Source organism: Affinundibacterium amnicola (assembly GCF_014284275.1).
In the GTDB taxonomy this organism is placed as follows: domain Bacteria; phylum Pseudomonadota; class Gammaproteobacteria; order Burkholderiales; family Burkholderiaceae_D; genus Undibacterium; species Undibacterium amnicola.
The window spans coordinates 230,685-288,355 of sequence record NZ_JACOFU010000002.1 but is presented as its reverse complement, the minus strand read 5'-3'; the positions used below and the strand labels follow the sequence as shown (position 1 = coordinate 288,355).

The window sequence follows — 57,671 nt, the reverse complement described above, 5'->3', positions numbered from 1 at the left end:
GACGCAGCGTTCAGCCTTGTGAGCAATCGTCCAGAGCTTTTATCCTATTTTGTAAGTTCGCTGAAGGGGCCCGTTTGGTTTGACGCACTTGATAGGGCAGAGTACTTTTCAGTAACCTACAGCCCGGGAGTGAGAACCCTAAATGATGGTGATGGCGCATCTTACATGTCAGATGGCTGGCCAGCATTGCAGTATATCGAATCGAATATTTCCCTTTTGAATAACGAGCAGGCAAAAAGAGTTGTAGAGATTGCGCGCGCAGTTACATTAGATATTGAAAAAAGAGGTCTGGCAAATTGGAGGACCTTGTGGACACTTGCCAATATTTTATCGGAGTTACCTCTGCCATTAATTCTCGAGTCGGATATTGACCTTGTGAAAATCTGGGTTTCTGGTCGCATTAACTCGGACATGGTTGGTCATGAGTTAGGTACAAAATTATTACCAAGACTATTAGACAGCCAAGAGCAACTTGACTTGGAAAAAGCATTAAAGTTGGTTGATATTTTAACTATGCTTCTCCCTGAGGGAGATTTACATGATTAAGAAAAAAGGAGTGTTAAAAAGTTATCAACTTGGTGAAGTGCTTAAATTGTCATCCAGAAAAATCGGTGAAAGGTGCGGGTACTCTGGTTTGGAACTCTTGACACGTCGGTTAGCAGAGTATATTGGAACAGTCGAAGAAGATAAATACTCATATGCCTGGCGGTCGGCAATCGAAGACCATGAACAAGATTCACATATTGATGATTATCGTTCAGCGCTCGTGAATGCGGTAAGGGATGCAGCGTTGGGTGCAACCGTGATAGATACCGATGATTCAAGAATGATAGTGAAGACATTGTTACTTTCTCCGTATCAGACTCTGATTCGTATTGGCATATTTGTTTGTGGAGAAAACTATCGAACTGTTGGAGGTAGTTTTTGGGATTATGCTAAAGATGGGTGGTTTTATGAACATCCTTACTGGCATGAAATATATGGGTTTATTAAGAAATCATTTGCGAAATTTTCGGCGACAGAAAGGGATAAGTTTCTTTGTATTATAGATAATTTTAGAGGTGATTGGACTGATGATTCGAGGCAAGTTGAACGCGATGAAAGCTTTAAGCGAGACCTTTTGTATGCAGCCTCTGGATTAGGAGATTCTGAGCTTGACGAAAAGTATCAACGTCTAGTTGAGCAATATGGGCCAGTTCGCGAGCATCCTGATTTTCATTTCTATTCAAATAGTGGATGGGTCGGAGAGCGAAGCCCATTAGCTTCTGACGAACTGATTGCAATGTCTAAAGAGGAATTAATTCGTTTCCTTAGTAATTTTTCGCCTGCGCCCGAAGATTTAGATGGCCCAAGTTATAGAGGACTAGCTTCATCTTTAACAACAGCAGTGAGAGCTAGTCACGATGGATTCGGTGAATCCATAGAATTGTTCGTTGATTTGGCGCGTCCCTATCAGCATGGCCTGCTTCGTGGGCTGAAAGAGCGGTGGGCGGATGATAAACAAGATATTAATTGGGATGCAACGGTTAAGGCAATAAGTGAAATTGTTTCAAAAACCGAATTCATATATGAACTCAACAATCAAAACACTGAAGGTTGGGAACCATCGGTGAGTTGGGTCGTCTCAGACATTGCTGAATTAGTGAAGAGTGCGACTAGTGCTGAGAGGCACCTTCCAATTCAACTATATGATTCATTTGTCGAGGTACTTAGTAGAATTCTTGGCGCACAAGTCCCAAGTCCTGCAGAAGTATCAAATGACGCTGTTACTCGGGCAATTAACTCGGCGAGGGGGCGTATTCTCGAAGCTCTTATTTATCTGGCGTTGGCAGTTCGTCGTGAGGAATTGGCATCTGGTTCCTTGAATAATGATTCTTGGAGTATTTTCGGACCAATATTTGATTCTGAGCTGTCTAGCAGCGAGCAAGGACAGAACGTAGAATTTGCAACCCTAGCAGGATTGTATTGCGTAAACTTACACTATATCAATTCTCAATGGACAGAATCAAACTTCCATCGTCTTTTTGCTTCCTCGAACGAGGTCGCGTGGCGATGTTCTGCTCAGGGTTTTTCCTATCAGAGATATCTCTATGACTGGTTCTATAAAAAGTTAGTTGAAGGTGGGCACCTGCGCAAAATGCTCTTCGCTGACGGATTACCTGACCAAGTATCAGATAGAGCGATTCAGTTTCTGGGACTTGCTTATCTTCAAGGAATGGAGAGTTTAGATAATGGACTATTCGCAGAGCTGATTATAGAACTCAAACTAAAAGAGTTGCGGCGCCTTTGTTGGTTCTTCTGGACACTTAGAAGTGAAGGATACTCAGCCCATGCGCCGAAAATTATAGCATTCTGGCTTCGTGTATCAGAACAAATGCGTGAAAGTAACACGCACTCGCCAGAATTACAGTCAGCGTTAACCCAACTTGTCGCATTTGTTCAAGAATTTGATTCTGAGCTTTTGACTGCTCTCGTTGAGGTTGCACCAAACGCTCAGGTTGAACATCACGGGTATATATTGATTGAACATCTAGCCCGTCTTGCAAGCAGTTATCCTTCGGAAGTGGCAAAGGTGTTTAAAGCCGCTTTGCTCGGTTTCTTGCCGGACTTTGATAGGGCAGACATTATTAATTGTGTAATGTGTTTGGCTGATGCAGGTGCGGTCGATGATGCTGAATTTATTTGTAATGCCTATGCACATCAGGGGTCGATTTTGCTTAAAGAAACCTATGAGAATATAAGGGCTAAACAGCGCGCGACGGCCACCGGAGTAGGCAATTCGAATTAGAGAAGGTTCTACAGTGCGTTTGCCTGAACTGCTCGATAACAACAATGTTATGCCTGCTTTTCAAAGATTGTCGAGATATCAAAGCTACCAAAAAAACAATGCCAGTGAGTTTCACTGGCATTATTCATTTAATCATTAAAAAAGTAGTTCCGCTTTATGGTGTCCCCCACAGTCGTCCATAGCAGACGTTGTAAGAGAGGTGACTACTTGAATAAAGCTGCGTCACGAAGTTATATCACTTCGAGTTGTAAAACCTAAGGGATTGTACACTCTGCCTGAAAAACACCTGAATTTAGTTTTTTGTAGACGATTTTTCCGCCGTTACGGTACACAGTGGTAACCACTCTCGTCCACGAATCCCCATATACATAAATCTGAGCTGCTTCTTGGGGTTCATGAATTATAGAAGATGGACGAAGCTCAAAACCAGTATGTAAGTAAGGTTTAATGAGCGAGAAGTTTTCGAATGCGTTGTCGGGCGAGATGTCGTTGGCATCAATCGTGAATGTCAACGTGCCACCGTTCGTGAGAAAGTCTTTGTATTGTTGTTGTGTTGCTCCAGTGACAGCCATAAAAACTCCTTTAAGTTTTTGCTTTTTAATTCTTAAGATGATAATGTAAAAAATACTAAAGACTAACTTGTCTGCTTTCTTTATCACCAAATACGTATGAAATTTGCATTAAACTGGGTGCGCTTTGAAGACAATGATATAACAAAATCGATAAGGAATAGCTGAGACTGCTTTTCATCTACTTACTTATTTACTGCATCTTTAATTGAAAAGAAGCAAATATTAAGGTTTTGTACTTACTCAAAATAATGCCAGTGAATTTCGCTGGCATTATTCATTTAATCATAAAAAAGAAGTTCCGCTTTATGGTGTCCGTTAGTTCCGCTTTATGGTGTCCGTTAGTTCCGCTTTATGGTGGCCAAGTTCCGCTTTATGGTGTCCCCCACACAAGCTTTGCAGTCTTGATTGTCTACAATCAACCACATGCACCAACATAGCCGCATGAAATGCAGCGCGAACAACCATCGATTTTTTGTAAAGCATATGCTCCGCAGTCGGGGCATTTTTTACCTGTTGCGGTATAGGTCATCGGTGTAGATTCAACTTCATAGGCCAGATCATCCATGCTGTAAGCCAGCTGTTTGTTTTTGAATTTTTCTGCCAGAACGACGATAGGAACTTGATTGCCACTCGCATCAAGGAAACCCCGTTTCATCAATATTCTTTGTAATGAGTAGCCAATTGCAGCGACTTCTGATTCGTGAAACAGCGGTGCTTGTGAACCATCATCTTTGGTGATCATACCGCAGCGTACGGTACCTTTATCCCACACTACTTCGCGCATATCGGCAAGTGCTTTTGCAATCGAACCACCTGATCGCGCAGCCATAGACAGCAGACGCATGCTGGCAGAAATCCATTGCTGGCCATCGTTCTTCTGTCCTGCTGGCATGAAGAACTCAAATGGGCGTTCTATCGTTGCTGGCTCGCCGCCCACGGTGCCTTGTACATGAATGAAGCTCACTGTCAGATAGACCGTTTTTTTACCCTCATAGGTCATGTATTGAACTTTTGAAGTGACGGATTCTAAATCACCGAATGGACGCCCATCAAATTGCTTGCGTAGTAAGTCGTCGTCTGGGATCAATTTTGTTGTGGGTGTTGTAGCCTCTGTGCTTACCGATAATACGCTACCGAGAATATTGTTTGGTCTATAGGTTGCCAATCCTTTAAGGCCAGCTCGCCATGCATCTAGATACAGATTTTGGAAATCTTCATAGGGATAATCCGCTGGCACGTTGACGGTCTTGGAAATCGCAGAGTCGACATAAGGTTGCACCGCTTGCAGCATCATCATGTGATCGTTGGCAGACATATTGAGTGCAGTGACAAAAGCTGCAGGCAATTTACTATCATCAGAAACATCATTGCCGAGATGGCGATATAGGCGCCAGGCATGATCTGCCACCTCATAAATTTTACTGTCACCAACTGCCATGCGTTTTTTGCGGTTATACACCCAAGAAAATGCTGGTTCGATACCATTTGACGCATTGTCTGCGAAAGCCAATGTGATGGTACCAGTTGGAGCAATCGATAATAAATGTGAATTGCGCAGGCCATGCTGAGCTATTTGTTGACGCAGTGCGTCGGGTAAGCGTTGGGCAAATGCACCTTGTAAATAGCGTTCACTGTCAAATAGTGGGAATGCGCCTTTTTCTTTGGCAAGCTCGACGGATGATAAATAGGCGGTATCGCGCATAACTTCAGCAACATTTTGTGCGAAAGCACGTCCTGCTGCGGAGTCGTAACGTAAGCCTAGCATCACCATGACACTACCTAAACCTAAAAAGCCCAGTCCAACGCGGCGTTTTGACATCGCTTCATCTTGTTGCTGTTGAAGTGGCCATGCGGTTGCATCCAGCACATTGTCTAACATACGAGTAGCAACTGCGACGACGGCTTGAAATGCCTCAAAGTCAAAGCTCGCTTGTTCAGTGAAAGCTGATTTTGCAAATCGTGTGAGATTGATCGATCCGAGGCAGCAGCAACCATAATCTGGTAGTGGTTGTTCGCCACAAGGATTGGTCGCTTCAATTGTTTCGCAGTAGTACAAATTATTTTCTGCATTAATGCGAGATAAAAATAAAATCCCAGGTTCCGCATGATCGTAGGTCGATTTCATGACGGCATCCCACAGATCACGCGCTTTCACGGTTTGATAAATCCACAAGCCAGATTCACCCTGATAAGCACCTGCATCCTTTTTATCTTTGCTAGGTTCTGCTTTATGTGTCAGGGTAAAGTCGGTGTCATTAGCGACGGCGTTCATGAATTCGTCGGTTACACCAATGGAAATATTAAAATTAGTCAGGCCACCTTGATCTTTTGCGTGAATGAACTCAAGAATATCTGGGTGGTCGCAACGAAGCACACCCATCTGCGCGCCGCGACGCGCACCCGCTGATTCTACGGTTGAACAAGATGCATTGAATACTTGCATGAAAGATACTGGGCCAGAAGCGCGTGAGCGGGTACCTCTTACCAGCGCATCTTTCGGGCGTATGGTCGAAAAATCGTAGCCAACACCGCCACCGCGACGCATGGTTTCAGCAGCATCTGAAAGTGCGGTGTAGATACCTGGTTTACCATTCGTCGTGCTGGAAACTGAGTCTCCAACTGGTTGCACGAAGCAATTGATCAGGGTTGCGTGTAAATCCATGCCCGCAGCGGAATTAATGCGACCAGCTGGCACGAAGCCATTTTTTTGTGCCCATAAGAATTTTTCTTCGTAATAGGCTTGGTAGTCAGGCGCCTCGACGGTCGCTAATGCTTTTGCAACGCGTGCTTGTACATCGTGAATGCTTGATTCATCGCCTTTTGCATACTTTTCAAGAAGTACGTCTAGAGAGATTTCTTGTGGGGACATATCAGTAATTCCTAGCATTTTTTCGTTGGCATTCATGGGGTTTTTTTCTTAGAAGAGGAGAGGCTTTGCAGCAGAAAGGAATGCTTCATTATAGACCTCTATCATGTTTTTTCCTTGATTGGACTCAATTTAGGATCGCTAGAAATTTTCTAATGAATTGAGCAAGTTCTGGATATCGAGATTATTGGTTCGGAGAGGTTTTTCATTGGTCCCTATAATCACTCACCAGCATTTTCGTGTTTGTCGTAAATATTTTATAAACTATTGATCTTGCGTAAGAAATTTGACCTTACGAGAAGCTCGTCTTTGATTTACATAAGAATGATTCTCGTTTATAGTTTTGCTTCGAGAGAAACTTCTTTAAGAGCGCAAGACCATGAACTCAGCAAATATCAAGATAGCAATGCATACAGATATCGATGCCCAAACGCAGGCAGCATCTGTTCGTACTTCGCATGTGGGCTCCGAACGTATCAAAAGTCTGTCTGAAATTATGATTGGTGAGAAATGTGTTGTTCGTCAATTGGTCGCGCCAACTGATATGCCAGAGTGGCAAACGCAGTTAGAAGATATTGGTTTTATCGCAGGCGAGCCCGTGACATTGATGGCACGAGGTGCATTAGGTGGTGATCCATTGGTCATTCGAATAGGTTTATCGACTTTTGCCCTACGTAAAGCAGAAGCAGCTTGTGTGTTAGTGAATGTTTTACAAGATAAGGTTGCTGCATGAAACAAGTAAAGCCTTCGGTAGTCCATTTTCATGCGAGTGGTCCATTAGTTGCCTTAGTTGGAAACCCAAATTGCGGTAAAACAGCATTATTTAATCTGCTGACTGACAGTAAACAGAAGGTGGCGAACTACGCGGGTGTTACTGTTGAGAGAAAAGAAGGGCGGTTTAAAACAGCGTCCGATAAAACCATACGCGTATTGGATTTGCCAGGTACATATAGTTTGCACCCACGTTCGCCAGATGAACGGGTAACGCATGATGTATTGTATGGGAATGCGGTAGGTGAGAAGCGTCCAGATTATGTTGTTTGTGTTGTCGATGCGACTAACTTGCGTCGTAGTTTGCGTTTGGTGATTGCCGTTCAGCGACTTGGAATTCCTTGCATGGTGGCGCTGAACATGACCGACATGGCTGAGCAGCGCGGTGTACATGTTGATGAACAAGCCTTGGCGCAAGAACTCGGCGTTCCTGTCGTGCGTACTGTTGGTATCCGGCAGGGCGGTGAAGCTGAGTTGAAGGCGATGTTGGGAAATGTAGGATCACTAAATCAAGCAAGTAGTCAGGCACATCTGACTGATACAGATCCGACCGTGCAATCGCACACCGATCTTGACCACGAACGTGTGCGTCAGATTTTATCCAAGCTGGGCTTGGATGACATTATTCCCCATACGGCCAGCGATAAAATTGATCGCGTCGTTTTGCATCCGTTTGCTGGACCATTTTTATTGGCACTTATTTTGTTCTTGGTGTTTCAGGCCGTATTTGCCTGGGCAAATGTACCGATGGACATGATTAAAGATGCGACTGAATGGTTGGGTGAAACCGTTTCTGGCTTGTTGCCGGAGGGCTGGTTGCAAAGTCTGATTGTGAACGGAATTATTGCTGGTGCTGGCGGTGTAATCGTTTTCTTGCCACAGATTTTGATCTTGTTTTTCTTTATTTTGATCTTGGAAGAATCGGGTTACTTACCTCGAGCCGCATTTTTGCTTGACCGTTTAATGGGTGGCGTCGGTTTGTCTGGACGCTCTTTTATCCCGCTGCTTTCAAGTTTTGCCTGCGCAATTCCAGGCATTATGGCCGCGCGTACGATCGCTAATCCACGTGATCGCATGGTGACTATTTTGATCGCACCATTGATGACTTGCTCAGCACGTTTGCCTGTGTATGCCTTGTTGATTGGAGCATTTGTTCCTCAGCGCGAAGTCTGGGGATTTTTTGAGTTACAGGGATTAGTATTGTTCGCTTTATATGGCGCAGGCATCATTGGTGCATTGGCCGTCGCATGGGTATTAAAACGCTTCACCGCAAAAAGTCAGATCCGTACATTGATGATGGAATTGCCCAGCTATCACTTGCCAACAGTGAGAAATGTCTTAATTGGTCTGAAGCAGCGTGTGGTCATTTTTATGAGCAGGGTGGGTGGCATTATCATGATTATGACGATTGCCCTATGGTTCCTCGCTAGTTATCCAGGTGCCCCAGATGGTGCAACTGGCGCTGCAATTGAGTACAGTTTTGCGGGTTACATAGGTAAGGCATTGGCGGTGGTATTTGAACCTATTGGCTTCAACTGGCAAATTAGTATCGCATTGGTGCCAGGTATGGCTGCACGTGAAGTTGCAGTGAGTTCTTTGGGAACGGTTTACGCATTGGCTGCCGCAAGCAGTGACACGGCGGAAGCATTGGCACCATTGATTGCGCAACAATGGAGCTTAGCGACAGCACTATCTTTATTGGCTTGGTATGTATTTGCGCCACAGTGCCTGTCCACACTAGCAACGGTTAAGCGCGAAACTGGCGGCTGGAAAATGCCTATTATCATGGCGACTTATTTGTTTGCATTGGCCTATCTGGCGTCTTTTATAACCTATCGAATTGCGCTTGCTTGTGGTTTGGGTTAGTTGAAGTACGCATGATCAATCTAAACAAGCTGGGCGAGATTTTCTAAAATACTCGTCCAACCTTGGATCACGCTGGCTTCATACTCAATCCAAACCTCTTCATGTGTCAGATGTAAAACGCAGCCAGATTCTGTTTTGCTAATGTTTAGTGTGACATTGGTCGTCGGAAATGGATCACCGCCAAAACTAAATCTCAGGCAAGTTGGGCGTTCGATTGCTAGATAGATTCCGACGTGATCGACATCGACGCCATCGCGTGTTTCTATGATGCTGAATCTCCCGCCAAGTTTTGCATCGATCTCGACTTTTTTCATGATACCTGCCGGAGTGGCAAATAAAAATTTGCCCGCTTTTTGTGGGTCTAGCCAAGCATCAAAAACGGTTTCTTCAGAGGCTGAAAATTCACGTGATACTTCGATAGTGCAGGTGGTTAGCGTCATGTCGGGTCTCCTTTTTAAGCTTTTTGGATAATAGCGAGCGCTTCTAGTAAAGCACTAAAACGAACATGTTCTTGTTCCAAACGCAAATGATCTTGCAGATGATTCTCTTGCGGGCGCTTGAATAATTGCTCTTCTTTAACATGCCTTTCGCGCCGTCCCATAAGGTTATATGCTCATGCACCCGTCGATCTAAGCATCGGAAATTTTGCTCCACTTCACGAAAATCACTTAGTAATTCACGTGCTAGTTGGTTAAATTGTAGCAAGCGATCTTTCACTGCTGTATCGTCGAGTACCAGGATATCGCCGCTCTTGATGCGCGTCATCTACGCATCAATCTCATCGCGTTTTCTTTGTAGATCCAACAGGCGTTTGTCAGGGCCTGTTTCGCTGCCTTCTTGCATTTGTTTGAGTAGATCAAACAAGGTGAGCAGATGTGATTCCGTCCCAACAAAGCTGCGCTCCTGCAAACTCGCCAGCCAGTTAATCGATTTTTTCACTAGCAGAGCTAAGATTAAACTGCGCTTCATCCGAACCCGTCAAATAGAATTTGCGTAACCAGGCTTTATCATTACCCGTCCAATCATTTAAATACTCCAAGCCACGCTTAGGAAAAGCCTGTTCACCCAGTTGTTCACGTAAAACATAGAGATCATCTTCCAACATTTCGGCAAGATCGATGGCAGCAATCATGCGCACATTGGGAATAATAAAAACGCGCTGCAAGAAACTGGCAATCAAAGGCGCATGCGGTGAATTGAGTAAGCGCCAGGCGGGGTGATGAGTACGCAGGGTTTCTAGCGTGTGGTAGTCGAGCATGGTGCGAGTCAGGTCAAATAGGCATGAATGTAAGAACAAAAGAATACTAGCATTTGCCTTTGCTGAGAATGTCAATGAAGATACAGATTGATTGCGCTTCTGATACCCAACATGCCTTAAATTCAAGCGTATTTTTTATTGTGATCAGAACCACAAAATGGTGTTTATGGAAATTGTAAATTGACTTTTATGCATTGCAAATTTAAGATTTGATTTTATTTATTTTCTACCTGATCAATTGTTTGGTCGGGTGTGCAAATAGACACCTTCCTAATCGATTATTTGCACACATGACGACTTCAAATACGGCATTTCCCTCACTGTCAGAGAGCTTCGAACAAATCGTCGAAGCAGCTCAAGCTTCCGGTAACTTTAAGCCTTTGTGGTCGCGTTTTGTTAAGACGCGATTTTATGTTTCTATCGTCAGACATGCGGCAGAGTCGGCCACTGGCTTCGATTTATGGTTAAGCCATCATCCAGACAAAGCAGATAAATCAGTGCAGGTCGCTGAACAGAGGGATAGATTGCAAGTTGCCGGATCGTTTGAAATTATTAGTTTGTCGGGTGCTGATATCGTTAAGCGTGTTCCCGCTGGTGCTGCTATTTCTTTGGTATTGAATGGGCGCACTTTAGAAGTCGCAGCGACTAGGGTAGAGTGGCTTAGAAAAAGTTTACAAGCTTCTTTAGAGGCCGCCCAGAAAAAACAGATGAGTGTCGAGGTGCAGAAGGCGCAGGCCAACGTCAGTGAGAAAAACACGCCAAGCACCCAAGATTCTGTGAGCCGCAATGCTGGTTTGGCTGCATCTACACACGTAGCGTCAGCGTCATCAAGTAGGCAATTTCAGTTATCCGAGCCTGATTTGGGTAAGGCGCAGGCGGCAATGGAAATTAGGAGTTCAGGTTCTGCGATATCCAATGTAGAGCGAAAATCTGGGTTGTCTCTGGAAAATCAAAACGTGACTCCAGCGGCGGCTCGTACTACGAGCATTCCCGATATCGCTGAATTGAAGCCGCGCGAAGTGTTGCTGGAGGCATTAGGTTTAGAGATGTATGTGCCGACCAAATGGCGTGAAGTAAAAAACAAAAAGTCATTGAAGCTGACCGATGCTGAGACAAAAACTATCGTCGAGGTGAGTGGACTGTTAAGAGACAATACCTCCTTAGAAACATGGATGGCACAACGATTACCTCATGTTACGCAAGAGATGCCCTATTTGAAGCAAATGGGTGAGAGTTATGCAGTAAGTGGCACCAGTTGGCGTGGCAAAATTCAAGCGATGGCGACGGAGTTTCGCGGTCGTTTTTCTGGGGATGACGAAGACAGTATTTATTTGATTTGCTGTTACCGCACTGCTAGTAGTGTTATTGCGATTTGCATACGCGCTAAAGCTCAGGCTTTTGAGAAACAGCGTAGTGTGTTTCGTTGGTTGTTAGAGAAAGTCGATCTCAATGAGCCATTGCCAGAGTTTGATAATAATGGCGCGACAAAAAACTTTACACGTAGCGGTACTGTTGATTATGAAAGCTCGCTTGACTCGGCACCTGCAATGTTTTCTTTGTCGTTTTCTGGTCGCCTAGGTCGCTTGCGGTTTATTGTGTATTCATTTATGGCGATCTTGCCGCTGATGGTGTTGATGATCGGTATGGCGGTTGCCGGAGTCGAGTCGCTCGAAAACAAAATTGTCTTGCTGGTGATGGTGGGCGTTGTCATCTTTGTGATGCAATTACGACCTTTAGTGCTGCGCTTACATGATTTAAATTTAAGTGGAAAATGGATATTGCTGCCTTGTCTGTTTCCGTTTTTGGCGGGTGTGCTTGGTCGACCTGAATTGATAATTTTTAGCTCGATCACTTGGATAATTGGCTTTTTGGCTTTATGGTTTTTGCCAGGTAGTTCAGATAACAATGCCTACGGTTCGCCTTGCCCACCCAATTCGAAAGCGATCACGATCAGTGCGGTGTTACTTATTATTTTGACGGTGTTTGGAAACGCTAGTTACTATAAGGCGTACAAAGCAAAAAATGCAGAATTTTCGGCTGGTTCTACTAACTTAAATCAAAGCGGATATGGATTTACGCCAAAAGATCAGAGCTTTTCGATTAATTTTCCTAAAGCGCCGCAAGAAGATAATTTAACAAATTTGGGTAAGAATAGTGGCTTGAGTGGCGTTCAAATTTATAGCGTAGATAGTTTCACGCATAAATATGTGGTGCAGCGCATGAGTTTTCAGACTATACCCGCAGATAAATCTCAAGTGCTGGATAGATTTAGTGATGCCACGATGCAAAGCAATGGGGTGCAGCTCATTTCAGAGAACAAACTGAGAGTCAATGGTGTAGCTGCACGCGAGCTTCGCGTCAAGATATCGAATGGATCGTATCAAAATTATCGCTTCCTGTTTGCCAAAGCCGATTTGTTTATGTTGATGGTAGAAAGTACGCCGGGCAATGAAAATGCAACAGAGATCGAGGCTTTTTTAAATTCATTTGAAGCAAATTAGTATGCAAGCAAAAAGCCACCCGATGAATTGGTTGGTTTTTTAATGTGCGCCCAGCATGCGTGCACGCTTGAAGATGTAAGCCCTTCCGCAAGTTAACTTTTTTAGAGAAAATGTCAGTGCGAATATTGAAGGAATTTTTATCAATTGCTGCGTAGGGTTTGGCCTGTAGCTTACAAATCCTCAATATTGAATTCGCTATAACCTTCGTAGTAATAGCTAATATCAATACCTTTCATAAACACGGCGCGATCATCGATTCGGTCGGTGAGGGCGGGTTGTAGAAGGTGTTTTATCTCGACATCTTTCACCACACTGCGCTCCATTGCGGATAGGTAATCAGATTTGTCCACCGCATTCCAGTCAATGACGCGTTTGATCTCTTTTTTTAGGATCAAATCTAACCATATTCTTGTGGCGCGACCATTGCCTTCACGAAAAGGGTGGGCGATATTCATTTCGACGTATTTCTCAATGATTCGGTCGAAGCTGCTTTGCGGCATTTTGCTGATGTGCACTAAAGATGTTTCCAGATACATCAGTGGCGCAAAGCGAAAATTTCCTTTGGCGATATTGACGTCGCGTAATTTCCCAGCAAAATCATAAATCTCGCTAAACAAATAAGCGTGAATCTGAGCCAATCCATTGAAGGTGCCAACTTCTATGCGGTTGATGTCCCCGCTTTCAAATAATTGTTTGGCTTTTTGTTTGCTGATCTTTTCTTCGATTTTATTGAGTTCAAGCTGATTGGTGATGTGCAACTTATTGGGCAAAATCATCGTTTGCTCCTTCTATAGATACAGCCCTTGCGCTGTTTTTTACTTGTTTTTTTACTCTATACACTGTCAACAGCGATGTGTCATATCAGAAAGCGAAAGAATTTTTGAGCGGTTCTTATTAAAAAGCATTTTCAAGTGCTTAGCAAGAATATTCAGCGCATAAAAAATCCCAACCGATGATGGTTGGGATTTTAATCTTGGTGGAGTCGGCGGGAATCGAACCCGCGTTGTGGTCAATGTTTGTGCGGGTTTCAAGAGGGATGCTGTCATTTTGCTGTCATTCCAATTGTGTAACCCCTTACATTTAACCGATGATTGTTTGCGATCTGCGTGTAAAAATGCGATCATTCAAAGTCAATTGTTATGGGTTTGCGATATGAGTAAATTAGTTTTCGCCGTACTGTTGGTGGTATCCACTTCGGCCAGTGCACAGCTTTATAAATGTGAGAAGGACGGTAAGATTACAGTCGGTGATCAACCTTGTCCGAAAAGCTCAGTTGACCTTAATCCTCAAAAATTAATTATACCACCGCCCCCGAAACCCGTTACACAGGCCTCGTCGTCGCCAGAATCAAGACTTAAATTTTATAATTGCTCTTACAACGATAAATCTTTGAAACCGTGCTTACCCGACAATCCTGTCAAAGTTTCCGTCAAGAACGCCGCTATTTTGCAATGTGTAGCGAGTCTAAAGTCGGGATTGAAAGACCCGCATAGCGCAAAGATATTGAAAGCCGTTCGGGGTGCGCCCGACACGATCAAAGGTGAGTTGGTTCGTTATTATTGGGTTGATATCAATGCGAAAAACTCTTTTGGAGCATTCGCCGGACCGACCGCTTACGCCTGTTTGATGAATGCCGACGAGTCAAAGCTTCTCTTTGCGGGTACCGACATTGAAGCGGCCAAGATGACCGACCCTATACCAAATTTACCTTAAAATTAGACGCCAATCTAAATTCTGATGTGGATCCTTCGTTTTCCTGTTCATATAAGCGTCTTCGATTGTCGTTTCGAATTGTCCCCAAAATTCACCGTTCCAACACTGGTAACCCGTCTCGTATTGGATTGTCGGGTGCCGCACGTTGTAAATTGCCTGTTCGCCTGGCACGGTGACTTTGCCGCTAAACCATTTTGAGAAGCTTAGAATTTCTTTTGTTTTGGTTAGAACTAGATTTGTCATTTTCAATACCTCTATCCTGAATTTTTAATTATATCGCCGGTGGTATTGTTTCCAAAAATCGCCTCGGCTTTACTACCTGCCGATTTGTCCGCGTCGGGCATCCATTTACCATAGATGCGCGCAATCATGGTCCAGTCGCGGTGTCCCATTTGTTTAGCGACCCACATCGGGTGTTCACCTGCTGAGAGCATCATTGACGCGTAAGTGTGGCGAGTTTGGTAGGGGTTTCGATATCGAACTTTGGTGCGTTTAAGCACAGGTTGGAACATCGTTTTGCGGATCGATTGATCACCTGTCCACCGTTCGCCCGTCACCGTGTTTTGAAATACTTCTTTATTTTTTAAATATGTATATTGCTTCTGATTTAGTAGTGCATCACGCGCCATATCGAGCAACTTGACTTCCCGAGTACCGGCGATGGTCTTCGTCGTCTCGGCTTAACGTGTCGTTGCCCTCGGTGAGACAACAAATTTCGATCACATCATATGAGTAATCTGTACGCAATTTTCAAAGACCTGCTGCCGAAAACGCCTTTGCTCGTCGGCGTAGTGGTTTCGACGCAGGTTGGAGGATGCACGATTCAATTGCCAACAGGCGGTTTCATTTTCGCGCGTGGCAATGCTTCGCAAGGATCAAGTGTGTTTGTCAGAGATAACGTGATCGAGGGGGCTGCACCGGCTCTATCGGTCGAAATAATCGACGTTTAAGGACAAGCCGATGCAAGACGACTACGGAAATCAGATACCCACGCTTCCCCAAATGTGGGATCGAATGAATGAATTTCAAAAGGAGTTAAAGATCAATTCCGAAGCAACTTCGCGGATTGAGAACAACACCGCAGAGCTAATTCAAACTTTTCACGATTTTAAAGGTGCGTTTCGAGTCCTATCGTGGATCGGTAAGCTCGCAATTCCGTTCACCGCCATTATTGCTTTGTACATCACGATCAAATCGGGGATAACTCCAAAATGAGCGACGGTTCGACATATAAAGAACAGCTTATAAAAAAGATTGGCGCCACCGCCGTAGCGATGCTAGTCCCTATGGTGATGATGTTGGAGGGTGGTGTTTTCCGCACGTATAAGGACCCCATCGGCATTTTGACTTCCTGCTACGGCCACACCGGACCAGAACTGAAACTAGGGCAGAAGTTCACCAAGGCGCAATGTGAAGATCAGCTATATGCAGACTTACTAAAACATGCGGACGACATCGATTGTGTCAAAGTCCCTATGAGTTTGGGGCAAACAGTCGCTTACATATCGTTCTCGTACAACGTCGGTAAAAAGAAATTTTGCGAATCTACGTTGGTCAAATTGGCGAACACCGGTGACAAAGTCGGTTCGTGTAATCAAATGTCACGTTGGATTTACGCCGCCGGTAAAGCACTCGCGGGGTTGGTGGAACGGCGAAGAATTGAAAGGGCGGTATGTCTAAGTTGAATGAATTAGTCACAAATGTGATCTGCGTGTCTGTTGCCGTCGTACTCGGCTATTTCGCTGGCGAGTATCACGCAGGAAAAGCGTTCGAATTTGAAAAAATAAAACTCAATAACGCGGCCACTGAAAAATACAACAAACTTGTCGCAGATACCAACAAAGCACAGTCCGATTCAAAAGAGCGGATCAAGGAATTAGAAACCGACGCCGAAAGGGTGGAATTAAATGCAAAAATCAATATCGCTAATATGCGTTCTGATGTGCGCAATCGCGTTGTCAGGGTGTTCGTCCCAGTCTCTTCGTGTAGTGCAAACCCCATTTCCGGAGATTTCACCCTTGTCCCCGACAATGGTCAAGCGCGAGCCGAACTATTGCCGGAGACTGTTCTCGATCTTATCGACATCGCAGCCGATGCTAACAAAGAAGTGCGACGAACCAACCTCTGTATCGACCAATACAACGAAGTAAAGTCGATGCTTGATAAGTTACGCAACAACAAAGTCGAGTGATTTACCTAGTTGTTTGAATGCACTATCGAGGGTGTCGATTTTTGTCGCATGGTCAAGTTTCATGATCCGGTTCACGTTTTGGGGCGATGACTCCAACCGGCGCGCAAGTTCTGCTGCCGACACGCCTTGTGCAATCATTTCATTAAGCAACGCAACTTTCACTGAAATTGAGAACGGCAAGGGAATTAAAACTTCGCCGGTGCACCTACCGGATGGGGTAGGGACCGACCGTCGATCCTCAAAATAAAACTCCATTGCTGTGATTAACGCGTCCTGGGCGTTCTCTTTTGCCTCGATCTCGTCGCGTCCTTGCGTCAACGCCTCCGGTATATCGCGGAAAGTTACAGTAATTAAGCCCAATTCATCGCGGGTAAATAAAGCAGGATATTGCATTTTCAGTTCCTTTACATAGGGAATTGTGGGGTAAGGCTCTAACCCCCTTTCGGGGGCGCTCCTATTTAAGCCCAAGTTGTTTTTTAATCGCTTCCACCAATCCGGTTCCTAACTCTTCTGATGGATGCCTGTTTAGGGTTGACTGCTTACCGTTTGCGTAGAGTTTTAAGTGTTTGGTTCCATTCTTAATTTCTACACCTTGTTTTCGCAGCCACCTTACAAACTCACTTTGTTTCACCGTACCCCCTTGTGTTGTTTACGATGAAGACAGTATAAACATTTTTGTTTATGTTTGCAAGCTTTTTCTAAACTTTTTTGTTTATATTTTTAAGTGGGTTATTTTGGACGACGAAAATAAAAAACCGCAGAGTGAATAGTTCACCGTGCGGTTTTTAAATGCTGTCATTATGTTGTCATTCCAAGCCCTAAACAGCCCCAAAACACCCCATTTTAATGACAACCGTAATTTCTAACTCATTGATTTTAAATAAAAAATTGGTGGAGTCGGCGGGAATCGAACCCGCGTCCAAGAGCACTCTACAGACAGTTCTACATACTTAGTGCTGCCATTTAATTTAATCTTGACGACGCGGACGCACACGCTGCGGCAAAACGAGTTACCTATTATTTAGTCCAAAGCTAAGTAACCCAACTTGAGACGATTCCCTATAAATGACTCTAAGCTGTTACCAGCCCGCCCTAGGGAAGAAGCGGTTAAGAGCTAGCGAGCAATTAAGCTGCTAATGCGTACGAGTTATCGTTTGCAGTTATATATTTCAGATTGTATTTACGAGGTAGTCTGGCCTCGGTATGCCCTGCTCTGCTTTGCAACCCCTGTCGAAACCAGGTCGACCCCAAAGCGGTACTAAGTATACTCTAAATGAGGCAGCTGCTCCAAGTTTCAAGCCCTTAATTCCCCATATAATTTCAAGAGGTCACTTAGGCTGCTTGAGTTTGTAATATTTTGCCTCGGACAAGTTCTAATAATTCCAAGGGCGAATCTAGTATGGCGTCGGCTTTCCAGTGTGTTGGTTCCATTGCGCCACAATAGCCCCAAGCTGCCGCGATACTCGTCATATTTGCTGCTTGTGCCGCTTGGATGTCACGCAAATCATCGCCTACGTACCAACATTCAGACGGTGAAATCTGAATTCTTCTTGCTGCTTCTAAGAGTGGCTCCGGATGTGGTTTTGCGTGTGCAGTTGTATCGCCAGAAATAACGCAGGCAGCATTCTCTAGGCCGATCTGTGGAATCAGAGGCGTGGTGAAGCGTTCTGCTTTATTGGTAATAATGCCCCAGGTGACGTGTAATTGATCAAGTCCATGCAGCAATTCTTTAACTCCGGAAAATAATTTGCTGTGAACCGCAATTGCCGATTCATAGTTAGCAAGGAACTCCAAGCGCATATCTTCATATTCTGGATGTTCAGGCGGAATTTGAAATCCTGCGCCAATCAGTCCGCGCGCGCCAGCCGAGGCAAATGGACGTAAGCTAAGATAAGGGGCGGCATCTAAGTTCCGCTTGATACGCATTAAGTTAACGGCTGCGGCTAAATCGGGTGCGGTATCGGCCAGAGTACCATCGAGATCGAATAAAACTGCTTTTGGAGTAATCATAATGGACGAGTGCAAGCGACTAAGTAATTGACGCTGGTATCTTGATTCAGCGAGTAAATTTTGGTTAAAGGGTTGTAACTCATGCCCTTCATCGCATCGACGATGAGTCCGGCATTGCGGATGTCCTGGGTTAATTCCGCAGGGGTGATGAATTTTTCGTAATCATGCGTTCCCTTGGGCAGCATTTGTAATACATATTCGGCGCCAATAATGGCGAATAAATAAGCTTTCGGATTGCGATTGATGGTGGAGAAAAACACTTTTCCACCGGGCTTGACCAATTTTGTACATGCGCGGATTACGGATGCGGGATCGGGGACATGTTCTAGCATTTCCATGCAAGTCACGATATCGTATTGTCCAGCCTCTCGTTCTGCCATGTCTTCAGCGGCAATTTTTTCATAGCGCACTTGAATACCTGATTCTAGGCTATGCAGATCCGCGACTTTGAGTGCTTTATCCGATAAATCGATACCAGTCACATCGGCTTTTTTCTTTGCCATTGACTCGGCTAAAATCCCGCCGCCGCAACCTATGTCGATCACTTTCTTGCCGGATAAAGGTGCTAAATTGTTAATCCATTCAAGTCTTAAAGGATTGATTTCGTGTAAAGGTTTAAATTCTGAACTTGGATCCCACCAGCGATGTGCCAAATCGCTGAATTTTTGAATTTCAGAGGGATCGACATTGGTACTTTCAGTTTTTGACGAGATGATGGACATGAGAATTCTTCGTGGTATTTTGAGTTGCTAAAATTAAGCGTCATTCTAGATTAAATATGGATAGAAGTTGATTTCACCAGTGTTTGCTGCAAAAGAAATTTGTACTTTTTTAAAATCCATAAAAAAACCCGCCGAAGCGGGTTTTAATTTAAGTAGTACTTAATTTACTTAAGAATTACTTGTTGATTGTACGTGTGCCAACGACTTCGATTTCAACGCGACGGTTTTTAGCGCGACCGTCTTTAGTCTTGTTATCAGCAACTGGTTGTTTTTCGCCTTTGCCTTCAGAGAAAACACGCTTTGCATCGATGCCGCGACTAATGATGTAAGCCTTCACTGCTTCAGAACGACGGATAGACAATTTTTGATTGTATTCGTCAGTACCTACAGAATCAGTGTGACCAACAGCAACGATCACTTCCAAGTTGACGTCTTTTAATTTAGAAGCCATATCATCTAATTTCACTTTAGCTTCTGGTTTCAAGATTGCTTTGTCGAAATCAAAGAAGGCATCAGCAGCAAAAGTAACTTTTTCAGATGTTGGAACTGGTGCCGGCGCTGGTGGCGCTGGTGGTGGCGGCGGCGGAGCAACTGGTGCAGGTGGCGCTGGAGGTGCTGGTGGCGCAGGTGGAACTAAAGGTAAATCACATCCTGCTACTGCATCAGCAGGTGTGTAGTATCCAGTGCGCCAGCACAAACCAAACGGATCGCGAACGATAATGCCACGTGCATCCTGCACATATGCGCTATATGGTGTATTTGCTTTGATATCAGTAATCGTTTGAGCAGATGCCGAAAATGAGGCAACGGCCGATGCTGCAATCGCGAGCTTAACTAAAAGTTTCATATATTTTTCCTCGGTTGAGAATAATCGCAGGTGAACTGCGTTAAAAGATGCAAAAGTGCAAGATACAAAATCTGTAACAGTAGAATTTTATCACGTGCTCGATGACAACAGTATGACTGTCATAGCAGAAATCTTCTAAATTGAAGAACAGTCTTGTGCAATGCGACAGGAAGAGTTTGCCACAAGTCCACTTTATCGGATTGATTTAGCTTAGTCGCTGATCGGACTCTATCGTTTTTATGTCTTATTTTGGCAACAGGGCATGAGCTTTGCATTTTAACGACAAAACCGTAGTTTTTTACGACAGATTTATGAAGGATAGGTTTGAATTTATTCGACAGCTTTCAAGTGTCTATTTCACCCATATTTTTCGAACTATAAAAACGCTGATCGCATATGGTAGCCGTGCTAAAATGAGCAGTTGAATACTAAATCGCGCAAAAAACAGGTTTCATGTTTGCCAAAATTTAGTTAACAGATGCAGGACTTCCGCCAGCCTAGTGCTGGCTTGTTATTTTAACCAAGCTTGCTGCTGTATTTTTAAGCACCTAATTAGGCATTTAGTAAGCACTTAGACAAGTCTGACCGCCAATGGATCAATTCGCAAAAGAAACACTCCCGATTTCCCTTGAAGAAGAAATGCGCAAGAGCTATCTCGATTACGCCATGAGCGTTATCGTAGGCCGTGCTTTGCCGGACGTGCGTGATGGTTTAAAGCCTGTGCATAGACGCGTTTTGTTCGCAATGCACGAAATGAATAACGTCTACAACCGCCCATTCGTGAAATGTGCGCGTGTGGTCGGTGAAGTCATGGGTAAGTATCACCCGCATGGTGATGCCTCGATTTATGACACACTAGTGCGTATGGCGCAGGACTTTTCTTTGCGTTACACACTGGTTGATGGTCAGGGTAACTTCGGTTCTGTCGATGGCGATAATGCGGCGGCGATGCGTTATACCGAGTGCCGCTTGGATAAGATCGCGAATGAAATTCTGGCGGATATCGACAAAGAAACCGTCGATTTCGTGCCTAATTACGACGGTAAAGAAAAAGAACCATCTGTATTGCCAACGCGTATTCCGAATCTGTTGATTAACGGTTCGTCTGGTATTGCGGTCGGTATGGCGACGAATATCCCGCCACACAATATTACTGAAATCATCAATGGTGCTCTGCATGTTTTGCGGAATCCAGAATGTACGATTGATGAGTTGATCGAAATCATTCCTGCACCCGATTTTCCAACCGCTGGTTTGATCTACGGCGTATCCGGTGTGCGTGATGGTTATCGCACAGGTCGTGGTCGCGTAGTAATGCGCGCTAAGACGCACTTTGAAGAGTTTGGTAAAGAAGGTCGTACCGCGATCATCGTGGATGAGTTGCCATACCAAGTCAATAAAAAATCCTTGCTAGAGCGTATCGCGGAAAACGTACGTGATAAAAAGCTCGAAGGTATTTCTGATATTCGCGATGAATCCGATAAATCGGGTATGCGCGTTGTGATCGAATTGAAGCGTGGTGAAGTGCCAGAAGTGGTCTTGAATAATTTGTACAAACAAACGCAATTGCAAGATACGTTTGGTATGAATATGGTCGCGCTGGTCAACGGCCAGCCGAAGTTGTTGAATCTGAAGCAAATGCTGGAATGCTTCTTGTCGCATCGTCGCGAAGTGGTCACACGCCGTACGGTGTTTGAATTGCGCAAAGCCCGTGACCGTGGTCACGTGTTAGAAGGTCTGGCTGTTGCCTTGGCGAACATCGACGATTTTATCGCGATTATTAAAGCTGCACCAACGCCACCGTTAGCTAAAGTTGAATTGATGAACCGCGCTTGGGATAGCTCCATGGTACGCGAGATGTTGACGCGTACGGCTGCGGATAATCCGGGCGGTATCGAAGCATTCCGTCCAGAGAGCTTGCCTAAGCATTACGGTATTCAAACTGACGGCCTGTATAAGTTGTCTGACGATCAGGCGCAAGAAATTTTGCAAATGCGTTTGCAACGTTTGACCGGTCTGGAACAAGATAAGATTGTTAATGAATATAAAGACGTCATGGCAGAGATCGCTGATCTCTTGGATATTTTGTCCAAGCCAGAGCGCGTCACTGTCATCATTACAGACGAAATGACAGCATGCATGAACGAATACGGCATCGGCAATAAAGATGCACGTCGTTCAGAAATCGTCTTGAATGCGACGGATTTGGAAACAGAAGATTTGATTACACCGGTCGATATGGTCGTGACCTTATCGCATACCGGTTATATGAAATCACAGCCTTTGTCCGAATACCGTGCGCAAAAACGCGGCGGTCGCGGTAAGCAAGCGACAGCGACTAAAGATGATGACTGGATCGAACAATTGTTTGTCGCGAATACCCACGATTACATCTTGTGCTTCTCGAATCGTGGCCGTTTGTATTGGTTGAAAGTCTGGGAAGTGCCACAAGGTTCACGCAATTCACGCGGCAAGCCGATTGTGAATATGTTCCCATTGCAAGATGGTGAAAAAATTACGGTGATCTTGCCATTGTCTGGCGACAACCGTACTTTCCCTGAAGATCATTACATCTTCATGGCGACTAGTTTAGGTACGGTCAAGAAAACCGCATTGAATGATTTCAGTAATCCACGTAAGGCCGGCATTATTGCGGTTGATTTGGATGACGGTGACTTCCTGATCGGTGCAGCGCTGACCGATGGTAAGCACGATGTGATGTTGTTCTCCGACTCTGGTAAAGCAGTGCGCTTTGATGAAAACGATGTGCGTCCTATGGGTCGTACAGCACGCGGTGTACGCGGTATGAATCTGGAAGAAGGTCAACAGGTTATTGCCTTGCTGGTCGCAGAAAATGAACAGCAATCTGTGTTGACCGCAACTGAAAACGGCTTCGGTAAGCGTACCCCGATTACTGAGTACACACGTCATGGTCGCGGCACTAAAGGCATGATCGCGATTCAGACTTCTGAACGTAACGGCAAAGTCGTTGCCGCAACGCTGGTCGAGCCAACCGATGAAATTATGTTGATCACGACTGGTGGCGTATTAATCCGTACTCGTGTTTCTGAAATACGCGAGATGGGTCGTGCGACACAAGGCGTGACTTTGATCGCGGTGGAAGATGGTACTAAGCTCTCTGGTCTGCAACGTATTGTTGAAACCGATGCCGATCCAGAAGCTATAGATGGTGGTGACGCAAGCGGTGGCGAAGCAAGCGGTGATGCAGCTGTAGAAGAATAATCGTAGGGAGGGCACGCTTTATGTGCCCACGCATTACGGTTAATTATTTCGGAAAATATTTATGTAAGATGTCCGACCCTGATCGGACGCGTGGGCACGAAAACCGTGCCCACCCTAGGTTTTAATACAACGGTTTGAAGACCATGACTACGATCTACAATTTCTCTGCCGGCCCAGCCGTGTTACCAAAAGAAGTCTTGCAACAAGCAGCAAGTGAGATGTTGGATTGGCATGGTAGCGGTATGTCGGTGATGGAAATGAGTCATCGTGGCCCGGAATTCATGTCGATATTAGCGCAAGCACAAGCCGATTTGCGTGAATTGCTGAACGTACCTGCTAACTACAAAATCTTGTTTTTGCAAGGTGGTGGCCTAGGTGAAAACGCAATCGTTCCTTTGAATCTGGTAGGGCGGAAAGCGCAGTCAGCGACCATTGATTTTATCCACACAGGTTCATGGAGTGGTAAGTCGATCAAGGAAGCGAAAAAGTACGCGAATGTGAACGTTGCCGCTTCCAGTGAAAGCGCTGGTTTCAACGGTGTGCCAGATCCTTCTACCTGGAATTTAAGCAAAGACGCCGCTTACGTGCATCTCTGCACGAATGAAACTATCGACGGCGTTGAATACCATTTTGTGCCCGATGTGGCGCAGCAAACCAATGGCGCATCCTTGGTGGCGGATATGTCCTCGCACATTTTGTCGCGCGTGATTGATGTATCGAAATATGGCGTGATTTTTGGCGGCGCTCAGAAAAATATTGGCCCCGCAGGTTTGACCTTGGTCATTGTGCGTGAAGATTTACTCGGTTTGGCTTTACCAATTTGTCCTTCGGCATTTGACTGGAAAATCATTGCAGACAATGATTCCATGTACAACACGCCACCAACGTATTCCATTTACATCGCAGGTTTAGTTTTCCAGTGGCTGAAACGTCAAGGCGGCGTGGCTGCGATGGAGCAAAAGAATATTGCCAAAGCAGATTTGCTTTACGATTATTTAGACAGCACAGATTTTTATGTCACCCGTGTAGCAAAAGAATTTCGTTCGCGCATGAATGTGCCGTTTTATCTGAAAGACGAATCCTTAAATGCAACATTTTTGGCAACGGCAAAAGAGCGTGGTTTATTGCAGCTGAAAGGGCATAAGTCAGTCGGTGGTATGCGCGCCTCGATTTATAATGCAATGCCGATTGAAGGTGTGCAGGCCTTGGTGGCGTTTATGGCAGATTTTGCAGGTGCAAATGGTCGATGAGATTCGTCCAATAAAATAATCGAAATCATCAGCCCTTTCTTCGCATGGTATCCACCATCACCTAGAAACCGTGGTGCTGATGAATCAAGTCACAAGCTTGAATAAGATTGAGCATATTATTTAAATTTTTCAATTGCACGTGGCGTGTGGTTGATCTAAAAACGGTTTTTAGGTTTTCAAATGAACGACAATAAATTACTCCCACTCAGAGAAAAAATTGATGCGATTGATGCAGCGATTTTGGAATTGCTGAATCAGCGCGCTAGTGTTGCGCAAGAAGTTGGTCACGTTAAGGCGGAAACTAATGCACCGGTTTTTCGACCTGAGCGCGAAGCGCAAGTTTTGCGTAATATGGCCGCGAAAAATACGGGGCCTCTGCTTAACGACGATATCCAATTGATTTTTCGTGAAGTGATGTCAGCTTGCCGCGCTTTAGAGCGCCGTGTCGTGGTGGCATTTCTCGGTCCTGTTGGTACATTCAGCGAACAAGCTGTCTACAAACAATTCGGTCACGCGATCGAAGCTTTGCCATGTATTTCTATTGATGAAGTGTTTCGTGCGACCGAAGCTGGCACTGCTGATTTTGGTGTTGTTCCTATCGAAAATTCTTCCGAAGGTGCGATTAATCGCACTTTGGATTTGCTGTTGCAAACAAGCTTGGCAATCAGTGGCGAAGTGGCAATTCCAGTTCAGCATAGTTTGATGAGTAAGTCCGGCACTATGGAAGGTGTGACCCGCATTTGTGCGCACTCACAAGCCTTGGCGCAATGTCAGGCTTGGCTCAATCAACATTTTCCGCATGTCGAACGTCAGGCAGTCGCATCGAATGCAGAAGCGGCGCGTATGGCAAGTGCTGATTACAGCGTCGCTGCCATTGCGAGTGAGATCGCTGGTCATCAATATAATCTCGGTATCGTTAGTGCGCATATTCAGGATGATCCGCATAACCGTACGCGTTTTGCTGTGGTCGGGCGCTTGAATACGACGCCAAGCGGTAAAGACCAGACTTCCATTGTTTTAGCGACGCCAAATAAGGCGGGAGCCGTGTATAACTTGCTTGCACCATTGTCTAAGCATGGCGTTTCCATGACGCGTTTTGAATCACGCCCGGCGCGCACTGGTAATTGGGAATATTATTTCTATGTCGATGTCGAGGGACATGCGATGGATGCCAAGGTGAAAGCTGCTATGGATGAGCTGAATCAGGATGCGGCGTTTTTTAAGATCTTGGGATCGTATCCTTGTACTGTCTGAGTGCTGATTCTGTCATTCCCGCGCAGGCGGGAATCTAGTGGCGTTCGCTGATCAAGCAAAGACACTGGGCTCCTGCCTTCGCAGGAGCGACAAAAAAATAGTTTATCGTTTCAAAAGCATTTGAATTGACACAATGATGGAAAACCAAGCGACTCCAGTGACTCATGCGCGTCCACTTTTTAATAAACTTGTCTTGATCGGCGTTGGTCTGATCGGTGGCTCTTTTGCTTTGTCTTTGAAAAAAGCGAAAGCAGTGACACATATTGTTGGCTTAGATCGACATTTGACTTCTTTGGAAACCGCAAAGCGACTCGGACTCATCGACAGTTTTACCGACGATATCGCATCTGCTGTCATCGATGCGGATTTGATCGTGATCGCCACACCAGTTGCGCAGACTACGAAAATACTCAGTGCGATTTATTCGCATTTGCAAGCGCACACCATCGTGACCGATGTTGGAAGCACGAAAGCCGATGTGGTGCTTGCTGCGCGAAATTCATTGCGAGAAAAAATCTCGCAATTTGTACCAGCTCATCCGATTGCGGGACGTGAAAAAAATGGTCCGGAAGCGGCGATTGATGATTTGTATATTGGCAAAAAAGTCGTGATCACACGCCTCGCAGAAAATACTGATCGAGTCGTCGAGTTGCTTGCTCAGGCGTGGAGTACATGCGGTGCGATCATTCATCATCTGAGTCCTAAGGAACACGATCAAGTCTTTGCCTCAGTTAGTCATTTACCGCATTTGTTGGCGTATGCGCTAGTCGACGACATCGCTGCGAAGCCACACGCTGATCGCTTGTTTCAATATGCGGCAAGCGGGTTCCGCGACTTCACACGAATTGCGGGATCTTCGCCAGAAATGTGGCGAGATATTAGTCTGGCGAATCGCGATGCGATTTTGGAGGAGTTAGATTCCTATAGCGTCAAGTTAAATCAATTGCGAACGAGTTTAGTAGCGAGTGATAGCGCGGCTTTAGAAGCGATCTATAGTCGTGCACAAACAGCGCGGGTGAACTGGATCTCGGCAATTGAAGCGGCAGAGGCGCAGAATAAAGACGGCGGTGATTAAGCGGATTTGAGTAGGGTGCGCCATGCGCACCAAACCTATGAGAAAACGGTGCGCATGGCGCACCCTACCTAGATAAAATTAGTTAGTAAATTATTGAGAAAGAGCATGAAAGATCACAGCAAGCAATACCCACATCACCTCGATTTACATCCAGTCATGAAAGTGCAAGGCACAGTGCGCTTGCCCGGCTCCAAAAGTATTTCAAATCGCATTCTATTACTAGCTGCCTTATCCAAAGGCACAACACAGATCCACGATTTGCTGGCATCTGATGACACGATGGTGATGTTGAATGCTTTGCAAAAACTCGGTGTACATTGGACGCAAGAGGGTGACTCGCATAATTACACTGTGACTGGTGCAAACGGTGCTTTTCCAAATCATCATGCCGATTTGTTTATGGGGAATGCGGGTACCGCAATTCGTCCCTTAGTCGCGGCACTGGCAGTTTTAGGTGGTGATTACACCGTGCATGGCGTGGCGCGTATGCATGAACGTCCGATTGGTGATTTGGTCGATGCGTTAAATGCTGTTGGTGCACAGATTGATTACACCGGCAATCCCGGTTATCCGCCTTTGCATATCAAGCGCGGTCATATTCATGCGCAACAGATGCAAGTAAAGGGCAATGTTTCCAGTCAATTTTTAACTGCCTTGCTCATGGCGTCACCGCTCGCCGCGCATCATAGTGATGTTGTGATTGAGGTCGTTGGTGATTTGATTTCTAAACCTTATATCGAAATCACCTTGAATTTGATGGCGCGTTTTGGGGTAGAAGTTGTGCGAGATGGTTGGCAGCGATTTACGATCAAAGCTGGTCAGCATTATGTGTCGCCGGGTGTCGTGTATGTGGAAGGGGATGCCTCGTCTGCTTCTTATTTCTTAGCAGCTGGTGCGATTGCAGGCGGTTCGATTCGGGTCGAGGGCGTTGGTAAAAATAGCATACAAGGCGATGTTCGTTTTGCGGAAGCTTTGGAAAAAATGGGCGCTAAAATCACCATGGGTGATAACTGGATAGAAGCAGAAACGCAGGGCGCACTGCAAGCTATTGATATGGATTTTAACCACATTCCCGATGCCGCCATGACAATCGCAATCGCTGCTTTGTATGCGAACGGCACGACAACTTTGCGCAATATTGAAAGCTGGCGTGTTAAAGAGACAGACCGTATTGTGGCAATGGCAACGGAATTGCGCAAACTTGGTGCAATCGTTGAGGAAGGTCAAGACTTTATGAGCGTCACGCCACCCGCAGAACTTGCGCCAGCGACGATAGATACTTATGATGATCACAGAATGGCGATGTGCTTTTCTTTGGCGACCTTGGATGGCGTTGCGCGCCGTGGTGCTTCAATGAGGATTAATGATCCTAAGTGTGTTGCCAAGACTTTTCCTGATTTCTTCGAAGCTTTTGTTAAGATCAAACACGAGGATTTATTTTGAACGGTTCCAATCAATTTCCCGTCATTAGCATTGATGGTCCGACCGCTTCCGGTAAAGGGACCGTAGCGCATCGTGTCGCCAAACAATTGGGATTTCATTACCTCGATTCTGGCGCGCTCTATCGTTTAACCGCCTTGTCGGCGATACGCCACGGCATCGACTTGTGGGAGGAGCAACAAATTGCCGATCTGGCACGTGTGTTGCCATGTCGTTTTGAAAAAGGCCATGTTTTCCTCGCTGGTGACGATGTCACGGATGCAGTGAGGCAAGAAGTGATAGGCGTGGCGGCTTCAAAAATTGCGGTTTTGCCATTGGTGCGCAAAGCTTTAGTGGAGTTGCAAGTATCATTTCGTCAAGCCCCAGGTTTAGTCGCAGATGGTCGCGATATGGGCACGGTAATCTTCCCCGATGCTATTCAAAAGGTTTTTTTGACAGCAAGTGTGGAAGCGCGTGCAAATCGTCGCTATAAGCAATTGATTGAAAAGGGTTTTCCTGCTAATATGGAAGACTTGGTAAAAGATTTGGCAGAACGTGATGCTCGCGACATGGCTCGCACAGAAGCGCCTCTCAAACCCGCACCAGGCGCGTTCTTACTCGATACGTCTCATATCACTGCGAATGAAGCAGTGCATCAGATACTCAGTCTCTACGCTAGTGTATTAAGGGAAGCTCGATAAATCCAATTGTGGGGCGCATTGCGTTGTCGCTTTTCCTCGCAGTACTTTAGTACTGCTCCGGGAAGCGCCTAGCACTGCATCCCCAAAATTGAATTTCTAGAGTTCCCTAGAGAACTTCGCAAATTTAGATCGTCTGCTAGCTTTGTTGAAGTTTCTTGTTTCGTTCCCATTGCGATGCAAATCAAAAATGGGGTTGTTTAACCCAACCCGGTAAATAGACCTTTTGTCCTATTCCGGCTAACCCGTAAATATTATGTCTACTGTATTCATGACTCAAGATTTCGCAACTGGTGCTGACAGCTTTGCAGCATTGTTCGAAGAATCTTTATCCCGCCAAGATATGCGCTCTGGCGAAGTGATTTCTGCTGAAGTCGTTCGCATCGACCACAACTTCGTGATCGTTAATGCTGGCCTCAAATCAGAAGCCTTCATCCCTGTTGAAGAATTCAAAAACGACCAAGGTGAATTGGAAGTTAACATCGGTGATTTCGTATCCGTAGCGATCGAATCATTGGAAAATGGTTTCGGCGACACAATCTTGTCCCGCGACAAAGCAAAACGTTTGGCATCATGGCTCGCGCTCGAAAAAGCGCTGGAGTCTGGCGAAATGGTGGTTGGTACAGTTAATGGTAAAGTTAAAGGTGGTTTGACTGTTCTCACGAACGGCATCCGCGCTTTCTTGCCAGGTTCTTTGGTTGATACACGCCCAGTTAAGGATACAACTCCTTACGAAGGCAAGACTATGGAATTTAAAGTTATCAAGCTCGACCGTAAGCGTAACAACGTTGTGTTGTCACGTCGTGCAGTTGTTGAAGCTTCTATGGGTGAAGAACGTCAGAAATTGATGGAAAACCTGAAAGAAGGCACAGTGGTTACTGGCTTGGTTAAAAACATCACTGACTACGGTGCGTTCGTTGATTTGGGCGGCATCGATGGTTTGTTGCACATCACTGATTTGGCATGGCGTCGTGTGCGTCACCCATCTGAAGTTCTTACAGTTGGTCAAGAAATCACTGCGAAGATCCTCAAATTTGATCAAGAGAAAAACCGTGTGTCCCTGGGCGTTAAGCAATTGGGCGACGATCCTTGGACAGGTTTGGCACGTCGTTACCCAGCAAACACACGTTTGTTCGGTAAAGTAACGAACCTCACTGACTACGGTGCGTTCGTTGAAGTCGAGCAAGGTATCGAAGGTTTGGTCCACGTTTCAGAAATGGATTGGACAAACAAAAACGTTGCGCCAAACAAAGTTGTTCAATTGGGCGACGAAGTTGAAGTTATGGTTCTGGAAATCGACGAAGAACGTCGTCGTATCAGCTTGGGCATGAAACAATGCAAAGCAAATCCATGGGATGACTTCTCCTTGAACTTCAAAAAAGGCGACAAAGTTAAAGGCGCGATCAAGTCTATCACTGACTTCGGCGTGTTCATTGGCTTGACAGGCAACATCGATGGTTTGGTGCATTTGTCTGATTTGTCTTGGAACGAAACAGGCGAAGAAGCAGTTCGTCGCTTCAAGAAAGGTGACGAGTTGGAAGCCATCGTATTGGCGATCGACGTTGAGCGTGAGCGCGTTTCCTTAGGCGTTAAACAATTGGAAGGCGACCCATTCAACAACTACTGCGCAATGAACGACAAAGGCGCATTGGTCACTGGTACAGTGAAGTCTGTTGAAGCTAAAGGTGCAGTAATCCAATTGGCTGACGAAGTTGAAGGCTATTTGCGTGCATCAGAAATTTCCCGCGATCGCGTGGAAGATGCTGGTACACACTTGAAAGTTGGCGACACAGTTGAGGCTTTGGTATTGAATATCGACCGCAAAGCACGTGGTATCCAATTGTCTATCAAGGCAAAAGATTCCGCTGATACACAAGAAGCAATGCAAAAAATGTCATCAGCTGTTGACTCCAATGCAGCTTCTGGCACAACAAGCCTCGGTGCTTTGTTGAAAGCTAAGCTCGATAACAAAAACTAAGCAACGACTAGGCCTTATCTATGACCAAGTCAGAGCTAATTGCTCGTCTGGCTGAGCGGTATCCACAACTAGTAGCTAAAGATGTGGATATCGCCGTCAAAACTATTTTGGACGCGATGTCGGATGCATTGGCTACTGGTCAACGCATAGAAATTCGCGGCTTTGGTAGTTTCGCTTTAAATAGCCGTCCACCACGGATTGGTCGTAATCCTAAATCTGGTGACAAAGTGATGGTGCCCGAAAAACGGGTACCGCATTTCAAACCAGGTAAAGAATTGCGCGAACGGGTAGATGCGACAGTCGGCCAGCCCATACTGCATGATTAGTATGCGTAGTGTGGAAAAAAGTGAGTAATTTGCACTAAGAAAACAAAACGGCATAAGGGATTTCCCGATATGCCGTTTTTTTTCACGTACAATTTCATTTGTTGAATCATTGTTTTGCGTATCTTGATGAATCAGTATTGATAGATAAACTGATTTGTAAGAATGTACCGCTTTGATTGCTATTTATAATTTAGGCAAATTAGGCGAATTAGGTTAACTATGAAAATTATTTCTAAATTTATTTGGCTGCTGGTATTTATCGCCTTTTTAGGCTTTGCGCTGAAAAACGATAAAATCGTGACACTCGAGTATTTCTGGGGCTATCAACAATCGGCACCTTTGGTGATTCTGTTGCTGTGTTTTTTTGTTGCTGGTGCCGTATTCTGCCTGCTGGCGATGGCACCGATGGTGTTCCGTCATCGTCGTGATATTTCACGTCATAAAAAGACGATTGCAGAGATCGAAAAAGAACGTCAGATTGAACAGGCGACAGCAAATCAGGCGCCGACGCCAGATGCGATTCCTAATGTCATTCGCAATTCTTAAATCTTAATCTTTAATCCTCCCCCACTGAGACCCGTCACTATGGAATTTGAAATCTGGTGGTTACTAGGTATTCCTCTCTTTTTTAGCTTAGGTTGGATCGCTGCACGGGTTGATATTCGTCAGTTAATTTCCGAATCGAGCAGCCTGCCGAAAGGCTATTTTAAAGGTTTAAATTTTTTGCTCAACGAGCAACCCGATAAAGCGATTGATGCTTTTATCGAAATTTTGAAGCTTAATCCTGAGACCGTCGAATTGCATTTTGCGCTTGGTAATTTATTCCGTCGTCGTGGCGAAACCGAACGCGCAATTCGTGTCCATCAAAATTTATTGTCGCGTCCGGACTTGCCGATAGAGCAGCAAACGCAGGCGATGTTTGAATTGGGGCAGGATTATCTGAAAGCCGGTTTATTAGACCGTGCTGAAGAAACTTTTAATCAACTCGTCGCAGGACAATATGCGATTCCAGCACGTAAGGCTTTGTTGGAAATCTATCAAAAGGAAAAAGAATGGCTGCGCGCGATTGATGCTGCTCATGCTTTGCAAGAGTCGGGCGCAGGTGGTCGGCAAAAAGAGATCGCTCAGTTTTACTGTGAGATCGCGCAGGATGAATTAGTGCATACGCATCCAGAAGCTGCGATGACGATGTTGGATAAAGCGATTGCCACTGACCGCCATAACGTGCGTGCAGCGATTTTGACAGGTGATATTCACTTGGCAAAAGGTGATGTGGAGCAAGCGGTATTGGCTTGGCGCAGAGTCGAGCAGCAAAGCGTGCCGCATGTGGCTTTGGTGGCGCAACGCTTGATGGATGGTTATCGCAAACTAGAGCGCCCGCATGAAGGTTTGAACTTGTTGAAATCCTACATGGCAGAAACCCCCTCGATTGATTTGCTGGAGGTGGTGTTTAAGGCGACGCTAGAGTTGGAAACGGCGGCTGACGCCAATCAATTAGTGGGTAATGAATTGCGCCGTACCCCGACCTTACTTGGCTTGGATAAGTTGCTCGATGCGCGCATGTTGGTCGCGCCGCCAGAGGTATTGCCGGAGTTGTCCATCGTCAAAACGCTAGTGAGTGGTTATGCCCAAAAATTTACGCGTTACCAATGCACGCATTGCGGCTTTAAAGCGCGGCAATTCTATTGGCAATGTCCGGGTTGCAGCAAGTGGGAAACTTACCCACCGCGCCGGACTGAAGAACTGAATGTAATGAATTAAGTGTGACGAATTGAGCTTATGTATGGCGACAAGATAAAAACTTAGCCGCAGAGGCGCAGAGGACGCAGAGGGGATTTCGATTTTATCGCCTTTCTCCGCGTGCTCTGCGCCTCTGCGGTTTGGCTTTTCGCATGTAAGGCTCATACTCTTTTTAAAGGAATTGTTCGAGAAATGAAAATTACTATCGTTGGTACAGGTTACGTAGGTTTGGTCACAGGCGCATGTCTGGCTGAAGTTGGTCACGATGTATTTTGTTTGGATGTGGATCAGCGCAAGATCGATATTTTAAATGGCGGTGGTATTCCCATTCATGAACCGGGTTTGGATGTGGTTGTTGCGCGTAATGTCGCAGCGGGACGTTTGCGTTTTTCTACTGATGTCGCCGCTAGTGTTGCGCATGGTGATGTGCAGTTTATCGCGGTGGGTACACCTCCAGATGAAGATGGTTCCGCGGATTTGAAATATGTGGTGGCTGCCGCACGAAATATCGGTAAGCACATGACGAGTTTTAAAGTTATCGTCGATAAATCAACCGTTCCAGTCGGTACAGCAGATCGTGTCTCTGCGGCGATTGCTGAGGAGTTGAAGGCGCGTCATTCTGATTTGGATTATGCAGTGACTTCAAATCCTGAATTCTTGAAAGAGGGCGCAGCTGTCGTCGATTTCATGAAGCCAGATCGACTCGTAATTGGTCATGCGAATGACGCTCAAGGTCAGCGTGCGCAACAAGTGATGCGTGAGGTGTATGCAAGCTTCGAAGCGGCTGGTCATAAAATCTATTGGATGGATGTGCGTTCGGCTGAATTCACGAAATACGCCGCAAACGCCATGTTGGCGACGCGTATTTCATTCATGAATGAATTGGCAAACTTGGCAGACAAAGTCGGTGTGGATATTGATGCAGTACGTCAGGGCATAGGTTCTGATCCGCGTATTGGTCCAGGTTTCTTGATGGCTGGTTGTGGCTACGGTGGTTCTTGTTTTCCGAAAGACGTGCAAGCACTTGTGCGCACTTCACAAGAATATGGCCATGAACTGAAAATCTTGCAAGCAGTTGAAGACGTGAATGAAAACCAAAAGCATGTGTTGGGATCAAAGATTTTCGCGAAGTACGGTAAGGATTTACACGGTTTGAAATTTGCTCTGTGGGGCTTGGCGTTCAAACCGGATACCGACGATATGCGTGCGGCCTCTTCAAGAGTATTGATACAAGAGTTACTGCACGCTGGCGCAGATATTGTGGCTTTTGATCCAGTTGCAATCGAAGAAGCGCAACGTGTGTTGGCTTTAGATTTCGCAGATGCGCCTGAATTGTTAAAGCAAATTAGCTTTGCAGCAGATCCACAAGCCGCATTGCCCGAAGCGGATGCTTTGGTAATCGTCACAGAATGGAAAACCTTCCGCACCGCAGATCTGAATCAAGTCAAAGCTAGCTTAAAACATGCCGTCATTTTCGACGGACGTAATTTATACGATCCACGCTCAGTCAAATCCTTAGGCATCGAATATCACGCAATTGGTCGTGCGGTACTGACGCAAGATTAAGTCGAAACGAATTCAAAACTCAGCCAAAAAATTTAGCCTAAAAATCAAGCCAATAAAAACTATGACAAGTACACAAAAGCGTATTTTGGTAGCAGGTGACGTGATGCTAGACCGTTATTGGTTTGGCGAAGTCAATCGTATTTCACCCGAAGCCCCTGTTCCTATCGTGCGTGTTGAACGACGCGAGGAACGTCTTGGCGGTGCTGCCAATGTGGCGCGTAATGCTGTGGCGCTAGGTGTAGAGACCAGCTTGCTAGGCGTAATTGGTGAAGACGAAGCGGGGCATAATGTTGAAACATTGTTGAGTGAAGTCGGAATTCGTAGTTATCTGAATCACGACCCTAGTATCTCGACGATTATCAAATTGCGCGTGATAGGCCGCCAACAACAATTAATCCGCATTGATTTTGAAGAGAAGCCGACAGAGCAGATTCTGCAGGATAAATTGTCGCGCTTTAATAGCTTAATTGCTGAGCATGATGTGATCGTTTTGTCCGACTACGCCAAAGGTAGTCTGGTGAATGTCGCCACCATGATAGCGCATGCAAAAAGCCTAGGAAAATACGTGTTGGTCGATCCTAAGGGCAGTGATTATTCCATCTACCAAGGTGCCAGCTTGTTGACGCCAAATAAGTCAGAGTTGCGTCAAGTGATAGGTAGTTGGAAAGATGAAGCTGATTTAACCAAGAAGGCGCAGATGCTGCGTAAAGAGCTGGATATCGCAGCGTTATTACTCACCCGCTCTGAAGAAGGCATGACTTTATTTACCGATGAAGAAATCTTGCATGTACCTGCCATGGCACGTGAAGTTTTCGACGTCTCTGGTGCTGGTGACACTGTTATTGCAACCGTGGCGGCGATGTTGGCTGAAGGAAAGAATCTGCATGACGCAGTCTTAATCGCGAATCAGGCAGGTGGCATTGTTGTTGGTAAATTGGGAACCGCAACCGTCACCAGAGAAGAATTATTTCAAAAAATATAGTATTTTAATAAATTTAATGTAATATGTATTTGCAATAATAAATTTACACCTTTATTGCAAGCAGATTACTTTTTTATTGAATTCATTTTTTGGGAGCTTACGATGTTGAAAAAAATCATATTTGCGCTTGCTGCTTTGTTCGCAGCGATCAGTTTTGCGTTTGCCGATGTGGATGTAAATAAGGCTGATCAAGCAGCTTTGGACGGCGTAAAAGGAATAGGTCCAGCAAAATCAAAAGCGATTTTGGCTGAACGCGCCAAAGGTGGAAATTTTAAGGACTGGGCTGATTTTGAAAGTCGCATTAAGGGCATCGGTGAAAAAAACGCCTTGAAATTATCTGATGCTGGGCTGACGGTAAATGGACAAGCTAAAGTATCTGCAAAAAAAGAAGATGTGTCTGACAAGCAAATGCCAGCAGCAAAAGCTAAGGCCACTAAGTAGCTAATGAGATAGCGCGAAGCGGGCAGTGAAAGTCATTGACCGCGTTCGCTCTATTTCATTGTGTTATTTATATTTGATCAGTAGTCTAAGAAAATCCTTACTTCTACAATTGACCTGAGCCCTAATAGTTGCACATCAATAATTGGGCTTCAGATCGTTAGTAAGGATTTTTTTTGTATATTTTTTGCACAGTGTTTTGTTAAATATTTAATTGTCGAATATTTAGGATTTGCGACTAATTTTTCTCACGGGACGATGAAACGTATTTGTTTTCTGCAGAAATCATTGGCAAGGTTTAGAATATGATTTTGCATTTCTATCACGCCTTATTACTATGAGTTATATAACTATTGAAGACACCATAGGCAATACCCCTTTGGTTCGATTACAGCGTTTGCCCGGTGAAGCTGCGCAGCGTCGGAATAATATTATTTTGGGTAAGTTGGAGGGGAATAATCCTGCAGGATCGGTGAAAGATCGACCCGCACTTTCCATGATCAAGCGAGCCGAAGAGAGAGGACAAATTAAACCTGGTGACACCTTGATTGAGGCGACCAGTGGAAACACAGGTATTGCACTGGCAATGGCAGCCGCAATGCGAGGTTATAAAATGGTGTTGTTGATGCCTGAGCATTTGAGTATTGAACGTCGTCAAAGTATGGCCGCTTATGGTGCGCAAATTGTTTTGACACCGCAGGCAGGAGGTATGGAAACTGCGCGTGACTTGGCAGAGCAAATGCAAAAAGAAGGCAAAGGTATTATTTTGGATCAATTTGCGAATTCGGATAATCCGTTGGCGCATTACGAAACGACTGGTCCAGAAATATGGAAGGATACAGCTGGACAAATTACCCATTTTGTTAGCGCGATGGGGACAACTGGCACCATTATGGGAGTATCTAAATTCCTAAAAGAACAGAATTCCAATGTGCAAATTATTGGGGTGCAGCCAGAAGATGGTTCGCAAATTCCGGGTATTCGCAAATGGCCCGAAGCCTACTTACCGCAAATTTATCGACATGAACAAGTTGATCGATTGGAGTCAGTTAGTCAGGCAAGTGCCGAAGCCATGGCGCGAAGATTGGCCGTTGAAGAGGGGATTTTTTGTGGTATTTCTGCCGCAGGTGCTTGTGAGGTGGCATTGAGAATCGCCGAAACCGTTGAAAATGCAACGATTGTTTTCATCGTCTGCGACCGCGGTGACCGATATTTATCGACCGGCGTATTTCCCGCTTAGTAAGGTCGCCTATTATAAATATTCGTTGTAGATGAACAACATAAAATAAAAAAATCGAAGCTAAGAATCGTTAAAATTCTTTAATGCTTCGATTTTTGTTTCATTCTTCGCAAAAAACTAGCCAAAATTAGCTGTTGTTGGCAGCATCTTTTGGTTTGAATTGTTTGTCGCTAATACGGAATTTCGCGCGTCGATCACCCATTAAAGCACGCAAATCTTTGATGCTGACATCGCTGATTTCATGCATACGGATCAATAAAGATGCGCCAACTGGCAGGCGACGATGACGAATTTTACTGATAACCGGTGGGGCTACCTCTAAAGCTCTGGACAGCGCAGCGTCATTTTTCAAATGCAATTGTTTAATCAATGTATCCAACAAGTTGTTTGGATCGTAGTCGATTTCATCTGATTCTAATTGTGTCAAGTTTGGCATCATTACCTCATTATTGATGATTATTGATAGTGCAGGAGGGTGCTGTATTAAATTATTTAAACAGTAATACTATATCTTTGAGATGAATTTATCTACTTAATACGAAAAAATTAAGTGGGAAAATTGTTAAATCTATTGACACTTTCCTGTAAATCATCATAAATGTATCATTAGATAACATTACTTTAGACCAAAAAATTCTTATTTGCAATATTTTTTATTGAGAAATTTAGATTTTGCAACTGATTGTTCGGAATGCATGTTTTATTGCTCTTTTTGTCTCGCAAGTGCAATGACATTGCCGAGGTCTATGACCGACATCGCGTAGAAGTAACTGCGGTTATATTTGGTGATAGCAAAAAAGTTGTCTGTCGCAAACCAGTATTCAGTTGGGTCTTCACCATTCTGTAAGTCGATTAGCCCATATTTTAAATGGCGAGGCGCTTTATCATCTGCGGTACTGACGACGGATTTTAAGTCGTCAATGGAGTAACTTGTTTTTAGCCCTTGGTTAAGTGCCTCTTTAAGTGGGATCGACGCTGGATCTTGATCTAGCAACGTAGCTGCGAATGCATATGGCTGATCTTTTTTCCAACCATGCTTGGCGAGATAGTTCGCCACACTGCCTATGGCATCCGCTTCGGATTCTTTGAGATCGATTTTGTTATCAGCATCAAAATCTACTGCAAATTGCCTTAGGCTGCTAGGCATAAACTGAGCTAGGCCAATCGCCCCCGCGTAGGACGATTTGATTGAGTAAATATCCGAGCCGCTTTCACGCACATGTAACAGCAACTGCGCTAATTCGTTTTTAAAGAAGTTTGTCCTTGCTTCTCGCGTCGGTGTTTCGGGATAAGAAAATGCGAGTGTCGTTAATGCATCTATGGCGCGGAAGCTACCCGTATTCTTTCCGTAAATTGTTTCTACTCCAATCAATCCAACAATAATGTCGGCTGGTACGCCATACACGTTTTCTGCTCGTTTTAGTGCATCTTGATTGCGTTCCCAAAATGCGACACCAGCAGCGATACGTCCATTTTCTACAAAACGCGCACGATATGCCTTCCAATTTTTGGGTTTGCCTGGAGGTGCAGGTTTAACTAATTGCACGGCAGATTCCATGTGCCGTGCATTTTCAAAAATCTGCTGAAGTTGAACCGCCGAGAATTGATGTTGCGTCTGCATTTGCGCAATGAAGGTTTGGACTTCTTGCCACTCTAAATAATGGACATCTTGGGGTTTGTTGGCGCTCGGCTTTTGTGTCGTCTGTGTTTTTTTTTTGTTGGAGATAGCGGCATATGCATGATCGCTAAACAGAAATGCGCTAGCTGCACCGGCATTGATTAAGAATGCGCTGGAGACGACGGCGGATAAGATTCGGGGAAGTAATTTCAAGATGTTTTTCTGCCTGATTGCGAAAGTTAACTACGCTGATATGTTTTGAAGTAATTGCTGCATGCGCTTGATTATCAAACGTCGTTGCTCTTGTTTATCTGATTGTGTTGATTCTGAAGTTTTACCATATTTTATGCTGACATAGTGCTGTATGAACTCCTGCAATTGCAGATATTGTGTATCCTTGACCGCTACTTGTAAGCGATGAAGGTAAATGATTGGCCCCTCATGTGGCGCTTTTTCTAAACCTTGCTTGGCTAATTTTCTGCACAAACGAATGTATAGCTTCTCATGTAATGCGCGTTTCACAGGTTTTGGAAGTAATGGAATCGCCAATAAGCTAACGATGATCAGGCCAATGCCGAAAATCCACGCGAGCGTTGTTGCCCAATTTAATTGATTCAGCCCGAGTCGATCTAATAATTTGGATTGTTGGGTTTGGTTGTAATTCAATACCCATTGATTCCATGAATTATTCAGCGCATTCCACTGCATACGAAGTTCTCGGCTCCAAGCATTTTCTTTTATGAAATTAGTGACGATGCTAGTTAAACCCGAGTTGTTTTGTGTTGCTTGTAGATTTTGTAAGATTCTGTTTGGTGCAACTGCTGCGGTGGGATCAACCCGAACCCAACCTTTTTCTTTTAGCCAGACTTCAGCCCACGCATGCGCATCTGATTGACGCACTTCGTAGAAATTGCCCTGTGTATTGAGTGTGCCGCCCTGATATCCGGTGACAACACGTGCTGGTATTCCCATGGCGCGCATTAGGATGACGAATGCACTAGCATAGTGTTCGCAAAAGCCAGCACGCGTATTAAATAAAAACTCATCAGCACTATGTCGCCCGAGCTGTGGCGGTTCCAGAGTATAAAAAAACTGTTCTGTTCGGAAGTGTTCAAGTACCGCATTAATTCGTGACAATGGGTCATTATGTCGTTGTTGAATTTCTTGGGCGAAGCGAATACTTTGCGGATTAAAGTTGTTGGGCAGTCTTAGATTTAAACGCAGCTCTATTGGGTGGCCTTCTGCGTTCAGACGATAGTTTGTGTAAGAACTGAGCTGATAGCGGATTCTTTGATTAATTTGTTCGCGATGCTGGATCTCATTTTCAAAGTTGATCAATGCGGGCTGTCCATTAAGCACCGGAGGAGTCGCAACACTATCAATGCCAAATAAATAGTGGGAATTACTTGGCTCAAGTGTGATTTCTTGAGGAATAGCTAAACCACTTACTTCTAATTGGCGCTCCTCATGAATTTTTCTGCTCGCGCTTTGTGACCAGCGTCGGCCATCGAAATCTGTCAATACTAAAGCTCGCCAATAGAAGGCGGATTTCTCTGGAGTTTTATCAAGAAATTTGACACGAAATACAAGTTCTTCGGACATCGCCAATTTGCTGATGTTTCCAGGCGCCATAGAATCAGATAAGCCACTTCTGGCGACGTTGGCGTCGCTGGGCAGGCCCCATAGTGGTCCTTGAATACGAGGAAACAAGAAAAATGCCAAGATTGTTAATGGCATCGCAATGCTCAGCATGCTGGCAATTAGCTTTGCTTGGGGCCATAAGCGTATAGATTTATTGTCGAATTGAAAGCTCAGCTGTGCCAACAGTAAAACAAATGCTGATAACGCGACTTGCAGGGCAGCGGCGATGCTCTGTGATTCAAAAAAACGGGTAAGTAGTAAGAAAAAGCTTAAAAATAAAATGACAAACAAATCGCGCTTGGCATGCATCTCTAACATTTTGCAAGACAAGAGTAGGACCAACATGGCGACTCCGGTTTCGCGGCCAAAAAAGCTGCGGAATTGCCAAAAAATGCCTGCCATCAGACCCACTGCGATGGGTAATAAAATCCAGCGTGATGGTAGTTGCTTGCCACGTAAAGTAAGCCAAGCACGCCATGACATCACACCGATAGAACTAATGCTAATCCATGTAAAAAGACTTTCGACATGATTCAGTATCACCAAAAAACAAGCGAATACTAAAAGCAAAGTATCGCGTTTATCGCGGCTCAATTCGGATGTTGTCGCAGATAAGGCTGATATGAATTTATTCATGCGCATTATCCAACTCAAATGTCGCGAGGGCTTCTAAACAAGCGGCGCGATGAACTTCACCTTGCGATGCGGATAAAACGATATGCCTTAATTTAAAAGCATAATCAAGTTGCTGGCGTTCTGCTTCGAGTATCCAACTACACATTCTGGATAGACGTAACTCCAGATCAAGCTGTGGTGGCAGTGTGGAGAAGTCTAGGAAAATTGTCCCACCACTCGTGCCTGCAAACTGTTTGGAAATAAGATTGCCACCAGCGTCCAGATCGATTCTGGCAATGTGTTTCCACGACAGATGTTTTAATGGATCACCCGATTGATAGCTACGGACACCAGAAAAGTCTTCATTGCCGAGGTGTGACAGTGCGCTGCCTTGTCCTTCCGTTCCAAACGGTAGTGGTGGTGGCGATGCTTCTGGCGCTGGATAAACCAGAATTTTACTAGCGGGCATCCAGGTGCTCCAGGCGCGTAATAAGCCTAATGGAAACCAAGTTTGCAGCTTGATTCTTGGGCAGGCTAGATAGCCGCGTTGGGTGCCGACGATATGTATTTTGACGGTTTGCGTTTCGTTGCGCTTGAGGTCAATTACCTGTGTTACTGCATCTTTCTGCATTAGGCCGATGTGTAAAGCGTAGCGATCAAGATTTTTGGGATTGCTGATCTGGAATGGAAATTCAGCGACGTCTCCCACAAAAATCGGGTTACCTTGCCCAGCATTCAATCGAAGATAAGCAAGATTGCGGAAAGTGAAAAGGGCATTGACTGCGGCCAAACCTGCCAGTAGATAGGTCATGCCAAAGCCAAGGTTGAGATTGTAGTTGGTCGAGGTGAGAAATAATGTGAGCAATAGAACGATAAACATCAAGCCAGCTTTACTTGGCAATGTGAAGACGCGTCTTTGTTTTAAAATGACTTCGCCTGTTTCAGCTGTTTTTTCCAGTAAAACGATATGCTTGAATTTTGTTATGAGGTCTTGGAAAAAGCGCATCGTCTAATTGTTGAAATCGTTGAAATGTTTGTTGTCTGTTATAAATGCAGCTAAAGTGTTGTCGACTTTGCGCGCGATCATGTGCTCACTTCTTAGCAAATTTAAGTGCTCAATCAACCTGATTGTATTAGCGAGCATTTTTCTTCATCTTTAGTCTGACTAAACATAATTTAAACCGCGATCTTTAGCATTAGTTGCGTGAGTAAATCGGCGCTGGCATGAGTTTTATTACTGACCGCTTTGAGTGGACGCAAGCGATGGGCGATAACGGGAATTAATACTGCTTGAACATCTTCCGGCAAAACATGATCGCGACCTTCGATAGCGGCCCATGCTCTCGACGCTTGAAGTAACGCAATCGCTGCACGCGGACTCATCCCTTCAGCAAAAATTCCTGCTTCCCGGGTACTTTGTGCTAGTTTTTGAATATAGTCGATCAGAGAACTTGACGCATGAATCCGACGTATTTCGGTTTGCGTTGCCTGCAATTCTTCTGCATGCATGATGGCTTTTAAACTCTTGAGCAGTGTGCGGCGATCTTCGCCCAATAGCAAAGCACGTTCTGCAGCAGCATCCGGATAGCCTAATGAAACGCACATCAGGAAACGATCTAATTGTGATTCGGGTAAGGCAAAAGTGCCAACTTGGTGGGTTGGATTTTGTGTCGCGATCACAAAGAACGGTTGTGGTAGCTGACGGGTTTGGCCTTCCGCGCTAACTTGTTGTTCTTCCATTGCCTCCAATAAAGCAGACTGCGTTTTTGGTGTCGCGCGATTAATTTCATCGGCGAGTAAAACTTGCGTAAAGATAGGTCCTGGATGGAAAACAAACTGACTTTTTTCGCGCTCGAAAATAGAGACTCCAATGACATCAGTCGGCAATAAATCAGAGGTAAACTGCAAACGATTGAACTGTAGACCCAGTGAAATTGCTAACGCATGTGCGAGCGTTGTTTTACCAACGCCGGGAACGTCTTCGATAAGTAAGTGTCCACCACCTAATAAACAGACTAGTGCCTGCTGAATTTGCCGTTCTTTACCGATTATCACTTGGTTGAGTTGTTTTGCTACCTCATGGACTTTTGAAAACATGTGCTTTTCCCATAGAATCACTGAATACGATATCGCAGATACCACGAATTGTGCAAGACTAGCACAGACAGACGCATCTCAACACCCCAGATCATGGTACAAGGTGTCAGGTACAGATTGAGCATGCAGCGCGGGTTGAATTGATGAATTCGACTAACGCGATGCGTTGGAACATGAATGTCAATATCATCTCTGCATAGCGATGATTGTTAGGCAAGCAGACTTACAGAGGAAAAAGCATGGCAAGGCCAGAGAAAATTCGTTTGGGTGAAATTTTGTTGCAGCAAAATCTGATGACAGAAGAGCAGCTGCAATTTGCATTGGCTGAACAAAAACGCACCGGACGTAAATTGGGTCGGCTTTTTGTAGAGAATCGTTTTGTCACTGAAGATCAGATTTCAGAGGCGATGGCGAAACAGTTGAACATTAGTTTCGTCAATTTAAAACACTACAACATTAAACCTGATGTAGTGAAAAAACTTCCTGAGCTTCAGGCCAGACGTTTTCGTGCGATTGTGTTGGAACTGCGTGACAATGGTTACTTGGTCGCGATGGTAGATCCTACGGATTTATTTGCCTATGACGAAATTAGCCGAATTCTGAAAGCCAACATTTATCTGGCCGTGGTGAATGAAAATGATCTGTTAGCGGCTATTGATAATTTGTATCGGCATACCGAGGCGATTACTGATCTGGCGCGCGAGTTAGAACAAGAGCTGGGTGATGCAAATGTGGATTTTGGCAATCTGGTAACAACCGCCAGCTCTGAAGATGCCCCCGTCGTGAAGTTGCTGCAATCGGTGTTTGATGATGCTACACAAGTACGCGCTTCAGATATTCATATTGAGCCTCAAGAAAAACGATTGCAGATTCGTTTCCGAATTGATGGTTCCTTGCATTTGCAAACAGAGGCAGATATGCGAATTGCAGGTGCTTTGGCGCTGCGTTTAAAGCTGATTTCAGAATTAGATATTTCGGAAAAACGTTTGCCGCAAGACGGTCGATTTATTATTAAAGTACGTCAACAACAAATTGACGTGCGTATCTCGACGATGCCAACCCAATATGGCGAATCGATCGTGATGCGTTTGCTTAATCAAAGTGGTGGTATTTTAAATCTCGACAGAATCGGTATGCCAGCAGACATGTTGGAGCGGTTTCGTTCAATTATTCAACGGCCAAATGGTCTGGTGCTGGTGACAGGTCCAACTGGGAGCGGTAAAACCACCACCTTGTATGGTGCATTAGCAGAATTGAACCGTGAAGACCGTAAATTAATTACCGTGGAAGATCCTGTCGAGTATCGCTTACCTGGCATTAATCAAGTTCAAGTGAATGAGAAAATTGAGTTGAGTTTTGCTAAAGTCCTGCGGGCATCGTTACGACAAGATCCTGACATTCTTTTGCTTGGTGAAATGCGCGATCAAGAAACTGCGCAAATTGGTATGCGTGCGGCAATGACAGGTCACTTAGTGTTATCAACTTTGCATACGAATGATGCCATCAGTACGCCGATACGATTATTGGATATGGGTGTCCCTCGTTATATGATGGGAAGTTCTTTGCAGGCAGTTTTAGCGCAACGTCTAGTCAGAGTTATTTGCGAAAGTTGCCGCGCTCCGCACGTACTTTCGCCAGCCGAACAGGAATGGATTAGCGTCGATCTTCAACAAGATACGATAAATCAAACACAGTTTCACGCCGGTCGAGGTTGCGGCCATTGTAATGGTACCGGGTACCGTGGTCGTATGGGTGTGTACGAACTGCTTGAAATGACGAAAGCGGTTGTTGATGCAGCACATAGCGAAGACAATGCCTACTTTATCGAGGTCGCGAAACGTCAAATGGGTGGTAAAACTTTACGTAAGAACGCTATTGATTTGGTACTGAATGGCGTTACAACCGTCAGTGAAGCGATGCGTATCAGTAATCAAATTGATGAATAGGGCAAGGTATGCCATTTTATGCTTATAAAGCGAGAAATCCGCGTGGCGAATTAGTCGAAGGCGTGATGGAAAGTGCGGATGCCGATGGTGTTGCCAAACAATTGTTTGGGATAGGCGTGTCTCCAACGCAGATTGAATTAACCACGCATACCTCTGGCAATCAAGAACTTAATTGGTGGCAGCGTTTTTGGGAGAAAAAGGTTCAAGCCTTAGATGTTCAATTATTTAGCCGACAGTTGCACACCTTGATACGTGCTGGCGTTCCGATTATGCGTGGCTTGGCTGGATTGCAAGAGTCCGCAGTCAGTCGTGCATTTCGTAGTGTTATTAAAGACTTGAGAGAGTCTTTAGATGCAGGCCGCGAATTATCTGCAGCGATGCGCCGACATCCTAAGGTTTTTTCCATGTTTTTTATCAGCATGGTGCGCGTCGGAGAAATGACTGGCCGCTTGGATATGATATTTCTACGCTTATCTGAGCATATGGAATTTGAGCGTGACATGCGAAATCGCGTGAAGACCGCTCTGCGTTATCCGATGTTTGTGATGATTGTGATGCTAGTGGCTATCGTCATCGTGAATATTTTTGTGATTCCCGCTTTCGCCAAAGTGTTCGCCAGTTTTAATGCAGAATTGCCGATCATGACTCGTTTTTTGCTCGGCATGTCAGAGTTTTTTGTGGATTATTGGGTGGTTCTTTTTGGCATTAGTTTGGCAGCCGTTGTCGCATTTAAAAATTTTATTGGCACAGTTGCCGGGCGTTTTTGGTGGGATAGGCAGATTTTGCAGTTTCCAATTTTTGGACGCATCGTTTTAAAAGCGACACTGGCGCGCTTTGCGCGCAGTTTTGCACTATCTAGTAAAAGCGGAGTACCAATTGTGCAGGCACTGACGGTCGTTTCTAGTACCGTTGATAATACTTATATCGCCAGTCATGTCGATCAAATGCGAGAGGGAGTAGAGCGCGGCGAGAGTATTCTGCGTACAGCTTCTGCGAGCGGGGTATTCACACCTGTAGTTTTGCAAATGATCGCTGTTGGTGAAGAAACGGGTGCTCTAGACGAGTTAATGGATGAAATTGCTTTGATGTATGAAGGCGAAGTTGAATATGAATTGAAAAACTTGTCGGCAAACATCGAACCAATTTTGATTGTTTCTTTGGGTGTGATGGTCTTGATTCTGGCACTAGGAATCTTTTTGCCGATTTGGGATCTTGGTCGGGTCGCCTTGCAAAAATAGTCGTTAATGTGTTTTTTCGGCAGGTTTGCGGTATATCGCAAGGCTTGCGTCTGAATATTTGTTATGATGCAAATTAGTAAGTGCTTTATCGATGCAAAGAGATGCAAAGAGATGTGAAGATAACTACAATGCTAATAGATGCGCTTCGTTGTGAAATTTAAATGTGTAACTTAATTGATTGGAATTGTGATGAAACAGAAACAAGCTGGTTTTACTTTAATTGAATTGATCGTCGTGATCACTATTTTGGCCTTGCTTTCAGCCTACGCGTTACCTCGATTTGCGGCACTTCAAACGGAAGCGCGTATCGCTAAAATGAATGGCGCTTTAGCATCTTTGAAATCAGGTGCTGCCTTAGCCCATTCCATTCAATTAACACAGCAATTAGCAGCTAATACTTCTGTGATCATGGAAGGCGCTACCGTGCCGATGGTTAATGGATATCCAACAACTGCGTTAACTGGAATTCCTGTCGCAGCAGGATTAGCTACACCAGACTTCGTGTTGACAGTGACTTCAGCAACTGTATTTCGAGTTTCATCAGATGCGAATCATCCTAACTGCGCGGTCACTTACACAGTACCTGCTGCGGCCGGTTCGCCTCCAACTTATAACGGTACAGGCTTAACAGCGGTAAACTGCGCTTAATAGTTAGGCTGTTTTAGGTCTGGTTCTGTGTATCGTCATTCCCGCGTAGGCCGGAATTCAGTGGCGTAAAGCCTAAAGACACTGGATACCTGCTTACATAGGGATGACACTTTGATTTTTTGAGCTTAAATGAATGGTATAAGGGCTTGATAGATTTTTTAGACTTTTTACTTGAATTTTATGATGTTTGAATATGCCGATAGCGAATGAAAAATTCGCTATCGCAATTTGCTTGAACTTAAAAAGCACAAATCAAGTTTTTTGATGTGTTCTTCTTGTTTTTCTCTTCTTTATTCGCTTGAATTGATTGTCTTCTTATGCGAACACCCATGCCATTTGCTAAGCGCCGTGCGATTCAAGGCTTCACCATGGTTGAGTTAATCTTGGTATTAGTGGTGTTTGGTATTTTGTCGGCAATTGCGCTTCCTCGTTTTTCTGACCGGGTTGATTTCGATGCCCGCGGTTTTTTTGATCAAACGCAGAACATGATTCGCTATGCGCAAAAGACCGCGATTGCCCAGCGTCGTCCAGTTTGGGTGCAGCTTAGCCAGGCAGATGGCGTCATTTGTTTGACATATGTGCAGGTGAATGTGAATTGCCAGAGCGATGCTGGTGCACCTGTCTTGGTTCCCGGTGAGCAGATCTGGTATCGCCGAGCGGTGCCCGCCGATGTGAATTTTGGCATCACAACTCTTTTCTCTTTTAACGCACTTGGACAACCTAATCCAAATACTGCGAAGGAGTTGACGCTTTTTCAAAATGGAACGATAGCGGTTGGCACAATTCGTGTTGAGGCGGAAACTGGCTATGTACACTAGTCTACGAATTTTCCATTTGCGAAGCTCTGGTTCCAGACAAGCTGGCGTGACTTTGGTCGAGCTGATTTTATTTATTTTAATTGTTAGTGTGGCTGTGATTGGCGTGACGCGCATCATGAACTTAACCAGTGTTGCCAGCACTGATCCTCTGCGAGAAAAACAAGCGCTCGCATTAGCAGAATCTCTTTTAGAAGAGGTGCAGTTGCAGGCATTTACGTATTGTGATCCTGATGATGCGAATGCGATGACGGCAAATAGTCCAGCTGGATGTGCAAGTGGTGCGCAGGGTTTGACACCTACTGCAGGTGAAACACGCTATGGTTCGCCTCGATTTGATAATGTGGGCGATTATCACAACTTTGAAATGAATCCCGCAGATGCGATAAAAGATATTCAAGGGCAAGCCATAGTTGGCCTAGAAACTTATACGGCGAAAATATTTGAAACCGAAGAATTGGGTGGTGATCGCATTCGTATTGATGTCACTGTGAGTGTTGACGGTTTGAGTGTGAGTTTAACTGGCTATCGTTACCGTTATGCGCCCAGAGCGATTCCATAATATGACTAATACTCAATTGATCTTTCAGCGTGGTTTTACCTTGGTTGAGGCCGTGATCGTAATTGTGATCACGGGTATTTTGGCTGTGGTAGCGGCAAGCTTCATCAGTCGCCCAATTGAGCAATATCGCGACTTGAGCCGACGTGCAGAGTTGACTGAAAGTGCAAATTCCGCAATCCGGCGGATGTCTCGTGACTTACATTTAGCGCTGCCAAATAGTGTACGTCAAGCTAGCACGACTAATTGTATTGAATTCTTGATGACCAAGGACGGTGGACGTTATCGGTCGGACGAACCTGGCAATATAATGCAATTCGATAGCACATCAGGGAGCTTATTTGATGTGATAGGACCGCTGAGTTCTGTTCCGCAAAAAGATGACTTTATTGTGGTTTATAACTTAGGAATTCCCGGGGCAAATGCTTATGATCCCAGTTATCGCGGTATTGTTGATGCTGGGTCGACAGCAAGTACAATTCGCTTGAGTTCTCCAATCCAAAATCCAATTGAGTCACCCGCTAAACGGTTTTTTGTTTTGTCAGGAAGCAGTCCTGCTGTGACCTTTGTTTGCCAAGGTGCGGGAACCGATCCCAATGGCAATGGAACTGGTCGCTTGTATCGTGTGTCAAACTACGCAATTACGCCAGCGCTAGCGACTTGCCCAGTCTTAGCACCGGGCACCACCGAACCTTTGTTGGCGGAAAATATAGCAAGCTGTAGTTTTAATTATGCCAGCGGCGTGACAGAACGTAGTGCGGTTTTGTCGATTAGACTAGGATTGATAAGAGCAGGTGAGTCGGTCAATCTTTATCAGGATGTGAACATTAGTAATGTGCCATAAATCTGTCATCAATTCGCCTAGAGCGTCCCCAGTACATGATTCGGCTGCGCGAGGATTTTCTTTGGTGTCTGCCATTTTTTTGTTGCTGATTTTGGCGGCCTTGGGAATTTTTATGCTGTCGATTTACACTACACAACGTACGATTGCGAATCAAGATGTGCGTGGTGTACTCGCATATCAGGCGGCCAAGGCCGGAATAGAGGCCGCAACTTTTGCGATATTGACGCCAGAGAATGCGGCGGTAGTGAACACTATTTTTAATGGCTGCACAGCGGGTATGGCAGTACCAACATTTGGTGGCGCTTTGAGTGGATTTAATGTGACTGTCGATTGCCAATTGACAACGCAAACGGAAGGCGAAAATACGATACGCGTGTATCAAATTACATCAACAGGAAGCTCGGGTACAGCTCCCTCAAGTGATTTTGTTGAACGCCAGATTTCAGCCAGTATTAGTACGTGTCGAGTCGGCCTTACGGGTTTGGCGACAGATCCTCCATGCTAGTAAGTCGTTTTGGTTACAGGCTGGTCTGTATTTATTTTGAATGATAGCGAATTATTTTTATTAGGTTTGAAAATGAGTAAGCACGTGCAAGATCAATTACTGAAGCTGGATTTTAGGTGCGGTTACGCCTTGTTTTTGACATTGCTGCTTGCGTTTTGCGGTTTCCCTTTTCAGGTGGTGAATGCACAAACAACCATAGAATTTAATAGCACGGGTGGTACTAGTGCGACTAATGGGTTGCATTTCTACATAGACAGATCAAGCAAAATCCAAGTTCGGCGCCTAAATAATACCGGGCAAGTGTATAGCCCGACTGCCTTACCGCAAACGAATCTCAATAGCTTGGATAACGGTGTTTTTATTCGTGCGAATGGGCGGCTATATGGACCGTCACATACCGTCAGCACATTTAATCCAAGTGGCGGCATGTACAACAGCTATAGTATTTCAGCCGCGCTTCCCGCAAATCCGGCAGTTCCGGGCATACAACAACGAGCAACGAATTTGTTGGGAATTACAAATGGTCCGCAAGTATCTATTCTGTGGAAGTACACGACGCCATTTGATTTCTTAACTGCGGAAGTGACCTTGACTATTCCCGCGACGTACGCGGTCAGTGCATCAAATCCAGTTCGTTATTATCATGTGTTCGATACCTATCTAGGTGGTAGCGATAGTGGCTGTGGTGTGAATGTGGCTGGCACATATAGAATCGTTGGAACCTACTCCAGTTTGGGTGGTGGCAATCCTTGCCCTACAAGTACGGCCTTGCCATCGTCTGGGACCATTGTTGAATCGTTTCGTGAGCGAGCACCGCCCACTCCACCACCAGGTGGTAGTTCTGTGAGCACATTTAGCAGTTACTGCGCAGCAGGTTGGAGTACATTTTTCGCCAATGGCTCTCCGAATTGCTCCGTTCAACAAACTGGCGCATTGAGCAATACGATTACGACGACTTTGCAAGATACAGGGATAGGCATAGCCTATGATTTTACCGCGCCTGGTGTGTACACCTTTAGCTATGACTTTGTGATTGGATCAACTGTCGTACCAGAATACGATCACATTGAGATCAGGCATGATGGGAATGCAACTTTATGCCCTGAACCTATTGAAGTGCTGGCCTGTACTTCGGCAATCGTACCGTGTCCCGCGCTGAACATTGTCAATACCGGTACGCTGACAGGTGGGATTTCTTTTTCTCCAGCAGCGGCGGGTACAAGCTGGACACCAGCCAGCTTCACCTTGGGGTCTGCCAATAGCATCGCCAATTTAGTCTTGCAAGCGAATGCAGCATCGGCAGGAACATATACGATGTTTGCCAGCGGGTTGAGCAAACTTCCTCTTAATGGAACCCGTTGCGTTGTTGGGGGCGTACTACAGGCGAGCTGCCAGATCGTCATCGCGAATACACCTTGTGTTGCTGACTTTGAATGTATGGAAACCGGTGCGACCTATCAAAATCCAGTGACTGCGACGAACCGCAATCCACTTTATACGAAGTTGGTAAATACAGGATTTCGATTTGATGTATTAGCTTTGCAGTCGTCTGGAGCACTTGCTAGTTCGTATGCAGGTAATGTTGTGGTTGAACTGTATGATAAATCTGCCGCTGCGTCATGTGCGGCTGCAACGCCGATTATTTCGCAGAATTTAAGTTTTGTCGCCGGAGATAGCGGCAGAAAAACCATAGCTGCGAATATGTTGCTACCCGATGCATACAAAAATTTAGCATGTCGCGTCAGAGAGAGTGGCGGTTCCGCTCCGGTAAGTGGCTGTTCGTCCGATAGTTTTTCGGTGCGTCCTACACAGTTTAACAGCGTTACATCGAACGCCAATGCGGACAATGCAGGAAATAGTACGACCAGTACCCCTGTCATCGCCGCTGGTGCTAATTTTGTTTTGACTGCAAATACAGGAGTCAAAGGCTATGATGGGATTCCAAAGATTGATCCAAGCTTGCTGCAATGGCCCAACGTTCCTTCGGTGCTTAACGGTGGTCGACCAGCGCCTGGTACGGGCAACTTATCTGGTGTATTTACTGAAGCGGCAGATCCATCAACTGGAAATGATGCAACCGGCAACGCATTTCAATATGATGAAGTGGGTTATTTCAGACTGAGACCGCAGGCGGTCTATGACGATACTTTTGTCAGCACTTCAGGCTCTGCTGATGTCGCAAACAGTGATTGTACTGACGACACCTCTAACACTCTTGTCGGTGGTAAGTACGGTTGTAAGTTTTCGAACTCTGCTGCGACCAATCACTTTGGTCGATTTATGCCAGATCACTTTTTGATCAGCAGCAATACCGTGGTTGAAGCATGTACTTTGTCAATGCCGTTCAGTTATTTTGGACAAGATGGATTTTTCACCAACTTCACGATGACGGCACAAAATAGTTCGAATGCGACCACGCAGAATTACACCAGCACTTATGCTAAATTTAATCCAGCAGTGTATGCAAATTATTCATTCAGTATTGGTGGTGTACCTGTTGGCCCACCCCTTGGGGCTGAGCTTAGCGCAAGTGCTACTGCGCCGACTGGCACATGGCTGAGTGGCGTCGTCGCAGTAACGGCAAAACATCAAATATCTCGGCCAACGGCATTGGCAAATGAAACTTTGATCAATATTTCTGCAGCGCCTAGTGATGGTGAAGTCAGTGCCGGAGCCGCGACATTGCTTGGCAGTAGCAGGCAACGCTATGGTCGATTGAAATTGCAGAGTGCCTATGGTTCTGAAATGTTGGATTTGCCCGTGCCTTTTTTTGCTGAGTATCGAATTGGTGATCAGTGGAGAAGAAATAGTGATGATAGTTGCACCACCGTAATAGCACCGACTTCTGGTAGCGGCCTGATTTTTTATAGTCCAGAAACGGCAACTAACAAATTAAGTGCGGGCGAAACTTTGGCGACTGTGAGCGCGACCGGAAAACTGGTTGCTGGTCAGAGTCAATTAAAATTTTCTAAACCAGGATTAGGTAATAGTGGATTTCTGGATATGGACATTCCCGTAAGTAATTGGTTGAAATTTCCATGGCGAGGCGGGGCGACCGCGGTTAATCCAACAGGGAAAGTGAAATTTGGGGCTTATAAAAAGTCAAATCAATTTATTTATACAAGAGAAGTGCATTGAGAATTGGTGTGATCTGGTAGCGATAACAGGGCAGTAAAAATCGGTATGTCAAGAATACGCAGTTCGAATCGGACAGAAACGCCAGACATCATCAATCCGGCAACAAAACAAGGGGCAATGATTGACAACAAGCTCATATTATCTTAACGTCAAGCAATATTGCTGAACTGGGCTCAAGCATGGGATTATTCTCAAAAAACAAGAAAAACGCCGATGTCATGGCGATTCGTTTAGGTAACGACGGTCTTTATGCCGCCTCTGTGCGTTTTCAGACCGGCGGCTTACCTGCCGTGGAATTTTTATCGTTTTATCCAAAGTCAGATCAAGCGTGGCCAGTGTTATTGGAGCGTCTTGCACGTGAAACACCCGCGAAGCAAAAGCAATGTTTATTGCAATTAAATTCCAATGAATATCAATGGTTCGCCATTGATGCCTTAAACGTTCCTGCAGATGAATTGAAAAATGCCTTGATTTGGCGTTTAAAAGAATTAATTGACTATCCAATCGAATCAGCCAGTTTCGACGTATTGACCGTTCCTGGTGATATTCATAATGGTGGACGAAATCAGTCATTGATCGTTATTGTCGCCGCAAATCAACAGTTAATTGCCAATCAAAATTTATTTGTGAATGCAAAACTGCCATTGCGTTTAATTGATGTTCCAGAGATGGCACAACGAAATATTTCTGCGCGCTTAGAAATCGAAGGACGTGGTTTGGCGATGTTGTCGTTTGATGCGCAGGGTGGTTTGTTAACGGTGACTTATGGTGGTGAGCTATATCTGTCTCGTCGCCTTGATATCAGCACGAAAGATTTAGACTCTCAAAATTTACAAGAGCGAGATGCGAGTTTCGAACGTATTTCGCTAGAGCTGCAAAGATCCTTAGATCATTTTGATCGGCAACATAATTACATCACAACCGCAAAGCTCGTCGTTGCGCCATTAGGTGAGGCCGCGACTTTTTTGCAGCAATATTTGTCGAGTAATATGTACTTGCCAGTGGAGATACTCGACCTGGCCCAATTGGTCAATATCGATAAAATTCCAGAATTAAAATCGGCTGAACGTCAGCGGGTATTTTTGTCTGTGATTGGTGCGGCTTTACGTCAAGAGGCAGGCACAGCATGAGCCAGCAGATTAATCTTTTTAACCCCGCCTTATTAAAGCGAAAAGACCATTTTTCGGCTGTTAATTTGTTGATTTTATTCGCGTTCAGTTTGTGTGTGATTGCGATCAGTTTTGTCTATTTACGTTCGCAGGTGACACAAGCGAGAAGTGCCTCCGAACAAGCGTCCTTAAAGCTGACTTCAATCACAAATCAAGTGAATGCATTGCGCGAAGCTCGTGCCGCTAAAATTCAAAATCCAGCTTTAGCCCAAGAATTAACATTAATAGAAGCGTCCTTACTCCGACGTCATCAAATTGCACAGATTTTGCAAAACAGTCAGTTTGGTAACACAGATGGCTATTCGACCTACTTAAGTGCTTTTGCACGTCAGGTTCCGGCTAATTTATGGTTGACCGGCTTGACCTTGGAAGGTGCGGGATACGATTTAATTTTGCATGGACGCACCTTGCAAGCTGAATTAGTGCCGCTGTATGTCACGCAATTAAAGCGTGAGCCAATTATGCGAGGTAAGACTTTTTCGACCTTACACATGGAGAGACCGCTATTGCCTGTCCCAGCAGCAATCAGCGCGGCAGATCCGAAAAAAATGCCAGAGCCAGCACCGTATTTAGAGTTTCAGTTGCATTCATCAGGCATGGCTGACAAAGCTGATAAAGAAAAAACCGCAGGAGCAAAACCACAATGAAAAAAATATGGTTAAGTTTTTTGCGCAAAATAGATATTTTGTCGATGCGAGAGCGCGCGATTTTATTCGTGCTATGCAGTGTCGGTGTTCTGATGATTGGTTTTACTTTTTTGATTGAACCGCAACTAAAGTTGCAGAAGACATTGAAGACTCAGCAGCATACACATCAAATGCAGATGGGTGTTTTGCAAGAGGAGCTCGCGCAACTTTCTGGTGCTATGCGAGGCGATCCAGATGCAGAAATAAAAGCCAGATTAAATGAGGCAAAGGCTCGCTTGCGATTAATGGACAGCGATCTATCGAACTTGCAAAAGAACTTGGTTGCGCCAGATAAAATGGACACGCTATTGCAAAATATTTTGAAGCGGAACAAACGCTTGCAATTAATTTCGCTAAAGAGTTTTCCAGTTGTGAACTTATTCGATGTTGCAAAAACTTCAGATAGCGCAGCGAATGCTAGCGCTAGTGCAATCGAGGCGGCTACGAATACAGTTTCAACGGCTAATCAAGTTTTGCCTTCAAGTTCAGGCAGCAAAATTGGCACGCTTAATACAGATGAACTTAGTATTTATAAGCATGAAGTTGAATTGGTATTAGAAGGGAATTACCTCGACATGTTGGCTTATATAAAAGAACTGGAAGCGATGCCTGAACAAGTTTATTGGAGCCGTGGGAGCTTGAATGTGCTTGAATATCCAAAAGCAAGTTTGAGTCTGCAAATATTTACTTTGAGTCTGGAGAAAAAATGGCTCAATTTGTAATCGCTCCGATGTTCGGATTATGTCTATTGTTCGCTAGCATCAATTTATATGCTGGGGCAGAGCCGCAAATTTCGCAAAATTTGCCTGATCCTACCAGACCGCCAGCAAGTATCTTGAATCCGGGTGGAGGTACAGAGCAGGAAGTTGGCCCGGTATTGCAGTCAATCTTGATTTCGGCAAATCGTAAAATAGCGATTATTGATGGACAAGCGGTGAAGTTGAACGCCAAATTTGGGGATCAGACATTAATCAGAATGACCGAGTCGGAAGTTGTATTGAGACGAGGTAAGCAATTACAGACTTTAAGTTTGCATCCTGACTTGCGAAAAAAACCAAGTCAAGGAAGCGCGAAGTTGAAGTAAGTGGTGAGTTCGAGACTGGCTAATTATGAGCTCGTCTTCAATAACATCATCAAATGAGAAGAAACACCAAAATTAAGTTGGACCAAGAAGGCTTAAACATGAAAAAAATAGGGCTATCAATTTTGCTATTAGGTTTGCTCGCTGCTTGTGCGATGCCACCTTCACGTCAAGAAACCTATGACTTGATCAAAAGTGAAATGAGTAAGGCGACAGCAGCCAATGTGAAAGCGGCAGAGCCAGATGCCGTGGCCGCATCTTTGTTGCCGCCACTGAATGTTGATTTACCCCCAGTGCGGAAACCTTTAGAGGAGCGTTTTAATCTCAGCTTTAGCAATGCACCAGCATCTCAATTTTTCATGGGCATCGTCGCAGGCACGCCCTACAATATGTTGGTGCATCCTGAAGTGACAGGCAATATTTCTGCCAACTTGAAAGATGTGACTTTGTTTGAAGCGCTTGATGCGATTCGTGAATTATATGGTTACGAATATAAAGTTGAGGGTAGTCGTATTTACGTTAAACCGTTGACTTTGCAGACTAGGGTTTTTCAAATCAACTATTTAGCGTCAGTACGAAAAGGTAGTTCTGATATTCGTGTGACCTCTGGTTCGGTGGCCGATGCGGTATTGACTGGAAATTCGACAGGTAGTTCATCGACAGGGCAAGCAAATACACCAGGTGGTGCGCCGACTGGTGGCAGTAGCCAGTCAGTCACCTCCAGCAAGATTAATACGACATCGAATAATGATTTTTGGTCAGAGTTGAAAGCTTCCTTAGATATTTTGGCTGGAAGCGGACAGGACGGTCGCCAAGTAGTGATCAATCCACAATCCGGCGTGGTGGTGGTGCGGGCGATGTCTGACGAGATTCGGAACATCGCTGCTTATTTAAAGGCGACACAGTTATCGGTTGATCGACAAGTGATTTTGGAAGCAAAGATTTTGGAAGTTGAATTGAACGATCAATATCAAACTGGGATCAATTGGGCGTCGTTTGCTTCGCTTAAATCTTCACCAAATAGTGCAGCGTCGATTGGTTTCTTGACGCCGGGTACGACCTTGAGCACGACGCGATTGACGACTGACGGAACTGGAATCGACACGATTACTGGTTTGAATTTAGGTGCAGCGTCTCGCGCAGCGGGATCGCTCTTTGGATTAGCATTTCAGACTGCCAATTTTTCAGCCTTACTATCATTTTTAGAATCGCAAGGTAGCGTACATGTGCTGTCCAGTCCGCGTATTGCCACATTGAATAATCAGAAAGCCGTACTGAAAGTTGGTAAAGATGAGTTTTTTGTCACCAGTTTAAAGACCACACCAGGCGTCGTTAGCACAGGTGGCAATACGGCTCCAACAGTCAGTGTCGAAGTGCAACCATTTTTCTCTGGTGTGGCGCTTGATGTGACACCGCAGATTGATGATGAGGGCAATATTATTTTGCACGTTCATCCGTCGGTGAGCAAAGTGACGACCATTGAAAAAACGGTGAACGCTGGTAGCGCGGGATCTGTCGTTTTACCATTGGCTTCCAGTGTGGTATCGGAAACAGATAGTATTGTGCGTGGACAAAATGGGCGCATCGTCGCAATTGGTGGTTTGATGCGCCAATCAAATTCCGATGACCGTTCTCAAATTCCTGGTGCTGGTGAAGTACCTTTACTAGGTGGCTTATTCAGAAACACCAATCAAATTTCTCAAAAGCGTGAATTAGTGATTTTGATTCGTCCAACGATTGTGGAAAGCGATGCCGCT

Annotated in this window: 52 protein-coding genes, 1 other RNA gene and 1 pseudogene (2 of these 54 cut by a window edge); 36 read left to right on the top strand and 18 right to left on the bottom strand. The window is 45.0% G+C overall.

The genetic code is table 11. The annotated features are described in order from the left end of the window. Positions 1–546, top strand: the 3' portion of a protein-coding gene (locus tag H8K33_RS05535) for an SIR2 family protein (RefSeq protein ID WP_186889997.1). Its footprint begins 978 nt before the window's first position; only the last 546 of its 1,524 coding nucleotides appear in the window; its start codon lies beyond the left edge, outside the window; it ends in the stop codon at positions 544–546. Continuing rightward, positions 539–2,788, top strand: coding sequence for a hypothetical protein (locus H8K33_RS05530; protein WP_186889996.1), 2,250 nt, complete (start codon positions 539–541; stop codon positions 2,786–2,788). Before H8K33_RS05535 ends, H8K33_RS05530 begins: the two co-directional genes overlap by 8 nt. Before the next feature lie 254 nt (positions 2,789–3,042). Here H8K33_RS05530 and H8K33_RS05525 read toward each other — a convergent pair whose 3' ends face one another. Both H8K33_RS05525 and H8K33_RS05520 read right to left on the bottom strand, forming a co-directional pair. Further along, positions 3,043–3,360, bottom strand: a complete 318-nt coding sequence (locus tag H8K33_RS05525) for a hypothetical protein (protein WP_186889995.1) — start codon at positions 3,358–3,360, stop codon at positions 3,043–3,045. Positions 3,361–3,775: 415 nt separating this feature from the next. After that, entirely contained in the window at positions 3,776–6,265 is a 2,490-nt protein-coding gene (locus H8K33_RS05520) for an adenosylcobalamin-dependent ribonucleoside-diphosphate reductase (protein WP_186889994.1), read from the bottom strand. Between the two features lie 340 nt (positions 6,266–6,605). Between H8K33_RS05520 and H8K33_RS05515 the strand changes: the two genes are divergently transcribed. Both H8K33_RS05515 and feoB read left to right on the top strand, forming a co-directional pair. Continuing rightward, positions 6,606–6,959 (top strand): FeoA family protein, encoded by a 354-nt coding sequence (locus H8K33_RS05515; protein WP_246443370.1) that lies wholly within the window; start codon positions 6,606–6,608, stop codon positions 6,957–6,959. Next, complete coding sequence (gene feoB / locus H8K33_RS05510) at positions 6,956–8,863, top strand: ferrous iron transporter B (RefSeq protein ID WP_186889993.1); 1,908 nt, start codon at positions 6,956–6,958, stop codon at positions 8,861–8,863. The genes H8K33_RS05515 and feoB overlap by 4 nt, the downstream gene beginning before the upstream one ends. Positions 8,864–8,883: 20 nt before the next feature. Here feoB and H8K33_RS05505 read toward each other — a convergent pair whose 3' ends face one another. The 3 genes and pseudogenes from H8K33_RS05505 to H8K33_RS20220 form a co-directional block, all read right to left on the bottom strand. Next, the gene (locus H8K33_RS05505) at positions 8,884–9,303 is read right to left on the bottom strand and encodes an SRPBCC family protein (RefSeq protein WP_186889992.1); all 420 of its coding nucleotides are present in this window, start codon (positions 9,301–9,303) and stop codon (positions 8,884–8,886) included. A gap of 14 nt (positions 9,304–9,317) precedes the next feature. Continuing rightward, a complete protein-coding gene (locus H8K33_RS19830) occupies positions 9,318–9,464 on the bottom strand; it encodes a DUF2220 family protein (RefSeq protein WP_246443369.1) in 147 nt (48 codons plus the stop codon). Beyond that, a pseudogene (locus H8K33_RS20220) lies at positions 9,440–10,121 on the bottom strand (DUF3375 family protein); the annotation flags it as partial. The gene H8K33_RS19830 and the pseudogene H8K33_RS20220, both read right to left, overlap by 25 nt. A gap of 290 nt (positions 10,122–10,411) precedes the next feature. Here H8K33_RS20220 and H8K33_RS05495 point away from each other — a divergent pair. After that, complete coding sequence (locus H8K33_RS05495; protein ID WP_186889991.1) at positions 10,412–12,622, top strand: DUF805 domain-containing protein; 2,211 nt, start codon at positions 10,412–10,414, stop codon at positions 12,620–12,622. Between the two features lie 170 nt (positions 12,623–12,792). On the opposite strand, the gene fic is transcribed toward H8K33_RS05495, so the two are convergent. After that, entirely contained in the window at positions 12,793–13,398 is a 606-nt protein-coding gene (fic, locus tag H8K33_RS05490) for a protein adenylyltransferase Fic (RefSeq protein WP_186889990.1), read from the bottom strand. Positions 13,399–13,774: 376 nt separating this feature from the next. Between fic and H8K33_RS05485 the strand changes: the two genes are divergently transcribed. Beyond that, on the top strand, positions 13,775–14,335 hold the full coding sequence (locus H8K33_RS05485; RefSeq protein WP_186889989.1) for a DUF4124 domain-containing protein: 561 nt from the start codon (positions 13,775–13,777) through the stop codon (positions 14,333–14,335). A 254-nt stretch (positions 14,336–14,589) separates the two neighbouring features. On the opposite strand, the gene H8K33_RS05480 is transcribed toward H8K33_RS05485, so the two are convergent. Continuing rightward, positions 14,590–14,964 (bottom strand): site-specific integrase, encoded by a 375-nt coding sequence (locus H8K33_RS05480; protein ID WP_186889988.1) that lies wholly within the window; start codon positions 14,962–14,964, stop codon positions 14,590–14,592. 99 nt (positions 14,965–15,063) lie between these two features. Between H8K33_RS05480 and H8K33_RS05475 the strand changes: the two genes are divergently transcribed. The 3 genes from H8K33_RS05475 to H8K33_RS05465 all read left to right on the top strand — a co-directional run bounded on the left by H8K33_RS05475 (position 15,064) and on the right by H8K33_RS05465 (position 16,526). Next, entirely contained in the window at positions 15,064–15,285 is a 222-nt protein-coding gene (locus tag H8K33_RS05475) for a hypothetical protein (protein WP_186889987.1), read from the top strand. Between the two features lie 261 nt (positions 15,286–15,546). After that, entirely contained in the window at positions 15,547–16,020 is a 474-nt protein-coding gene (locus H8K33_RS05470; protein ID WP_186889986.1) for a lysozyme, read from the top strand. After that, positions 16,008–16,526, top strand: a complete 519-nt coding sequence (locus H8K33_RS05465) for a hypothetical protein (RefSeq protein ID WP_186889985.1) — start codon at positions 16,008–16,010, stop codon at positions 16,524–16,526. The genes H8K33_RS05470 and H8K33_RS05465 overlap by 13 nt, the downstream gene beginning before the upstream one ends. On the opposite strand, the gene H8K33_RS05460 is transcribed toward H8K33_RS05465, so the two are convergent. From H8K33_RS05460 to ompA, 6 genes are all read right to left on the bottom strand, one after another. Further along, complete coding sequence (locus H8K33_RS05460; RefSeq protein ID WP_186889984.1) at positions 16,503–16,919, bottom strand: type II toxin-antitoxin system HicB family antitoxin; 417 nt, start codon at positions 16,917–16,919, stop codon at positions 16,503–16,505. The two genes, H8K33_RS05465 and H8K33_RS05460, sit on opposite strands and share 24 nt — an antisense overlap. 61 nt (positions 16,920–16,980) lie before the next feature. After that, a complete protein-coding gene (locus tag H8K33_RS05455) occupies positions 16,981–17,157 on the bottom strand; it encodes a type II toxin-antitoxin system HicA family toxin (RefSeq protein WP_186889983.1) in 177 nt (58 codons plus the stop codon). Between the two features lie 258 nt (positions 17,158–17,415). Then, positions 17,416–17,775, bottom strand: a transfer-messenger RNA (tmRNA) gene (gene ssrA / locus H8K33_RS05450). An 83-nt stretch (positions 17,776–17,858) separates the two neighbouring features. Further along, positions 17,859–18,536: an HAD family hydrolase gene (locus H8K33_RS05445; RefSeq protein WP_186889982.1), complete on the bottom strand. Its 678-nt coding sequence runs from the start codon at positions 18,534–18,536 to the stop codon at positions 17,859–17,861. Next, positions 18,533–19,258 (bottom strand): bifunctional 2-polyprenyl-6-hydroxyphenol methylase/3-demethylubiquinol 3-O-methyltransferase UbiG, encoded by a 726-nt coding sequence (gene ubiG, locus H8K33_RS05440; protein ID WP_186889981.1) that lies wholly within the window; start codon positions 19,256–19,258, stop codon positions 18,533–18,535. The genes H8K33_RS05445 and ubiG overlap by 4 nt, the downstream gene beginning before the upstream one ends. 175 nt (positions 19,259–19,433) lie before the next feature. After that, on the bottom strand, positions 19,434–20,105 hold the full coding sequence (gene ompA / locus H8K33_RS05435) for an outer membrane protein OmpA (protein WP_186889980.1): 672 nt from the start codon (positions 20,103–20,105) through the stop codon (positions 19,434–19,436). Positions 20,106–20,696: 591 nt separating this feature from the next. Between ompA and gyrA the strand changes: the two genes are divergently transcribed. From gyrA to cysM, 14 genes are all read left to right on the top strand, one after another. Beyond that, the gene (gyrA, locus tag H8K33_RS05430) at positions 20,697–23,348 is read left to right on the top strand and encodes a DNA gyrase subunit A (protein ID WP_186889979.1); all 2,652 of its coding nucleotides are present in this window, start codon (positions 20,697–20,699) and stop codon (positions 23,346–23,348) included. Positions 23,349–23,491: 143 nt separating this feature from the next. Beyond that, on the top strand, positions 23,492–24,598 hold the full coding sequence (gene serC, locus H8K33_RS05425; RefSeq protein WP_186889978.1) for a 3-phosphoserine/phosphohydroxythreonine transaminase: 1,107 nt from the start codon (positions 23,492–23,494) through the stop codon (positions 24,596–24,598). Between the two features lie 180 nt (positions 24,599–24,778). Next, the gene (pheA, locus tag H8K33_RS05420) at positions 24,779–25,852 is read left to right on the top strand and encodes a prephenate dehydratase (RefSeq protein WP_186889977.1); all 1,074 of its coding nucleotides are present in this window, start codon (positions 24,779–24,781) and stop codon (positions 25,850–25,852) included. Positions 25,853–25,985: 133 nt separating this feature from the next. Further along, positions 25,986–26,927 carry a prephenate dehydrogenase gene (locus tag H8K33_RS05415; RefSeq protein ID WP_246443368.1) on the top strand — a complete coding sequence of 314 codons (942 nt, stop codon included), beginning with the start codon at positions 25,986–25,988 and terminating at the stop codon, positions 26,925–26,927. Positions 26,928–27,032: 105 nt separating this feature from the next. Beyond that, a complete protein-coding gene (gene aroA / locus H8K33_RS05410) occupies positions 27,033–28,370 on the top strand; it encodes a 3-phosphoshikimate 1-carboxyvinyltransferase (RefSeq protein ID WP_246443366.1) in 1,338 nt (445 codons plus the stop codon). After that, positions 28,367–29,047 carry a (d)CMP kinase gene (cmk, locus tag H8K33_RS05405; RefSeq protein ID WP_186889976.1) on the top strand — a complete coding sequence of 227 codons (681 nt, stop codon included), beginning with the start codon at positions 28,367–28,369 and terminating at the stop codon, positions 29,045–29,047. The genes aroA and cmk overlap by 4 nt, the downstream gene beginning before the upstream one ends. Positions 29,048–29,300: 253 nt before the next feature. Then, the gene (gene rpsA / locus H8K33_RS05400) at positions 29,301–31,022 is read left to right on the top strand and encodes a 30S ribosomal protein S1 (protein WP_230408679.1); all 1,722 of its coding nucleotides are present in this window, start codon (positions 29,301–29,303) and stop codon (positions 31,020–31,022) included. Positions 31,023–31,042: 20 nt separating this feature from the next. Next, positions 31,043–31,348, top strand: a complete 306-nt coding sequence (locus H8K33_RS05395; RefSeq protein WP_186889975.1) for an integration host factor subunit beta — start codon at positions 31,043–31,045, stop codon at positions 31,346–31,348. A gap of 219 nt (positions 31,349–31,567) precedes the next feature. Then, complete coding sequence (locus H8K33_RS05390) at positions 31,568–31,894, top strand: LapA family protein (protein ID WP_186889974.1); 327 nt, start codon at positions 31,568–31,570, stop codon at positions 31,892–31,894. Between the two features lie 39 nt (positions 31,895–31,933). Further along, positions 31,934–33,109, top strand: coding sequence for a lipopolysaccharide assembly protein LapB (gene lapB, locus H8K33_RS05385; RefSeq protein ID WP_186889973.1), 1,176 nt, complete (start codon positions 31,934–31,936; stop codon positions 33,107–33,109). Positions 33,110–33,280: 171 nt separating this feature from the next. Continuing rightward, positions 33,281–34,654, top strand: coding sequence for a UDP-glucose dehydrogenase family protein (locus H8K33_RS05380; protein ID WP_186889972.1), 1,374 nt, complete (start codon positions 33,281–33,283; stop codon positions 34,652–34,654). Between the two features lie 61 nt (positions 34,655–34,715). Further along, positions 34,716–35,636: a D-glycero-beta-D-manno-heptose-7-phosphate kinase gene (rfaE1, locus tag H8K33_RS05375; protein WP_186889971.1), complete on the top strand. Its 921-nt coding sequence runs from the start codon at positions 34,716–34,718 to the stop codon at positions 35,634–35,636. A gap of 102 nt (positions 35,637–35,738) precedes the next feature. Then, on the top strand, positions 35,739–36,077 hold the full coding sequence (locus H8K33_RS05370; protein ID WP_186889970.1) for a ComEA family DNA-binding protein: 339 nt from the start codon (positions 35,739–35,741) through the stop codon (positions 36,075–36,077). A 334-nt stretch (positions 36,078–36,411) separates the two neighbouring features. Beyond that, on the top strand, positions 36,412–37,314 hold the full coding sequence (gene cysM / locus H8K33_RS05365; protein WP_186889969.1) for a cysteine synthase CysM: 903 nt from the start codon (positions 36,412–36,414) through the stop codon (positions 37,312–37,314). A 127-nt stretch (positions 37,315–37,441) separates the two neighbouring features. Here cysM and H8K33_RS05360 read toward each other — a convergent pair whose 3' ends face one another. The 5 genes from H8K33_RS05360 to H8K33_RS05340 all read right to left on the bottom strand — a co-directional run bounded on the left by H8K33_RS05360 (position 37,442) and on the right by H8K33_RS05340 (position 43,285). Beyond that, positions 37,442–37,750, bottom strand: coding sequence for a hypothetical protein (locus H8K33_RS05360; protein WP_246443365.1), 309 nt, complete (start codon positions 37,748–37,750; stop codon positions 37,442–37,444). Between the two features lie 264 nt (positions 37,751–38,014). Beyond that, positions 38,015–39,145 carry a lytic murein transglycosylase B gene (gene mltB / locus H8K33_RS05355; protein ID WP_186889967.1) on the bottom strand — a complete coding sequence of 377 codons (1,131 nt, stop codon included), beginning with the start codon at positions 39,143–39,145 and terminating at the stop codon, positions 38,015–38,017. Between the two features lie 30 nt (positions 39,146–39,175). Further along, positions 39,176–41,209: a transglutaminase TgpA family protein gene (locus H8K33_RS05350; protein ID WP_186889966.1), complete on the bottom strand. Its 2,034-nt coding sequence runs from the start codon at positions 41,207–41,209 to the stop codon at positions 39,176–39,178. Then, on the bottom strand, positions 41,202–42,194 hold the full coding sequence (locus tag H8K33_RS05345) for a DUF58 domain-containing protein (protein ID WP_186889965.1): 993 nt from the start codon (positions 42,192–42,194) through the stop codon (positions 41,202–41,204). The genes H8K33_RS05350 and H8K33_RS05345 overlap by 8 nt, the downstream gene beginning before the upstream one ends. A 170-nt stretch (positions 42,195–42,364) precedes the next feature. Then, the gene (locus H8K33_RS05340; RefSeq protein ID WP_186889964.1) at positions 42,365–43,285 is read right to left on the bottom strand and encodes an AAA family ATPase; all 921 of its coding nucleotides are present in this window, start codon (positions 43,283–43,285) and stop codon (positions 42,365–42,367) included. Between the two features lie 239 nt (positions 43,286–43,524). On the opposite strand from H8K33_RS05340, the gene H8K33_RS05335 reads away from it, so the two are divergent. The 13 genes from H8K33_RS05335 to mshL all read left to right on the top strand — a co-directional run. Then, positions 43,525–45,231: a GspE/PulE family protein gene (locus tag H8K33_RS05335; protein ID WP_186889963.1), complete on the top strand. Its 1,707-nt coding sequence runs from the start codon at positions 43,525–43,527 to the stop codon at positions 45,229–45,231. A gap of 8 nt (positions 45,232–45,239) precedes the next feature. Beyond that, on the top strand, positions 45,240–46,469 hold the full coding sequence (locus H8K33_RS05330) for a type II secretion system F family protein (RefSeq protein WP_186889962.1): 1,230 nt from the start codon (positions 45,240–45,242) through the stop codon (positions 46,467–46,469). Positions 46,470–46,658: 189 nt separating this feature from the next. After that, positions 46,659–47,117, top strand: coding sequence for a prepilin-type N-terminal cleavage/methylation domain-containing protein (locus H8K33_RS05325; protein WP_186889961.1), 459 nt, complete (start codon positions 46,659–46,661; stop codon positions 47,115–47,117). Between the two features lie 329 nt (positions 47,118–47,446). After that, positions 47,447–47,935 carry a GspH/FimT family pseudopilin gene (locus H8K33_RS05320; RefSeq protein WP_222613302.1) on the top strand — a complete coding sequence of 163 codons (489 nt, stop codon included), beginning with the start codon at positions 47,447–47,449 and terminating at the stop codon, positions 47,933–47,935. Next, on the top strand, positions 47,925–48,494 hold the full coding sequence (locus H8K33_RS05315) for a type IV pilus modification PilV family protein (RefSeq protein WP_186889959.1): 570 nt from the start codon (positions 47,925–47,927) through the stop codon (positions 48,492–48,494). Before H8K33_RS05320 ends, H8K33_RS05315 begins: the two co-directional genes overlap by 11 nt. Before the next feature lies 1 nt (position 48,495). Beyond that, complete coding sequence (locus tag H8K33_RS05310) at positions 48,496–49,335, top strand: PulJ/GspJ family protein (protein WP_186889958.1); 840 nt, start codon at positions 48,496–48,498, stop codon at positions 49,333–49,335. A gap of 64 nt (positions 49,336–49,399) precedes the next feature. After that, a complete protein-coding gene (locus H8K33_RS05305; protein ID WP_186889957.1) occupies positions 49,400–49,840 on the top strand; it encodes a hypothetical protein in 441 nt (146 codons plus the stop codon). A 72-nt stretch (positions 49,841–49,912) separates the two neighbouring features. Next, a complete protein-coding gene (locus H8K33_RS05300; RefSeq protein WP_186889956.1) occupies positions 49,913–52,978 on the top strand; it encodes a DUF6701 domain-containing protein in 3,066 nt (1,021 codons plus the stop codon). 179 nt (positions 52,979–53,157) lie between these two features. Continuing rightward, complete coding sequence (locus H8K33_RS05295; protein ID WP_186889955.1) at positions 53,158–54,108, top strand: type IV pilus biogenesis protein PilM; 951 nt, start codon at positions 53,158–53,160, stop codon at positions 54,106–54,108. Continuing rightward, on the top strand, positions 54,105–54,794 hold the full coding sequence (locus H8K33_RS05290) for a PilN domain-containing protein (RefSeq protein WP_186889954.1): 690 nt from the start codon (positions 54,105–54,107) through the stop codon (positions 54,792–54,794). The genes H8K33_RS05295 and H8K33_RS05290 overlap by 4 nt, the downstream gene beginning before the upstream one ends. Beyond that, positions 54,791–55,555, top strand: coding sequence for a hypothetical protein (locus tag H8K33_RS05285; protein WP_186889953.1), 765 nt, complete (start codon positions 54,791–54,793; stop codon positions 55,553–55,555). Before H8K33_RS05290 ends, H8K33_RS05285 begins: the two co-directional genes overlap by 4 nt. Next, entirely contained in the window at positions 55,540–55,917 is a 378-nt protein-coding gene (locus H8K33_RS05280) for an MSHA biogenesis protein MshK (protein ID WP_246443362.1), read from the top strand. The genes H8K33_RS05285 and H8K33_RS05280 overlap by 16 nt, the downstream gene beginning before the upstream one ends. Positions 55,918–56,015: 98 nt before the next feature. Next, on the top strand, positions 56,016–57,671 hold the 5' portion of the coding sequence (gene mshL, locus H8K33_RS05275; protein ID WP_186889952.1) for a pilus (MSHA type) biogenesis protein MshL. 81 nt of this gene lie beyond the right edge of the window; only the first 1,656 of its 1,737 coding nucleotides appear in the window; the start codon lies at positions 56,016–56,018; the stop codon falls past the right edge of the window.

Bases quoted from the DNA above. Each gene is read 5' to 3' on its own strand.
- gyrA (WP_186889979.1), top strand. From the start codon at position 20,697: ATGGATCAATTCGCAAAAGAAACACTCCCGATTTCCCTTGAAGAAGAA.
- H8K33_RS05370 (WP_186889970.1), top strand. From the start codon at position 35,739: ATGTTGAAAAAAATCATATTTGCGCTTGCTGCTTTGTTCGCAGCGATC.
- H8K33_RS05445 (WP_186889982.1), bottom strand. From the start codon at position 18,536: ATGATTACTCCAAAAGCAGTTTTATTCGATCTCGATGGTACTCTGGCC.
- H8K33_RS05295 (WP_186889955.1), top strand. From the start codon at position 53,158: ATGGGATTATTCTCAAAAAACAAGAAAAACGCCGATGTCATGGCGATT.
- H8K33_RS05310 (WP_186889958.1), top strand. From the start codon at position 48,496: ATGACTAATACTCAATTGATCTTTCAGCGTGGTTTTACCTTGGTTGAG.
- H8K33_RS05390 (WP_186889974.1), top strand. From the start codon at position 31,568: ATGAAAATTATTTCTAAATTTATTTGGCTGCTGGTATTTATCGCCTTT.
- ompA (WP_186889980.1), bottom strand. From the start codon at position 20,105: ATGAAACTTTTAGTTAAGCTCGCGATTGCAGCATCGGCCGTTGCCTCA.
- H8K33_RS05380 (WP_186889972.1), top strand. From the start codon at position 33,281: ATGAAAATTACTATCGTTGGTACAGGTTACGTAGGTTTGGTCACAGGC.
- H8K33_RS05330 (WP_186889962.1), top strand. From the start codon at position 45,240: ATGCCATTTTATGCTTATAAAGCGAGAAATCCGCGTGGCGAATTAGTC.
- H8K33_RS05515 (WP_246443370.1), top strand. From the start codon at position 6,606: ATGAACTCAGCAAATATCAAGATAGCAATGCATACAGATATCGATGCC.
- H8K33_RS05465 (WP_186889985.1), top strand. From the start codon at position 16,008: ATGTCTAAGTTGAATGAATTAGTCACAAATGTGATCTGCGTGTCTGTT.
- H8K33_RS05345 (WP_186889965.1), bottom strand. From the start codon at position 42,194: ATGCGCTTTTTCCAAGACCTCATAACAAAATTCAAGCATATCGTTTTA.
- H8K33_RS05315 (WP_186889959.1), top strand. From the start codon at position 47,925: ATGTACACTAGTCTACGAATTTTCCATTTGCGAAGCTCTGGTTCCAGA.
- H8K33_RS05360 (WP_246443365.1), bottom strand. From the start codon at position 37,750: ATGCCAAACTTGACACAATTAGAATCAGATGAAATCGACTACGATCCA.
- pheA (WP_186889977.1), top strand. From the start codon at position 24,779: ATGAACGACAATAAATTACTCCCACTCAGAGAAAAAATTGATGCGATT.
- H8K33_RS05280 (WP_246443362.1), top strand. From the start codon at position 55,540: ATGGCTCAATTTGTAATCGCTCCGATGTTCGGATTATGTCTATTGTTC.
- H8K33_RS05485 (WP_186889989.1), top strand. From the start codon at position 13,775: ATGAGTAAATTAGTTTTCGCCGTACTGTTGGTGGTATCCACTTCGGCC.
- cysM (WP_186889969.1), top strand. From the start codon at position 36,412: ATGAGTTATATAACTATTGAAGACACCATAGGCAATACCCCTTTGGTT.
- feoB (WP_186889993.1), top strand. From the start codon at position 6,956: ATGAAACAAGTAAAGCCTTCGGTAGTCCATTTTCATGCGAGTGGTCCA.
- H8K33_RS05340 (WP_186889964.1), bottom strand. From the start codon at position 43,285: ATGTTTTCAAAAGTCCATGAGGTAGCAAAACAACTCAACCAAGTGATA.
- ubiG (WP_186889981.1), bottom strand. From the start codon at position 19,258: ATGTCCATCATCTCGTCAAAAACTGAAAGTACCAATGTCGATCCCTCT.
- H8K33_RS05285 (WP_186889953.1), top strand. From the start codon at position 54,791: ATGAAAAAAATATGGTTAAGTTTTTTGCGCAAAATAGATATTTTGTCG.
- H8K33_RS05415 (WP_246443368.1), top strand. From the start codon at position 25,986: ATGATGGAAAACCAAGCGACTCCAGTGACTCATGCGCGTCCACTTTTT.
- H8K33_RS05325 (WP_186889961.1), top strand. From the start codon at position 46,659: ATGAAACAGAAACAAGCTGGTTTTACTTTAATTGAATTGATCGTCGTG.
- H8K33_RS05320 (WP_222613302.1), top strand. From the start codon at position 47,447: ATGCCATTTGCTAAGCGCCGTGCGATTCAAGGCTTCACCATGGTTGAG.
- H8K33_RS05475 (WP_186889987.1), top strand. From the start codon at position 15,064: ATGAGTAATCTGTACGCAATTTTCAAAGACCTGCTGCCGAAAACGCCT.
- H8K33_RS05300 (WP_186889956.1), top strand. From the start codon at position 49,913: ATGAGTAAGCACGTGCAAGATCAATTACTGAAGCTGGATTTTAGGTGC.
- H8K33_RS05470 (WP_186889986.1), top strand. From the start codon at position 15,547: ATGAGCGACGGTTCGACATATAAAGAACAGCTTATAAAAAAGATTGGC.
- fic (WP_186889990.1), bottom strand. From the start codon at position 13,398: ATGATTTTGCCCAATAAGTTGCACATCACCAATCAGCTTGAACTCAAT.
- rpsA (WP_230408679.1), top strand. From the start codon at position 29,301: ATGTCTACTGTATTCATGACTCAAGATTTCGCAACTGGTGCTGACAGC.
- H8K33_RS05290 (WP_186889954.1), top strand. From the start codon at position 54,105: ATGAGCCAGCAGATTAATCTTTTTAACCCCGCCTTATTAAAGCGAAAA.
- H8K33_RS05505 (WP_186889992.1), bottom strand. From the start codon at position 9,303: ATGACGCTAACCACCTGCACTATCGAAGTATCACGTGAATTTTCAGCC.
- H8K33_RS05350 (WP_186889966.1), bottom strand. From the start codon at position 41,209: ATGAATAAATTCATATCAGCCTTATCTGCGACAACATCCGAATTGAGC.
- H8K33_RS05525 (WP_186889995.1), bottom strand. From the start codon at position 3,360: ATGGCTGTCACTGGAGCAACACAACAACAATACAAAGACTTTCTCACG.
- H8K33_RS05530 (WP_186889996.1), top strand. From the start codon at position 539: ATGATTAAGAAAAAAGGAGTGTTAAAAAGTTATCAACTTGGTGAAGTG.
- H8K33_RS05335 (WP_186889963.1), top strand. From the start codon at position 43,525: ATGGCAAGGCCAGAGAAAATTCGTTTGGGTGAAATTTTGTTGCAGCAA.
- H8K33_RS05460 (WP_186889984.1), bottom strand. From the start codon at position 16,919: ATGCAATATCCTGCTTTATTTACCCGCGATGAATTGGGCTTAATTACT.
- H8K33_RS05480 (WP_186889988.1), bottom strand. From the start codon at position 14,964: ATGGCGCGTGATGCACTACTAAATCAGAAGCAATATACATATTTAAAA.
- H8K33_RS05495 (WP_186889991.1), top strand. From the start codon at position 10,412: ATGACGACTTCAAATACGGCATTTCCCTCACTGTCAGAGAGCTTCGAA.
- H8K33_RS05395 (WP_186889975.1), top strand. From the start codon at position 31,043: ATGACCAAGTCAGAGCTAATTGCTCGTCTGGCTGAGCGGTATCCACAA.
- serC (WP_186889978.1), top strand. From the start codon at position 23,492: ATGACTACGATCTACAATTTCTCTGCCGGCCCAGCCGTGTTACCAAAA.
- H8K33_RS19830 (WP_246443369.1), bottom strand. From the start codon at position 9,464: ATGGGACGGCGCGAAAGGCATGTTAAAGAAGAGCAATTATTCAAGCGC.
- aroA (WP_246443366.1), top strand. From the start codon at position 27,033: ATGAAAGATCACAGCAAGCAATACCCACATCACCTCGATTTACATCCA.
- rfaE1 (WP_186889971.1), top strand. From the start codon at position 34,716: ATGACAAGTACACAAAAGCGTATTTTGGTAGCAGGTGACGTGATGCTA.
- lapB (WP_186889973.1), top strand. From the start codon at position 31,934: ATGGAATTTGAAATCTGGTGGTTACTAGGTATTCCTCTCTTTTTTAGC.
- H8K33_RS05520 (WP_186889994.1), bottom strand. From the start codon at position 6,265: ATGAATGCCAACGAAAAAATGCTAGGAATTACTGATATGTCCCCACAA.